51 protein-coding genes are annotated in these 53,260 nt (G+C 66.1%); 19 read left to right on the top strand and 32 right to left on the bottom strand.

Going from position 1 to position 53,260, the window contains the following annotated elements; all coding sequences use genetic code 11:
• The 7 genes from HMPREF2716_RS21955 to gloB form a co-directional block, all read right to left on the bottom strand.
• The coding region (locus tag HMPREF2716_RS21955; RefSeq protein WP_070622007.1) for an ABC transporter ATP-binding protein at nucleotides 1–1,304 on the bottom strand (1,304 nt) is incomplete at its 3' end.
• A gap of 1 nt (nucleotide 1,305) precedes the next feature.
• Nucleotides 1,306–2,325, bottom strand: coding sequence for an ABC transporter permease (locus HMPREF2716_RS21960; protein ID WP_003087942.1), 1,020 nt, complete (start codon nucleotides 2,323–2,325; stop codon nucleotides 1,306–1,308).
• Between the two features lie 4 nt (nucleotides 2,326–2,329).
• Complete coding sequence (locus tag HMPREF2716_RS21965) at nucleotides 2,330–3,412, bottom strand: microcin C ABC transporter permease YejB (RefSeq protein ID WP_003098134.1); 1,083 nt, start codon at nucleotides 3,410–3,412, stop codon at nucleotides 2,330–2,332.
• 6 nt (nucleotides 3,413–3,418) lie between these two features.
• Nucleotides 3,419–5,266: an extracellular solute-binding protein gene (locus HMPREF2716_RS21970; RefSeq protein ID WP_003087944.1), complete on the bottom strand. Its 1,848-nt coding sequence runs from the start codon at nucleotides 5,264–5,266 to the stop codon at nucleotides 3,419–3,421.
• The gene (locus HMPREF2716_RS21975) at nucleotides 5,263–7,092 is read right to left on the bottom strand and encodes an extracellular solute-binding protein (RefSeq protein ID WP_009876257.1); all 1,830 of its coding nucleotides are present in this window, start codon (nucleotides 7,090–7,092) and stop codon (nucleotides 5,263–5,265) included. The genes HMPREF2716_RS21970 and HMPREF2716_RS21975 overlap by 4 nt, the downstream gene beginning before the upstream one ends.
• A gap of 190 nt (nucleotides 7,093–7,282) precedes the next feature.
• Complete coding sequence (locus tag HMPREF2716_RS21980; protein WP_003120244.1) at nucleotides 7,283–8,887, bottom strand: lytic transglycosylase domain-containing protein; 1,605 nt, start codon at nucleotides 8,885–8,887, stop codon at nucleotides 7,283–7,285.
• Between the two features lie 77 nt (nucleotides 8,888–8,964).
• Entirely contained in the window at nucleotides 8,965–9,741 is a 777-nt protein-coding gene (gene gloB, locus HMPREF2716_RS21985) for a hydroxyacylglutathione hydrolase (protein ID WP_012614279.1), read from the bottom strand.
• Between the two features lie 101 nt (nucleotides 9,742–9,842).
• Between gloB and HMPREF2716_RS21990 the strand changes: the two genes are divergently transcribed.
• From HMPREF2716_RS21990 to dnaQ, 3 genes are all read left to right on the top strand, one after another.
• The gene (locus HMPREF2716_RS21990) at nucleotides 9,843–10,604 is read left to right on the top strand and encodes a methyltransferase domain-containing protein (RefSeq protein ID WP_003087952.1); all 762 of its coding nucleotides are present in this window, start codon (nucleotides 9,843–9,845) and stop codon (nucleotides 10,602–10,604) included.
• A gap of 2 nt (nucleotides 10,605–10,606) precedes the next feature.
• A complete protein-coding gene (rnhA, locus tag HMPREF2716_RS21995) occupies nucleotides 10,607–11,053 on the top strand; it encodes a ribonuclease HI (protein ID WP_003087954.1) in 447 nt (148 codons plus the stop codon).
• 64 nt (nucleotides 11,054–11,117) lie between these two features.
• Nucleotides 11,118–11,858 carry a DNA polymerase III subunit epsilon gene (gene dnaQ / locus HMPREF2716_RS22000; protein WP_003087958.1) on the top strand — a complete coding sequence of 247 codons (741 nt, stop codon included), beginning with the start codon at nucleotides 11,118–11,120 and terminating at the stop codon, nucleotides 11,856–11,858.
• Nucleotides 11,859–11,885: 27 nt separating this feature from the next.
• On the opposite strand, the gene HMPREF2716_RS22005 is transcribed toward dnaQ, so the two are convergent.
• On the bottom strand, nucleotides 11,886–12,275 hold the full coding sequence (locus tag HMPREF2716_RS22005) for a nuclear transport factor 2 family protein (RefSeq protein ID WP_004349250.1): 390 nt from the start codon (nucleotides 12,273–12,275) through the stop codon (nucleotides 11,886–11,888).
• Between the two features lie 193 nt (nucleotides 12,276–12,468).
• On the opposite strand from HMPREF2716_RS22005, the gene ldcA reads away from it, so the two are divergent.
• On the top strand, nucleotides 12,469–14,724 hold the full coding sequence (ldcA, locus tag HMPREF2716_RS22010; protein ID WP_003087961.1) for a lysine-specific pyridoxal 5'-phosphate-dependent carboxylase LdcA: 2,256 nt from the start codon (nucleotides 12,469–12,471) through the stop codon (nucleotides 14,722–14,724).
• Nucleotides 14,725–14,747: 23 nt separating this feature from the next.
• Nucleotides 14,748–16,103 carry an amino acid permease gene (locus HMPREF2716_RS22015; RefSeq protein WP_023518569.1) on the top strand — a complete coding sequence of 452 codons (1,356 nt, stop codon included), beginning with the start codon at nucleotides 14,748–14,750 and terminating at the stop codon, nucleotides 16,101–16,103.
• On the opposite strand, the gene nhaB is transcribed toward HMPREF2716_RS22015, so the two are convergent.
• On the bottom strand, nucleotides 16,087–17,589 hold the full coding sequence (nhaB, locus tag HMPREF2716_RS22020) for a sodium/proton antiporter NhaB (RefSeq protein WP_003113594.1): 1,503 nt from the start codon (nucleotides 17,587–17,589) through the stop codon (nucleotides 16,087–16,089). The two genes, HMPREF2716_RS22015 and nhaB, sit on opposite strands and share 17 nt — an antisense overlap.
• Nucleotides 17,590–17,812: 223 nt before the next feature.
• Between nhaB and HMPREF2716_RS22025 the strand changes: the two genes are divergently transcribed.
• From HMPREF2716_RS22025 to nudC, 3 genes are read left to right on the top strand one after another with little or no spacing between them, the layout of a single operon-like run.
• Nucleotides 17,813–18,625, top strand: coding sequence for a crotonase/enoyl-CoA hydratase family protein (locus HMPREF2716_RS22025; RefSeq protein WP_003087972.1), 813 nt, complete (start codon nucleotides 17,813–17,815; stop codon nucleotides 18,623–18,625).
• Between the two features lie 39 nt (nucleotides 18,626–18,664).
• Complete coding sequence (gene fimL, locus HMPREF2716_RS22030) at nucleotides 18,665–20,353, top strand: type IV pilus/biofilm regulator FimL (RefSeq protein ID WP_003098159.1); 1,689 nt, start codon at nucleotides 18,665–18,667, stop codon at nucleotides 20,351–20,353.
• Complete coding sequence (gene nudC, locus HMPREF2716_RS22035; protein ID WP_003113595.1) at nucleotides 20,353–21,189, top strand: NAD(+) diphosphatase; 837 nt, start codon at nucleotides 20,353–20,355, stop codon at nucleotides 21,187–21,189. Before fimL ends, nudC begins: the two co-directional genes overlap by 1 nt.
• Here nudC and HMPREF2716_RS22040 read toward each other — a convergent pair.
• A complete protein-coding gene (locus HMPREF2716_RS22040; protein WP_009876259.1) occupies nucleotides 21,157–21,936 on the bottom strand; it encodes a TSUP family transporter in 780 nt (259 codons plus the stop codon). The two genes, nudC and HMPREF2716_RS22040, sit on opposite strands and share 33 nt — an antisense overlap.
• Before the next feature lie 100 nt (nucleotides 21,937–22,036).
• On the opposite strand from HMPREF2716_RS22040, the gene HMPREF2716_RS22045 reads away from it, so the two are divergent.
• On the top strand, nucleotides 22,037–22,681 hold the full coding sequence (locus HMPREF2716_RS22045; protein WP_003113597.1) for a hypothetical protein: 645 nt from the start codon (nucleotides 22,037–22,039) through the stop codon (nucleotides 22,679–22,681).
• On the opposite strand, the gene HMPREF2716_RS22050 is transcribed toward HMPREF2716_RS22045, so the two are convergent.
• Nucleotides 22,678–23,583 (bottom strand): LysR family transcriptional regulator, encoded by a 906-nt coding sequence (locus tag HMPREF2716_RS22050; protein ID WP_023518570.1) that lies wholly within the window; start codon nucleotides 23,581–23,583, stop codon nucleotides 22,678–22,680. The genes HMPREF2716_RS22045 and HMPREF2716_RS22050 overlap by 4 nt on opposite strands.
• A gap of 131 nt (nucleotides 23,584–23,714) precedes the next feature.
• Here HMPREF2716_RS22050 and HMPREF2716_RS22055 point away from each other — a divergent pair, with 131 nt between their 5' ends.
• Nucleotides 23,715–24,476 carry an SDR family NAD(P)-dependent oxidoreductase gene (locus HMPREF2716_RS22055; protein ID WP_023089041.1) on the top strand — a complete coding sequence of 254 codons (762 nt, stop codon included), beginning with the start codon at nucleotides 23,715–23,717 and terminating at the stop codon, nucleotides 24,474–24,476.
• A gap of 160 nt (nucleotides 24,477–24,636) precedes the next feature.
• On the opposite strand, the gene HMPREF2716_RS22060 is transcribed toward HMPREF2716_RS22055, so the two are convergent.
• The 4 genes from HMPREF2716_RS22060 to HMPREF2716_RS22075 form a co-directional block, all read right to left on the bottom strand.
• Nucleotides 24,637–25,404: an SDR family oxidoreductase gene (locus HMPREF2716_RS22060; RefSeq protein ID WP_003087987.1), complete on the bottom strand. Its 768-nt coding sequence runs from the start codon at nucleotides 25,402–25,404 to the stop codon at nucleotides 24,637–24,639.
• A gap of 24 nt (nucleotides 25,405–25,428) precedes the next feature.
• Nucleotides 25,429–26,499 carry a phosphotransferase family protein gene (locus HMPREF2716_RS22065; protein WP_003098170.1) on the bottom strand — a complete coding sequence of 357 codons (1,071 nt, stop codon included), beginning with the start codon at nucleotides 26,497–26,499 and terminating at the stop codon, nucleotides 25,429–25,431.
• Nucleotides 26,500–26,756: 257 nt separating this feature from the next.
• Nucleotides 26,757–27,071, bottom strand: coding sequence for an SCP2 sterol-binding domain-containing protein (locus tag HMPREF2716_RS22070; RefSeq protein ID WP_003087993.1), 315 nt, complete (start codon nucleotides 27,069–27,071; stop codon nucleotides 26,757–26,759).
• A gap of 60 nt (nucleotides 27,072–27,131) precedes the next feature.
• Nucleotides 27,132–27,842: a histidine phosphatase family protein gene (locus HMPREF2716_RS22075; protein WP_003098172.1), complete on the bottom strand. Its 711-nt coding sequence runs from the start codon at nucleotides 27,840–27,842 to the stop codon at nucleotides 27,132–27,134.
• Nucleotides 27,843–28,075: 233 nt separating this feature from the next.
• Here HMPREF2716_RS22075 and sohB point away from each other — a divergent pair, with 233 nt between their 5' ends.
• Nucleotides 28,076–29,101 carry a protease SohB gene (gene sohB, locus HMPREF2716_RS22080; protein ID WP_003087997.1) on the top strand — a complete coding sequence of 342 codons (1,026 nt, stop codon included), beginning with the start codon at nucleotides 28,076–28,078 and terminating at the stop codon, nucleotides 29,099–29,101.
• A gap of 58 nt (nucleotides 29,102–29,159) precedes the next feature.
• Nucleotides 29,160–30,152 carry a YhdH/YhfP family quinone oxidoreductase gene (locus HMPREF2716_RS22085; protein WP_003087998.1) on the top strand — a complete coding sequence of 331 codons (993 nt, stop codon included), beginning with the start codon at nucleotides 29,160–29,162 and terminating at the stop codon, nucleotides 30,150–30,152.
• Here HMPREF2716_RS22085 and HMPREF2716_RS22090 read toward each other — a convergent pair.
• Both HMPREF2716_RS22090 and HMPREF2716_RS22095 read right to left on the bottom strand, forming a co-directional pair.
• Nucleotides 30,139–31,014, bottom strand: coding sequence for an alpha/beta hydrolase family protein (locus HMPREF2716_RS22090; protein WP_003117684.1), 876 nt, complete (start codon nucleotides 31,012–31,014; stop codon nucleotides 30,139–30,141). The genes HMPREF2716_RS22085 and HMPREF2716_RS22090 overlap by 14 nt on opposite strands.
• A gap of 94 nt (nucleotides 31,015–31,108) precedes the next feature.
• Entirely contained in the window at nucleotides 31,109–31,546 is a 438-nt protein-coding gene (locus HMPREF2716_RS22095) for a hotdog fold domain-containing protein (RefSeq protein ID WP_033863119.1), read from the bottom strand.
• A 122-nt stretch (nucleotides 31,547–31,668) separates the two neighbouring features.
• On the opposite strand from HMPREF2716_RS22095, the gene HMPREF2716_RS22100 reads away from it, so the two are divergent.
• Nucleotides 31,669–32,250 (top strand): TetR/AcrR family transcriptional regulator, encoded by a 582-nt coding sequence (locus HMPREF2716_RS22100; protein WP_003098179.1) that lies wholly within the window; start codon nucleotides 31,669–31,671, stop codon nucleotides 32,248–32,250.
• 64 nt (nucleotides 32,251–32,314) lie between these two features.
• On the opposite strand, the gene HMPREF2716_RS22105 is transcribed toward HMPREF2716_RS22100, so the two are convergent.
• The 4 genes from HMPREF2716_RS22105 to HMPREF2716_RS22125 form a co-directional block, all read right to left on the bottom strand.
• A complete protein-coding gene (locus tag HMPREF2716_RS22105; protein WP_003088003.1) occupies nucleotides 32,315–32,812 on the bottom strand; it encodes a DUF934 domain-containing protein in 498 nt (165 codons plus the stop codon).
• On the bottom strand, nucleotides 32,796–34,454 hold the full coding sequence (locus HMPREF2716_RS22110) for a nitrite/sulfite reductase (RefSeq protein WP_003098180.1): 1,659 nt from the start codon (nucleotides 34,452–34,454) through the stop codon (nucleotides 32,796–32,798). Before HMPREF2716_RS22110 ends, HMPREF2716_RS22105 begins: the two co-directional genes overlap by 17 nt.
• Before the next feature lie 410 nt (nucleotides 34,455–34,864).
• Nucleotides 34,865–35,092 (bottom strand): DUF2970 domain-containing protein, encoded by a 228-nt coding sequence (locus tag HMPREF2716_RS22120; RefSeq protein WP_003098182.1) that lies wholly within the window; start codon nucleotides 35,090–35,092, stop codon nucleotides 34,865–34,867.
• A 64-nt stretch (nucleotides 35,093–35,156) separates the two neighbouring features.
• On the bottom strand, nucleotides 35,157–36,197 hold the full coding sequence (locus tag HMPREF2716_RS22125; RefSeq protein ID WP_023518572.1) for an RNA methyltransferase: 1,041 nt from the start codon (nucleotides 36,195–36,197) through the stop codon (nucleotides 35,157–35,159).
• 37 nt (nucleotides 36,198–36,234) lie between these two features.
• On the opposite strand from HMPREF2716_RS22125, the gene HMPREF2716_RS22130 reads away from it, so the two are divergent.
• Together HMPREF2716_RS22130 and HMPREF2716_RS22135 are read left to right on the top strand one after the other, a co-directional pair.
• Entirely contained in the window at nucleotides 36,235–36,597 is a 363-nt protein-coding gene (locus HMPREF2716_RS22130) for a DUF1883 domain-containing protein (RefSeq protein WP_003122824.1), read from the top strand.
• A 13-nt stretch (nucleotides 36,598–36,610) separates the two neighbouring features.
• Entirely contained in the window at nucleotides 36,611–37,108 is a 498-nt protein-coding gene (locus HMPREF2716_RS22135; protein ID WP_003122823.1) for a prolyl-tRNA synthetase associated domain-containing protein, read from the top strand.
• Between the two features lie 51 nt (nucleotides 37,109–37,159).
• On the opposite strand, the gene HMPREF2716_RS22140 is transcribed toward HMPREF2716_RS22135, so the two are convergent.
• From HMPREF2716_RS22140 to tsi1, 4 genes are all read right to left on the bottom strand, one after another.
• Complete coding sequence (locus HMPREF2716_RS22140) at nucleotides 37,160–37,522, bottom strand: YggL 50S ribosome-binding family protein (protein WP_003088023.1); 363 nt, start codon at nucleotides 37,520–37,522, stop codon at nucleotides 37,160–37,162.
• A gap of 14 nt (nucleotides 37,523–37,536) precedes the next feature.
• Nucleotides 37,537–41,241, bottom strand: coding sequence for a methionine synthase (gene metH, locus HMPREF2716_RS22145; protein ID WP_003088025.1), 3,705 nt, complete (start codon nucleotides 41,239–41,241; stop codon nucleotides 37,537–37,539).
• A 274-nt stretch (nucleotides 41,242–41,515) separates the two neighbouring features.
• The gene (gene tse1 / locus HMPREF2716_RS22150; protein WP_003088027.1) at nucleotides 41,516–41,980 is read right to left on the bottom strand and encodes a type VI secretion system effector peptidoglycanhydrolase Tse1; all 465 of its coding nucleotides are present in this window, start codon (nucleotides 41,978–41,980) and stop codon (nucleotides 41,516–41,518) included.
• Between the two features lie 41 nt (nucleotides 41,981–42,021).
• Nucleotides 42,022–42,540 (bottom strand): type IV secretion system immunity protein Tsi1, encoded by a 519-nt coding sequence (gene tsi1 / locus HMPREF2716_RS22155; protein ID WP_070622005.1) that lies wholly within the window; start codon nucleotides 42,538–42,540, stop codon nucleotides 42,022–42,024.
• Nucleotides 42,541–42,901: 361 nt separating this feature from the next.
• Between tsi1 and HMPREF2716_RS22160 the strand changes: the two genes are divergently transcribed.
• Nucleotides 42,902–45,190: a fatty acid cis/trans isomerase gene (locus HMPREF2716_RS22160; RefSeq protein WP_070622006.1), complete on the top strand. Its 2,289-nt coding sequence runs from the start codon at nucleotides 42,902–42,904 to the stop codon at nucleotides 45,188–45,190.
• A gap of 122 nt (nucleotides 45,191–45,312) precedes the next feature.
• A complete protein-coding gene (gene nfuA, locus HMPREF2716_RS22165) occupies nucleotides 45,313–45,897 on the top strand; it encodes a Fe-S biogenesis protein NfuA (protein WP_003088034.1) in 585 nt (194 codons plus the stop codon).
• Between the two features lie 58 nt (nucleotides 45,898–45,955).
• Here the strand turns inward: nfuA and HMPREF2716_RS22170 are convergent, their stop codons facing one another.
• The 3 genes from HMPREF2716_RS22170 to HMPREF2716_RS22180 are packed head-to-tail and all read right to left on the bottom strand — an operon-like array spanning nucleotide 45,956 to nucleotide 48,399.
• The gene (locus tag HMPREF2716_RS22170; protein ID WP_009876266.1) at nucleotides 45,956–47,125 is read right to left on the bottom strand and encodes an MFS transporter; all 1,170 of its coding nucleotides are present in this window, start codon (nucleotides 47,123–47,125) and stop codon (nucleotides 45,956–45,958) included.
• A gap of 4 nt (nucleotides 47,126–47,129) precedes the next feature.
• Nucleotides 47,130–47,372 carry a DUF1272 domain-containing protein gene (locus tag HMPREF2716_RS22175; protein ID WP_003113606.1) on the bottom strand — a complete coding sequence of 81 codons (243 nt, stop codon included), beginning with the start codon at nucleotides 47,370–47,372 and terminating at the stop codon, nucleotides 47,130–47,132.
• 22 nt (nucleotides 47,373–47,394) lie between these two features.
• On the bottom strand, nucleotides 47,395–48,399 hold the full coding sequence (locus HMPREF2716_RS22180) for a GlxA family transcriptional regulator (RefSeq protein WP_003113607.1): 1,005 nt from the start codon (nucleotides 48,397–48,399) through the stop codon (nucleotides 47,395–47,397).
• Between the two features lie 249 nt (nucleotides 48,400–48,648).
• Between HMPREF2716_RS22180 and HMPREF2716_RS22185 the strand changes: the two genes are divergently transcribed.
• A complete protein-coding gene (locus HMPREF2716_RS22185; RefSeq protein ID WP_003098203.1) occupies nucleotides 48,649–49,854 on the top strand; it encodes a GGDEF domain-containing protein in 1,206 nt (401 codons plus the stop codon).
• A 49-nt stretch (nucleotides 49,855–49,903) separates the two neighbouring features.
• On the opposite strand, the gene HMPREF2716_RS22190 is transcribed toward HMPREF2716_RS22185, so the two are convergent.
• Nucleotides 49,904–50,179: a hypothetical protein gene (locus HMPREF2716_RS22190; RefSeq protein ID WP_003098204.1), complete on the bottom strand. Its 276-nt coding sequence runs from the start codon at nucleotides 50,177–50,179 to the stop codon at nucleotides 49,904–49,906.
• A 284-nt stretch (nucleotides 50,180–50,463) separates the two neighbouring features.
• On the opposite strand from HMPREF2716_RS22190, the gene HMPREF2716_RS22195 reads away from it, so the two are divergent.
• Nucleotides 50,464–51,327, top strand: coding sequence for a LysR family transcriptional regulator (locus HMPREF2716_RS22195; RefSeq protein WP_023106629.1), 864 nt, complete (start codon nucleotides 50,464–50,466; stop codon nucleotides 51,325–51,327).
• Here the strand turns inward: HMPREF2716_RS22195 and HMPREF2716_RS22200 are convergent.
• From HMPREF2716_RS22200 to HMPREF2716_RS22210, 3 genes are all read right to left on the bottom strand, one after another.
• On the bottom strand, nucleotides 51,315–52,472 hold the full coding sequence (locus tag HMPREF2716_RS22200) for a CBS domain-containing protein (protein ID WP_003088049.1): 1,158 nt from the start codon (nucleotides 52,470–52,472) through the stop codon (nucleotides 51,315–51,317). The genes HMPREF2716_RS22195 and HMPREF2716_RS22200 overlap by 13 nt on opposite strands.
• A gap of 91 nt (nucleotides 52,473–52,563) precedes the next feature.
• Nucleotides 52,564–52,785: a hypothetical protein gene (locus HMPREF2716_RS22205; protein ID WP_023116472.1), complete on the bottom strand. Its 222-nt coding sequence runs from the start codon at nucleotides 52,783–52,785 to the stop codon at nucleotides 52,564–52,566.
• Nucleotides 52,786–52,787: 2 nt separating this feature from the next.
• Nucleotides 52,788–53,260, bottom strand: a 473-nt coding sequence (locus HMPREF2716_RS22210) for a cbb3-type cytochrome c oxidase subunit I (RefSeq protein ID WP_177343807.1), incomplete at its 5' end; no start/stop codon positions are given.

The following is a 53,260-nucleotide window of genomic DNA, read 5'->3' on the forward strand; positions in this document are numbered from 1 at the left end:
GCGATGGCGATGCGCTGGCGCTGGCCGCCGGAGAATTCGTGGGGGTAACGGTAGCGGGTCTGCGGATCGAGCCCGACCTCCACCAGCGCGTCGATGATCGCCTGCTCCTGTTCGGCCTCGCTGCCGATCCTATGGATGCGCAGGCCTTCGCCGACGATCTCGCCGACACACATGCGTGGGCTGAGGCTGCCATACGGGTCCTGGAACACCACCTGCATCTCGCGGCGCAGCGGGCGCACGTCATGTTGCGCGAGACCGTCCAGCCGGGTGCCTTCGAAGCGGATGCCGCCCTGGCTTTCCAGCAGCCGCAGGATCGCCAGGCCAAGGGTCGACTTGCCCGAGCCGCTTTCGCCAACGATGCCCAGCGTCTGCCCGCGGGGTAGTTCGAAATTGACCCCGTCGACCGCCTTGACGTGGTCCACGGTGCGGCGGAACACGCCTTTGCGGATCGGGAACCAGACCCGCAGGTCGTCCACCGCCAACAGGGTTTCACCCGGCGGGTTGCTTGCCGGCGCACCGCTGGGCTCGGCGTTGAGCAGCTCGCGGGTATAGGGGTGTCGCGGGGCTGCGAAGAGTTCCTGGCAGGAAGCCTGCTCGACGATCCGCCCTTGTTGCATGACGCAGACGCGGTGGGCGATGCGCCGGACCAGGTTGAGGTCGTGGGTGATCAGCAGCAGGGACATGCCCAGGCGTGCCTGCAGGTCCTTGAGCAGATCGAGGATCTTCAACTGGACGGTGACGTCGAGCGCGGTGGTCGGTTCGTCGGCGATCAGCAGTTGCGGCTCGCAGGCCAGGGCCATGGCGATCATCACGCGCTGCCGCTGGCCGCCGGAGAGTTCGTGTGGATAGGCTTTCAGGCGCTTGGCCGGCTCGGGGATGCCGACCAGCTCGAGCAGTTCGAGAATTCTCGCGCTGGCCTTGGCGCCACCCAGGCCCTTGTGCAGGGCGAGGACCTCGGCGAGCTGCTTCTCGATGGTATGCAGCGGATTGAGCGAGGTCATGGGTTCCTGGAAGACCATGGCGATGCGGTTGCCGCGGATCCCGCGCAGGCGCCGTTCCGGGAGCTTGAGCAGATCCTCGCCCTGGTAGTGGATGCTGCCTGCTGGGTGGCTGGCGACGGAGTAGGGCAGCAGGCGCAGGATCGAGTGGGCGGTCACCGACTTGCCCGAGCCGCTTTCGCCGACCAGGGCCAGGGTCTCGCCCTGGCGGATGTCGAAGCTGACGCCTTCGACCACCCGCTGGCGTTGCTCGCCGGAGAGGAATTCGACGGCGAGGTCGCGGATTTCCAGAATGTTCTCGCTCATCTCATTTCCTCGGGTCGAAAGCGTCGCGGGCGGCTTCGCCGATGAACACCAGCAGGCTCAGCATGACCGCCAGCACCACGAAGGCGGAAATGCCCAGCCAGGGTGCCTGGAGGTTGGACTTGCCCTGGGCGACCAACTCGCCCAGCGACGGCGCGCCAGGCGGCAGGCCGAAGCCGAGGAAGTCCAGGGAGGTGAGGGTGCCGATGGCGCCGGTGAGGATGAACGGCATGAAGGTCAGGGTCGAGATCATCGCGTTCGGCAGGATGTGACGGAACATGATGGCGCTGTTGCGCATGCCGAGGGCCCGGGCGGCGCGGACGTATTCCAGGTTGCGCCCGCGGAGGAACTCGGCGCGGACCACGTCCACCAGGCTCATCCAGGAAAACAGCAGCATGATGCCCAGCAGCCACCAGAAGTTCGGCTGGACGAAGCTGGCCAGGATGATCAGCAGGTAGAGCACCGGCAGCCCCGACCAGACTTCCAGGAAACGCTGGCCGAGCAGGTCGACCCAGCCGCCGTAGTAGCCTTGCAGGGCGCCGACGGTGACGCCGATCAGAGAACTGAGCACGGTCAGGGTCAGGGCGAAGAGGATCGACACGCGGAAGCCGTAGATCACCCGGGCGAGCACGTCGCGGGCCTGGTCGTCGGTGCCCAGCCAGTTTTCCGCCGACGGCGGGGCGGGGGCGGGAACCTTCAGCTCGTAGTTGATGGTGTCGTAGCTGTAGGGGATCGGCGGCCAAAGCACCCAGCCGTCCTTCTCGGCGATCAGTTGGCTGATGTAGGGGCTCTTGTAGTTGGCTTCCAGGGGGAATTCGCCGCCGAAGGTGGTTTCCGGGTAGCGTTTGAAGACCGGGAAGTACCAGCCGCCGTCGTAATGCACGACCAGCGGTTTGTCGTTGGCGATCAGTTCGGCGCCGAGGCTGCCGACGAACAGGATGAGGAACAGCCAGAGCGACCACCAGCCACGCTTGTTGCTCTTGAAGCGGGCCCAGCGGCGCTGGTTGATGGGAGACAGGCGCATCGGATTACTCCCGGTTCTCGAAGTCGATGCGCGGATCGACCAGGGTGTAGACGATATCGCTGATCAGCTTCATGACCAGCCCGAACAGGGTGAAGATGAACAGCGTGCCGAAGACCACCGGGTAGTCGCGGTTCATCGCCGCTTCGAAGCTGAGCAGGCCGAGGCCGTCGAGGGAGAAGATCACCTCGATCAACAGCGAACCGGTGAAGAAGATCCCCAGCAGCGCAGCCGGCAGGCCGGCAATCACCAGCAGCATGGCGTTGCGGAATACGTGCCCGTAGAGCACGCGGCGTTCGGTCAGGCCCTTGGCGCGGGCGGTGACCACGTATTGCTTGCCGATCTCGTCGAGGAAGCTGTTCTTGGTCAGCAGCGTGATGGTGGCGAAGTTGCCGATCACCAGGGCGGTTACCGGCAAGGCCAGGTGCCAGAAATAGTCGAGCACCTTGCCGCCGAGGCTGAGCTGGTCGAAGTTGTTCGAGGTCAGGCCGCGCAGGGGGAACCAGTCCCAGTAGCTGCCGCCGGCGAACAGCACCACCAGCAGGATGGCGAAGAGGAAGGCGGGAATGGCGTAGCCGACGATGATCGCCGAGCTGGTCCAGATGTCGAAGACGCTGCCATGGCGGACCGCCTTGGCGATCCCCAGCGGGATCGACACCAGGTACATGATCAGCGTGCTCCAGAGCCCGAGCGAGATCGACACCGGCAATTTCTCGATGATCAGGTCGGTGACCTTGGCGTCGCGGAAGAAGCTCTGCCCGAAGTCCAGGTGCAGGTAGTTCTTCAGCATGATCATGAAGCGCTCGGGGGCCGACTTGTCGAAGCCGTACATGCGCTCGATCTCTTTCACCAGTTCCGGGTCCAGGCCTTGCGCGCCGCGGTATTGCGAGCCGGCCACGGCGACTTCGCCGCCGCCGCCGGAGATGCGCCCGGTGGCGCCGCCGGAAGCGGCGTCGAAGCCTTCCAGCTTGGCGATCATCTGCTCCACCGGACCGCCGGGAGCGGCCTGGATGATGATGAAGTTGATCAGCAGGATGCCGAACAGGGTAGGGACGATCAGCAGCAGGCGCCGCAGGATATAGGAGAGCATGCGGCGTTACTCCCGTTCCGGCTCGGCGTCTTGCGCGGCTTCGGCTTGCGCCTTGCTCGGCAGCGCCTTGTCGCTGGTCTGCCACCAGGTCATCAGGCCCCAGTCGTAGAGTGGCGTCACCTTCGGCCGGCCGAAACGGTTCCAGTAGGCGACCCGCCAGGTATCGACGTAGTAGTTGGGAACCACGTAGTAGCCCCACGACAGTACGCGGTCGAGGGCGCGGGTATGGTCGATCAGGCTTTGCCGCGAGTCGGACTGGATCAGGCTTTCCACCAGGCTGTCGATGGCCGGGTCCTTGAGGCCGATGAAGTTGCGGCTGCCGGCCTTGTCGGCGCTGCTGGAATGCCAGAACTCTCGCTGTTCGTTGCCTGGCGAGTTGGATTGCGGCCAGGTCGCCGAGGTCATGTCGAAATCCCGCGAGCGCAGGCGGTTGACGAACTGCGAGACGTCGACGCGACGGATCTGCATGTCGATGCCAAGTTCGGCCAGGTTGCGCTTGAACGGCAGGATGACCCGTTCCATGTTGGCCTGGAACAGCATGAATTCGAAGCTCAGTGGCTGGCCGTCGGGACCTACCATGCGGTTGTTCTCGATCCTGTAGCCGGCCTCGGTGAGCAACTGGTAGGCCTTGCGCCGCTGCTCGCGGATCACCCCGCTGCCGTCGTTGACCGGATTCTGGAAGACCTGGTCGAAGGCCTCGTCGGGAATCTTGCCGCGCAGCGGTTCGAGGATCTTCAGCTCGGCTTCGCTGGGCAACTGGTGGGCGGCCATCTCCGAGTTCTCGAAATAGCTGTTGGTGCGCTTGTAGGAGCTGAAGAACAGCTGCTTGTTCGACCATTCGAAGTCGAACAGCAGGCTGATCGCCTGGCGTACCCGGCGGTCCTGGAACACCGGGCGGCGGATATTGAAGGCGAAGCCCTGCATCCCCACCGGGTTGTGGTTGTGGATGCTGGCCTTGATGAAGCGCCCGTCGCGCAATGCCGGCGACTCGTAGCCGGTGGCCCAGTCCTTCGCCGAATATTCGAGGTTGACGTCGTACTGGCCGGCCTTGAAGGCTTCCAGGGCGACCGACATGTCGCGATAGGAGTCGATGGTGATGGTGTCGAAGTTATAGAGTCCGCGGGAGACCGGAAGGTCCTTGGCCCACCAGTCCTTGACTCGCTCGTAGCTGATGGAGCGTCCCGGATCGACCTTGGCGATGCGGTAGGGACCGCTGCCTACCGGGATTTCCATGCCGGTCTTGGAAAAGTCGCGGTCGGCCCACCAGTGTTTCGGCAGGATCGCGATCTGCCCGAGGATCAGCGGCAGTTCGCGGTTGCCGGCGTGCTTGAAGTCGAAGCGCACGCGAAGCTTGTCCTCGGCGACCACCTTGTCGACGTCCGCATAGTAGTTGCGGTACATCGGGTCGCCCTTGCTCACCAGCGTCTCGAAGGTGAACACCACGTCTTCGGCGGTGACCGGCGTGCCATCGCTGAAACGGGCCTGGGGACGCAGGTAGAAGCGCACGTAGCTGTTGTCCGGTGCCTTCTCGATCTTCTCCGCGAGCAGGCCGTATTCGGTGAACGGCTCGTCCTGCGACTGGAAGGCCAGGGTGTCGTAGATCAGGCCCAGCGAAGGGGCCGAGACGCCCTTGCCGATGAACGGGTTGAGGCTGTCGAAGCCGCCGAAGTCGGCCTGGCGGAGGATGCCGCCTTTCGGCGCATCCGGATTCACGTAGTCGAAATGCTTGAAATCGGCGGGATACTTCGGAGGCTCATCGTAGAGCGTCAGTGCATGTTTCGGGGCGGCGAGGAGCGGGCCGCAGCAGCCGAGCAGCAGGGCTGCCAGCAGAGGGGTGAAGCGGGGACGGATCATCGGGACGTCTCCAGGTTTTTCTGCCACCACGCGCGCAGGCCCAGGGTGTAGGGCGGGGTGGCGACGAAGGCGAAGCGGTTGCGGTACGCCAGACGGTGCGAATTGAGGTACCAGTTGGGAATGCTGTAGTACTGCCAGAGCAAGGTCCGGTCCAGGGCGCGCGCGGCGGCGACCTGTTCGTCGCGGCTGTGGGCGCCGAGCAGGCGGTTGAGCATGGCGTCGACCACCGGGTTGGCGATGCCCGCGTAATTCTTGCTGCCCTTGACCTTCACCTGGCTGGAGTGGAAGTACTGCCACTGTTCCAGGCCGGGACTGAGGGTCTGTGGCAGGGTCATGAGGATCATGTCGTAGTCGAACTGGTCCAGGCGCTGCTTGTATTGGGCGCGGTCGACGGTACGCAGGCGCGCGTCGATGCCGATGCTGGCGAGGTTTTCGCGATAGGGCTGGAGAATACGCTCCAGGCTCGGATTGACCAGCAGGATTTCGAAGCGCAGCGGTTCGCCCTTTTTATTCAGCAGTCGGTCGCCGGACAGCTTCCAGCCGGCATCGGCCAGTAGACCGAGTGCATGCCTGAGGGTTTCACGGGGAATGCCGCGCCCCTCGGTGGTCGGCAGGCTGAACGGCTGTTTGAACAACTGCGCCGGCAATTGCTTGCGGTACGGCGACAGGTACAGCCATTCCTGGCCCTCCGGGACGCCGCTGGCGGCGAATTCGCTGTTCGGGTAGTAGCTGCGCGAGCGCAGGTAGGAATTGCTGAAGAGGGCGCGATTGGTCCATTCGAAGTCGAACATCTCGCCCAGCGCCTGGCGTAGCGCGCGCTCCTTGAACACGGCGCGACGGGTGTTCATGAACAACGCCTGGGTCTGGCTGGGGATCTGGTGCGGGATTTCCGTGCGGATCACACCGCCGCGCAGAACCGCGGGGAAGCGATAGTTGTTCAGCCAGTTCTTCGCCTGGTGCTCGATGTAGAAGTCGAACTCGCCGGCCTTGAAGGCTTCGAAGGCGACGCCGTTGTCCCGGTAGAAGTCCACCACGACCCGGTCGAAATTGTATTTGCCGCGGTTCACCGGCAGTTTTTCGCCCCACCAGCCCTTCACGCGTTCGAACACCAGGCGGCGTCCGGGATCGACCTCGACGATGCGATAGGGACCGCTGCCCAGCGGCGCGGTGAAGGTGGTGGCGCGGAAGTCGCGATCCTTCCAGTAATGCTGCGGCAGCACCGGAAGCTCGCCCAGGCGCAGGATCAGCAGCGGGTTGCCGGAGCGCCGCAGGACGAAACGCACCCGGTGGGGGGTGAGGATATCGACCCGCTTCACCTCCTGCAGGTAGGTGCGGTACATCGGGTGCCCCTGCTTGACCAGGGTGCGATAGGAAAAGGCCACGTCGCTGGCGGTGATCGGCCTGCCGTCGTGGAAGCGCGCTTCCGGCCGCAGGTTGAATACCACCCAGCTGCGGTTTTCCGCGTATTCCACGCTCTTCGCGATCAGGCCATAGCTGGAGGCTGGTTCGTCGCCGGACGGGTCGTACAGGCCGGTGCCCACCATCAATGGTTCGTTCAGCTCGTTGACTCCGTACTGGAGGAAATCGCCGGTGCCGATCGGGCTGGTGCCTTTCAGGGTGTAGGGGTTGAGCGTGTCGAAGCTGCCCGAGGCCATCAGGCGCAAGGTGCCGCCTTTGGGGGCGTCGGGATTGGTCCAGTCGAAGTGCTGGAAATTGGCCGGATACTTGAGCGTGCCGAATTGGGCATAACCATGGCTCTGGGTAATCGCGGCGAAGCTGGGCAGGCTCACGGCCAGGCCGAGGATCAGGAAGGAGAGGCGACGCATCAGGCGTGTGTCCGGGTCCTTGGCTATTTTTGACAACGAATCGTCAGGCAACAGTAACACCTTGCCCGCACAGGAAAAAAGAGGGAGCGCGGGCCTGTCCGGCCTAGGGTCCGGGGTTCTGGCCGCGCTTGCGAAAACGCCACGCCGGCAGGAGCGGGCGTGGCGTTTCGGGACGGCCTGCAATGGGCTGTCAGCGGCTCGCGGTGTCCAGGTACAGGGTCAGGGTCTGGCCGGGCTTGAGCGCCTGCTTGCTGCGCGGGTTCCAGCGCTGCAGGTGCTTCATCTCGACATTGAAGCGCTTGGCGATCAGGTACATCGAGTCGCCTTGCTTGACCTTGTAGTAGGTGGCGCTGTCGCGCTTGCCGGCGGCGTTTCCCTTGCGGGCCGCCAGGGCCTGGGTGCCGCCTTGCAGCTTGAGGGTCTGGCCGACCTTCAGGGCGTGCTTGTCCAGGCCGTTCCAGCGCTTCAGGTCGTTGACGTCGACGCCGTTGTTGCGGGCGATCTGCCACAGGCTGTCGCCGTTCTTGACCTTATAGGAGCGGGTCCTGGCCGGGGTGGAAGCCTGTCGGGCGAGTTGCTGGTAGACCGGCTTGACGGCGCCGCCGGCGATCTGCCCGGGGATGCTCAGTTGCTGGCCCTTGCGCAGGTGGTTGCTGGACAGGCGGTTGGCGCTCTTGAGCTCTGCTACGGTGATCCGATAGCGGTTGGCGATGCTGTGCAGGCTGTCGCCGCTACGCACCCGGTATTGCTGCCAGGCGGTGACTTCCTTCGGCTTGAGGGTGTCCAGCGAGGCGGTCAGGAACGCCGCTTTCTCCATCGGCACCAACAGTTGCTGGGGGCCGTCCATGGTCACGCGGCGCTTGTAGGCCGGGTTCAGCTGGTACAGCTCGTCCTCGTCCAGGTTCGCCAGCGCGGCGACGCTGGACAGGTCGATCCCGCGCTTGACCCGGACGGCCTGGAAGTAGGGCTCGTTGTTGATCGGGTTCAGGCTGATGCCGTAGGAATCCGGCGCCATGACGATCTGTGAGAGGGCGAGCAGCTTGGGTACGTAGTCCTGGGTTTCCTGCGGCAGCGGCAGGTTCCAGTAGTCGGTCGGCAGGCCCAGTTTCTCGTTGCGTTCGATGGCGCGGCTGACAGTGCCTTCGCCGGCGTTGTAGGCCGCCAGGGCGAGCATCCAGTCGCCGTTGAACATGTCGTGCAGGCGCTCGAGATAGGTCAGGGCGGCATTGGTCGAGGCGGTGATGTCGCGGCGACCGTCGTAGAAATTGGTCTGGCGCAGGTTGAAATGCTGGCCGGTGGCGGGAATGAACTGCCAGAGGCCGGCGGCGTTGCTGCGCGACAGGGCGAAGGGGTTATAGGCGCTTTCGATGACCGGCAGCAGCGCCAGTTCGAGCGGCATGTTGCGTTCTTCCAGGCGCTCGACCACGTAGTGCATGTAGAGGCTGCCGCGCGCGCTCGATTGTTCGAGGAACGACTGGTTGCTGAGGAACCAGAGGCGCTGGCGTTCGATGCGCGGGTTGGTGCTGATTGCATCCTGGAGCTGGAAACCGTCGCGCATGCGGTCCCAGATGTCGTTGTAGGCGGCGTTCTGGCCGGGCTGGGTATGCAGCCAGGAGGGGTTGAACTGGACGTCGACGGCTCGGGCGCCGGGACGTGCTGCTTTGGCCTGGGCCTCCCCCTTGATCTGGCCGCTGCCCTGGCAGCCGGCGAGCGCACCGGCGATGAGCAGGATGGACACCCGAACGGCGCGAGCCAGGGCGTCTAGATCGGGGGTTTTACGTGTCTGTGGCGGCATCGGCTGAGTGCTGTTCCGGGCAAAAATTCAGCCGATTCTAGAAATGACCTCAAGAGTGGTCAAGATTTCGCCAACCTTCAGAACTGGTCCTTCCAGGCCCTCAGGACGGCGAAAACCTCCTCCGGGGTGCGGTTTTGCTGGCCGCTCCGCTGGTCGGCTTTTTTCTTAACAGATTTTTCCGAAACGCGAAGAAATGGATTGGTCGACAATTCCAGCGAGATTTCCGACGGCAGGGTGATGCGGTCCCGTTCGCGCAGCCGGGTCGCTTCCTCGAAGCGTTCCCGCAGCGCCGCGTTGTCGGGCTCCACCGCCAGCGCGAAGCGCAGGTTGCTCAGCGTGTACTCGTGGGTGCAGTAGACCCGGGTGTTGGCCGGCAGCGCGGCCAGTCGCGCCAGGGAATGGTGCATCTGCGCCGGGGTGCCTTCGAAGAGACGGCCGCAGCCGGCGGCGAACAGGGTGTCGCCGCAGAACAGCAGCGGCGTCTCCGCCGGGTGGTAGTAGGCGATATGGCCGAGGGTATGGCCGGGCACGTGGAAGATCTCGAAGACCAGGCCGAGCACCTCGACCCGTTCGCCGTCTTCCAGCGCCAGGTCGCGGGCCGGGATCTTCTCGTTGGCCGGGCCGAGAACCCGCGCGCCGGTCAGTTCCTTCAGGGCCGCGACGCCGCCGACGTGGTCGTGATGGTGGTGGGTCACCAGGATATCGCTCAACCGCCAGTCGGGATGGGCGGCCAGCCAGGCTTCCACCGGCTTGGCATCGCCGGGGTCGACCACCGCGCAGCGACGGCTTGTCGCATCTTGCAACAGCCAGATGTAGTTGTCGTTGAAGGCGGGCAGGGCGTCGATCTGTATCATGGGTCGATGTCGCTAAGCAGAAGTCATTGGCGCATAGTATTGCTTATTTTCCCGTCGTGCCGGCGTCCGTCGCCGCGAAGGGGAAGACGCTGGAGGTACGCATGAACGAACCGCAAGCCTTCGCCCAGACCGATGCCGAGTGGCTGGCATCGATCAACCGGGCGCGCGACTGGTTCCAGGGCCCGCTGGGCAGCCTGATGCTGGCCGAGGAGCGACGCCTGTTGTGCGACGAGCTGACCCGTTACTTCGGTGGCTACCTGGTGCACTACGGGCCGCATGCCGAACTGCCGCCGAGCACCGGGCAGATTCAGCGCGGCGTGCGCCTGGGGCCGCCGCTGCCGGGCGTGGACATCGCCTGCGAAGAGGGCGCCTGGCCGCTCAGCGAACATGCCGCGGACGTGGTCCTGCTGCAACACGGCCTGGATTTCTGCCTGTCGCCTCACCGTCTCCTGCGCGAAGCCGCGCGTACCGTTCGTCCGGGCGGCCACCTGCTGCTGATCGGCATCAACCCATGGAGCCTGTGGGGCATCCGTCATTATTTCGCCGGGGATGCCTTGCGCCAGGCCCGCTGCATTCCTCCGTCGCGGGCCTGCGATTGGCTCAACCTGCTGGGCTTCGCGCTGGAGAAACGGCGCTTCGGGTGCTATCGTCCGCCGCTTGCGTCGGCAGCCTGGCAATCGCGCCTGGCTCGCCTGGAGCGCTGGGGCGACGCCTGGCAGTCTTCGGGCGCCGGCTTCTATCTATTGGTGGCACGCAAGCTGGTCGTGGGGTTGCGCCCGTTGCGCCAGAGCAAGCGCGAACCGCGCGGTCAGCTGGTGCCCATGCCGGTGGCGAAAGTCAGCCGGCGAGATTCCGAAATTTAGGCATGACAGATAAAGAACAGGTAGTGATCTATACCGACGGCGCCTGCAAGGGCAACCCTGGGCGCGGCGGCTGGGGGGCGTTGCTCCTCTACAAGGGCGCCGAGCGAGAGCTTTGGGGCGGCGAGCCGGACACCACCAACAACCGCATGGAGCTGATGGCGGCGATCCAGGCGCTGGCGGCACTCAAGCGTTCCTGTCCGATCCGTCTGATCACCGACTCGGAATACGTGATGCGCGGCATCACCGAATGGTTGCCGAACTGGAAGAAGCGCGGCTGGAAGACCGCCAGCAAGCAGCCGGTCAAGAATGCCGACCTCTGGCAGGCCCTGGATGAACAGGTCGCCCGGCACCAGGTGGAGTGGCAGTGGGTCCGCGGGCATACCGGCGACCCCGGCAACGAGCGGGCCGACCAGTTGGCCAACCGTGGCGTCGCCGAATTGCCGCGCTGAGCGGCCACACCGAAACAAGCGTTCAGCAGCCACGGCTGCAGCGAAACAGAGAAAGGCTCTATAGATGCGTAGCGTCGTACTGGATACCGAAACCACCGGCATGCCGGTGACCGATGGTCACCGGATCATCGAGATCGGCTGTGTCGAGCTGGAGGGGCGCCGCCTGACCGGTCGCCACTTCCACGTCTACCTGCAACCCGATCGCGAGGTCGACGAAGGGGCGATCGCCGTCCACGGCATCACCAACGAATACCTGAAGGACAAGCCGCGCTTCCGCGAGGTCGCCAACGATTTCTTCGAATTCATCCGCGGCGCCCAGCTGATCATCCACAACGCGGCGTTCGATATCGGCTTCATCAACAACGAGTTCGCCCTGCTGGGCCAGCAGGACCGCTCGGACGTGACCGAGTACTGCTCGGTGCTGGATACCCTGCTGATGGCCCGCGAGCGCCATCCGGGCCAGCGCAACAACCTCGATGCGTTGTGCAAGCGCTACGGCGTGGACAACTCCGGTCGCGACCTGCACGGCGCGTTGCTCGACGCCGAGATCCTCGCCGACGTCTACCTGGCGATGACCGGCGGCCAGACCAGCCTGTCGCTGGCCGGCAGCGGCGCGGAAGGCGACGGCAGCGGCCGGCCGATGGTCAGCCCGATCCGTCGGCTCGATCCGGCGCGGGTAGCCACCCCGGTGCTGCGCGCCAACGCCGAAGAGCTGGCTGCGCATGCGGCGCGGCTGGCGGTGATCGAGAAGTCGGCAGGTGGTCCGTCACTCTGGGCGCAACTGGAGGCGCCGGTCGGCGAATAGCCTGCCCATGCACCACGGGCGCCGCGTTCAGCGTGTCGCCCGGTCCACCAGCAAGGTGTCGCAGAACTGCTCGAAACGGCGGATCCTGCCGTCCTCTACCGTCCATACGTGTGCCACACGCGCTTCGAACGACTTGCCGCTGCGACGGTGGGTCGCTGCATATCGACCGACGGCGACCACGCTGTCGCCGCCGTCGATCAGGCGCTCGATCTCGACCCTGAAGCCCTCCCAGTCCCGCTGCAAGGCCTGGAACACACCGGCGCCGATGGCGGCCGCGCCGACATAGGTGCCGGCCAGCGGGAAACCGGCCATTTCCGTCCATTCGGTGCGTTCGTCCATGTCCGCCAGCATTCCGGCGAGGTTCCCACGGCTAGAGGCCGCATAGTGATCGCTGACGATCCGATAAGCGCTGCGCATCGTTGTCGCTCCGTAGCAGGGCAGAGAGGTCCATGCTCCTCGCTGGCGGGAGAGGAGGCAAGCGCGGCGCGCCGACTTGTGTTGCCGCGACCTTTTCTTACAAGGGCAAGCCGCCGGGGGTTACGCGCGTGCCGGCAAGTCTCTACCCTGAGCCGACCGGCGGGGTTCGCCCGCCTGCTGCTCGGGATCAACAATGTATAAAGACCTCAAATTTCCCGTCCTCATCGTCCATCGCGACATCAAGGCCGACACCGTTGCCGGCGAACGCGTGCGGGGCATCGCCCACGAACTGGAGCAGGACGGCTTCAGCATTCTCTCCACCGCCAGCTCCGCCGAGGGGCGCATCGTCGCTTCCACCCACCACGGCCTGGCCTGCATTCTGGTCGCCGCCGAAGGTGCCGGGGAAAACCAGCGCCTGCTGCAGGATGTGGTCGAACTGATCCGCGTGGCCCGCGTGCGGGCGCCGCAATTGCCGATCTTCGCCCTCGGCGAGCAGGTGACCATCGAGAACGCGCCGGCCGAGTCCATGGCCGACCTGCACCAGTTGCGCGGCATCCTCTACCTGTTCGAAGACACCGTGCCGTTCCTCGCCCGCCAGGTCGCCCGGGCGGCGCGCAACTACCTGGCCGGGCTGCTGCCGCCATTCTTCCGTGCGCTGGTCGAGCACACCGCGCAGTCCAACTATTCCTGGCATACGCCGGGCCACGGCGGCGGTGTCGCCTATCGCAAGAGTCCGGTGGGACAGGCGTTCCACCAGTTCTTCGGGGAGAACACGCTGCGTTCCGACCTGTCGGTCTCGGTCCCCGAACTGGGCTCGCTGCTCGACCATACCGGCCCCCTGGCCGAGGCCGAGGACCGTGCCGCGCGCAATTTCGGCGCCGACCATACCTTCTTCGTGATCAATGGCACTTCCACCGCGAACAAGATCGTCTGGCATTCCATGGTCGGTCGCGAAGACCTGGTGCTGGTGGACCGCAACTGCCACAAGTCGATCCTCCACTCGATCATCATGACCGGGGCGATACCGCTCTACCTCACTCCGGAACGCAACGAACTGGGAATCATCGGGCCGATCCCGCTGAGCGAATTCAGCAAGGAGTCGATCGCCGCGAAGATCGCCGCCAGCCCGCTGGCGCGCGGCCGCGAGCCGAAGGTGAAGCTGGCGGTGGTGACCAACTCCACCTACGACGGCCTGTGCTACAACGCCGAGCTGATCAAGCAGACCCTCGGCGACAGCGTCGAGGTGTTGCACTTCGACGAGGCTTGGTACGCCTATGCCGCGTTCCACGAGTTCTACGACGGACGCTATGGCATGGGCACCTCGCGCAGCGAGGAGGGCCCCCTGGTGTTCGCCACCCACTCCACGCACAAGATGCTCGCCGCTTTCAGCCAGGCCTCGATGATCCACGTGCAGGATGGCGGGACCCGGAAGCTGGACGTGGCGCGCTTCAACGAAGCCTTCATGATGCACATCTCGACCTCGCCACAGTACGGCATCATCGCTTCGCTGGACGTGGCTTCGGCGATGATGGAAGGGCCCGCCGGGCGTTCGCTGATCCAGGAGACCTTCGACGAGGCCCTCAGCTTCCGCCGGGCCCTGGCCAACGTACGGCAGAACCTGGACCGGAACGACTGGTGGTTCGGCGTCTGGCAGCCGGAGCAGGTGGAGGGCACCGACCAGGTTGGCACCCATGACTGGGTGCTGGAGCCGAGCGCCGACTGGCACGGCTTCGGCGATATCGCCGAAGACTACGTGCTGCTCGATCCGATCAAGGTCACCCTGACCACCCCGGGCCTGAGCGCCGGCGGCAAGCTCAGCGAGCAGGGGATTCCGGCCGCCATCGTCAGCCGCTTCCTCTGGGAGCGCGGGCTGGTGGTGGAGAAAACCGGTCTCTACTCCTTCCTGGTGCTGTTCTCGATGGGCATCACCAAGGGCAAGTGGAGCACCCTGGTCACCGAACTGCTCGAATTCAAGCGCTGTTACGACGCCAACCTGCCGCTGCTCGACGTCTTGCCCTCCGTGGCCCAGGCCGGCGGCAAGCGCTACAACGGCGTGGGCCTGCGCGACCTCAGCGACGCCATGCACGCCAGCTACCGCGACAACGCCACGGCGAAGGCCATGAAGCGCATGTACACGGTGCTGCCGGAGGTCGCGATGCGGCCGTCCGAGGCCTACGACAAGCTGGTGCGCGGCGAGGTCGAGGCGGTACCGATCGCTCGGTTGGAAGGGCGCATCGCGGCCGTCATGCTGGTACCCTATCCGCCGGGTATCCCGCTGATCATGCCGGGTGAGCGCTTCACCGAGGCGACCCGCTCGATCCTCGACTATCTCGAGTTCGCGCGGACCTTCGAGCGCGCCTTCCCTGGTTTCGACTCCGATGTGCACGGCCTGCAGCATCAGGACGGACCGTCCGGGCGCTGCTATACCGTTGAATGCATAAAAGAATGAGGCCGACAGGCTAAGGGGTGTCGATGGCGGAGGGAGAGAAGGCCGGCAAGCGCGGCATGGGGTTCTGGACCTGCAGCGCGCTGGTGATCGGCAACATGGTCGGTTCGGGAGTCTTCCTGCTTCCCTCCAGCCTGGCGGCGTTCGGCGGGCTCAGCCTGTTCGGCTGGCTGGTGTCGAGCACCGGCGCGGTGCTGCTGGCGCTGACCTTCGCCCGCCTGGCGCGGGTCAACCCCGGCGCCGGCGGCCCCTACGCCTATACCCGCGACGGTTTCGGCAGCTTCGCCGGCTACCTGTGCGCCTGGACCTACTGGAAAGCCGCCTGGATCGGCAACGCGGCGATCGCCGTGACCCTGGTCGGCTACCTGCGGGTGTTCATCCCGGCGCTGGCGGATCCGCTGCTGATGGTCTGCGTGGCCATCGCCGCGATCTGGCTGTGCACCCTGATCAACCTGCGAGGCATCGGCACCTTCAGCGTGGTGCAGAACCTGCTGACCATCCTCAAGCTGCTGCCGTTGTTGCTGGTCGGTATCCTCGGCTGGTTCCACTTCAATCCCGAGCACCTGGCGATCCCGGCGCGCAGCGAGCTGCCGAACATGGGCTATGCCCAGGCGATCGCCACCACCGCGGCGCTGACCCTGTGGTCGTTCATCGGCCTGGAGTCGGCCACCGTGCCGGCCGACGACGTCGAGGACCCGCGCCGCACCATTCCCCGCGCGACCCTGTTCGGCACGCTGGCCGCGGCGGCCCTCTACATCCTCTCGATCACTGCGGTGCAGGGCCTGATGCCGCCGGAGGTGCTGGCCCGCTCCACCTCGCCGTTCGCCGACGCGGCACGGATCCTGATGGGCGACTGGGGCTACTACCTGGTGGCTGCCGGGGCGGTGATCGCCTGCCTGGGCGCGCTCAATGGCTGGGTCCTGTTGCAGGGCCAGATCCCGGTGGCTCCGGCGCGCGACGGGCTGTTCCCGGAGTCGCTCGGCCAGCTCAACAAGAACGGCGCGCCGGCCCACGGCCTACTGGCCTCGGGGCTGCTGGTGACGGCGCTGGTGATGGTCGACGGGCATGGCGACCTGGTCGATGTGTTCAACGTGATCATCCTGCTCGGCACCATGACCGGGGTGGTCCCCTACGCGTTCTGCACCGCCGCGCTGTTGCAACTGCTGGCGGTGCGACCGGACGAGTTCTCGCCGCGTTCACGCCGGCAATTGCTGGTGATCGGCTCGCTGGGCTTCGCCTACTCGCTATGGGCGCTGTATGGCACCGGCCAGCAGGCGATCTTCTGGGGCTTCCTGGTGCTGATGGCCGGTATCCCAATGTACACCTGGCGGCAATGGCGCAACCAGGTCAACGGAGTGCCGACGCTCAAAGCCAATGACTGACCGCCCACCAGCCCAGGCCGCCCATCACCAGGGTGTAGGGTAGCGCCATCCAGACCATGCGGCCGTACGACAGGCGCACCAGCGGGGCGATGGAGGAGGTCAGCAGGAAGAGGAACGCCGCCTGGCCGTTGGGCGTCGCTACGCTGGGCAGGTTGGTGCCGGTATTGATCGCCACCGCCAGGGTATCGAAATGCTCGCGGCTCATGTGGCCGGCATCCAGCGCCTGTTTCACCTCGGTGATGTAGATGGTGGCGACGAATACGTTGTCGCTGATCGCCGAGAGCAGGCCGTTGGCGATGAACAGCATGCCCGGCTGGCGTTCCGCCGGCAGCGCCAGCACCGCCTGGATGATCGGGGTGAACAGGTGCTGCTGGTGGATCACCGCGACCACCGCGAAGAACACCACCAGCAGCGCAGTGAACGGCAGGGCCTCCTGGAAGGCGCGGCCGATCTGGTGTTCGTCGGTGACGCCGGTGAAGGCAGTGATCAGCACGATCACCAACAGGCCGATCAGGCCGACCTCGGCGACATGCAGGGCCAGCCCGACGATCAGTACCAGCGCCGCCAGGGCCTGCACCAGCAGCGCGGCCTTCTGCTGCGCTCCGCGTTTGCGGCTTTCGCTGGCGGCGTACTCGGCGAGCACCTGGCGCACCGCCGCCGGCAACTGGGCGCCATAGCCGAAGCGGCGGCTCTTCTCCAGCAGCACGCAGGTCAGCAGGCCGGCCGCCAGTACCGGCATGGATACCGGCGCGACCTGGCGGAAGAACTCGACGAAATGCCAGCCGGCCTCGTGGCCGATCAGCAGGTTCTGCGGCTCTCCCACCAGGGTGCAGACGCCGCCCAGCGCGGTGCCGACCGCCGCGTGCATGAGCAGGCTGCGGAGGAAGGCGCGGAATTCCTCGAGATGGGCCCGGTGCAGCTCGGGGACCTGGCGGTCGGTGGCGGGATCGTAGTCCTCGCTGGCGCGCTGCCCCGAAGCGACCCGGTGATACACGGCGAAGAATGCCACCGCCACGCTGATCACCACGGCGGTCACGGTGAGGGCGTCGAGGAAGGCCGAGAGGAGGGCGGCCAGCAGGCAGAACAGGAGCGATAGCAGGGTCTTCGAGCGCACGCCGAGCAGCAGGCGGGAAAACAGCAGGAGCAGCAGGTCCTTCATGAAGTAGATGCCGGCGACCATGAACATCAGCAGCAGGAGCACCGGGAAGTTGTGCTGCAATTCCGCATAGAGCGCCTCGGGGGTAGCCAGGCCAAGCAGCAGCGCCTCCAGCACCAACAGGCCACCCGGCTGTAGCGGATAGCATTTCAGCGCCATGGCCAGGGTGAAGATGAACTCGCCGACCAGCACCCAGGCGCTTGTCACCGGCCCGGCCAGCCATAGCAGCAGGGGGTTGAGCAAGAGGAAGGCGAGCACCGTCAGCTTGTACCAGCGCGGCGAATGCCCGAGGAAGTTCTGTGCGAAAGCCTGGCTCAGGGGACTGCTCACGATGGACTCCACGGCAAGGAAAAGACTGAAAATGCCAGCAGGACTTTCGTTGGATCAAGCGTTTAGCGCAATCATCGAAGAGATTGCGGTATCAATGGGCGTGCCGTGCATCACATAGTGCAGCATCGACATTTGGCTCGCCCTTGTTATAGTTGCGGGATTTTCCGCACAACAAAAATCTCTGCGTTCTGACAGCGCAGTTGCTCTGCCGAGGACTATCGCCGTGACCGAGTACAACGCATTCCGTGTGGAGCTGGCAGACAAGATCGCCCACGTCCAGATCAACCGTCCGGACAAGATCAATGCCATGAACCAGGACTTCTGGCGCGAGATCATCGAGATCTTCCGCTGGGTCGACGATACCGACGAAGTGCGGGTGGTCGTGCTGTCCGGGGCGGGCAAGCATTTTTCCTCGGGGATCGACCTGATGCTGCTGGCCCAGGTCGGCAGCCAACTGGGCAAGGACGTCGGCCGCAACGCCGACGCCCTGCGTCGCAAGATTCTCGAGCTGCAGGCCTCGTTCAACGCGGTCGACAACTGCCGCAAGCCGGTGCTCGCGGCGATCCAGGGCTACTGCCTGGGCGGCGCCATCGACCTGGTCTCGGCCTGCGACATGCGCTACTCGACCGCCGACGCGCAGTTCTCGATCAAGGAGATCGACATCGGCATGGCCGCCGACGTCGGCACCCTGCAGCGCCTGCCGCGGATCATCGGCGATGGCATGATGCGCGAGCTGGCCTACACCGGGCGCATGGTCGACGGCGAAGAGGCACGGAGCATCGGCCTGGTCAATCGTACCTACGCGGACCAGGCCGCATTGATGGATGGGGTCTTCGAACTGGCGCGGCAGATCGCCGCGAAGTCGCCGATCGCCATCCGTGGTACCAAGGAAATGATCCGCTATATGCGCGACCACCGGGTCGACGACGGCCTCGAGTACGTCGCTACCTGGAACGCCGCCATGCTCCAGTCCGCCGACCTGCGGGTGGCGATGGCCGCGCATATGGCCAAGCAGAAGCCGGAATTCGCTGATTGATGCCGTTGTATATTCTTGCGCGGGAGGCGCACTAGACCGATGGTCACAGGAGCCACGTCCCTCAGTCTGGTGCGCGACGAGTTGTTCGCCACCATGGAACAGGCCGAACAGGGTCTTGAGCAGTTCATTGCCGAGCGGCAGAACGGCAGCCTGCTGCAGCACGCCGTCGAATGCCTGCAACAGATCCGCGGCACCCTCAACCTGATCGAGCTGGCCGGCGCCGAGCTGCTGGCCCAGGAAGCCCTGCAGCTGGCGACCGACATTCCCACCGGCGTCAGCGAGGAGCGCGACGGCCAGCTGGCAGCCCTGGGCAACGCCCTGTACGTGCTGCGCCGCTACCTGGAGAACGTCGAGGCCAATCGCCAGGAGATCCCCGAGCTGCTCTTGCCGGCGATCAACGAAGTGCGCTGTGCCGCAGGGCAGCCGGCGCTGCCGGAAAGCTTCTTCTTCAGCGCCCGCCTGGATATCCCGCGGCCGCCGAGCACTGCCATCGACCACCTGCCTTCCGAAGCCGAACTGGGCGAGGAAAGCCGGCGGATGCGCCACATGTACCAGATCGGCCTGCTCGGCCTGATCCGCGAACAGAACCTCTATCCCAGCCTCAAGCTGATGGGCCGCGCGCTGGCGCGCCTCGACAGCCTGCACGGCGGGGTGGCCCGTTCGCGGCTGTGCTGGATCGGCGCCGCGGCGATCGAGTCGATCGTCGATGGCCAACTGTTGCCGCGCAAGTCGCGCAAGCAACTGTTCTCGCGCATCGACCGCGAGCTCAAGCAATTGCTGATCGGCCCGGCCTACGAGGCGCCGCGCCATCTGCTCAAGGAACTGCTTTACCTGGTGGCGCTGTCCGACGGCCAGGGCCCGCGTTCGCGCGAGGTCCGCGAACTGCATGGGCTGGCGCCGCTGCCGTTCACCGACCACCTGCTGGAAGAGGAATCGCAGCGCCTGTCCGGCCCCGGCCAGTCGGTGATGCGTTCGCTGTCCACGGCGATCCGCGAGGAACTCGCCGGGGTCAAGGACATGCTCGACCTGATCGAGCGCGGCGTGGCCCAGCCGGATAGCCTGACCAACCTGCATGCGCAACTGGGCAAGCTGAGCAAGACCCTCGGCATGGTCGGCCTGAACTCGGCCGGCACCGCCCTGCAGACCCAGCTACCCACCGTGGCCGCCTGGGCTGCCAGCGGCGTCGCCGATTCGCCGCCGGCGTTGCTGCGCCTGGCCGATGCGGTGCTCTACGTGGAAAGCATGGTCGGCAACCTCGAGCGCGGCGAGCGCCGCATCATCCGGCCGACTCCGGCGGAGCCCGGGCAGGAAGCCGATGCGTTCGCCGTGCACCAGTTGGCCGAGGCGCGCATCGTGGTGATCGAGGAGGCCAAGGCCGGCCTGGCCCTGGCCAAGCGTGCGATCACCGCGTACCTGGAATCCAATGGCGACAAGCTCAACCTGGCCAACGTCCCGGCCAGCCTGCAGGCGGTCCGGGGCGGTCTCTGGTTCCTCGGTCAGGAGCGCGCCGCGCTGCTGGTCGGCGGCTGCGCCGACTACATCCAGCAGCGCATGATCGAGACCGCGCAGATGCCTTCGGAACAGATGCTGGAAACCCTCGCCGACGCCCTGACCAGTCTCGAATACTATCTCGAGGGCGGTGCCGTGCTGCGTCCGCAGGGCCAGCCGGACGTCCTCGACCTGGCCAGCGCCAGCGTCAAGGCGCTCGGACTGCCGGTGGCCGCCTGATGGCCGGCGAGTTCCGCTGGCAGGCAGGTCGGCCGGCTACCGCCCAGGTCGGCGGCTGGGTGCTCGCGCACTGTCAGCAGCGCTTCCTCCAGGACGACAACGGCCTGCTGTTCCCCCGCGAATGGCTGAAGCGCCAGGAACTCCCGCTGCTCGCCGAACATGGGGTCGGCCATTGGCAGGGCGAGCCGGTTTACGTGCTGGAACTGGACGAGCCGATCGAGCTGCCGGGCATGGCCTGGGCGCCGTTGCGGCAGTTCATGCTGCACGGCGATTTCGATCAGTTCTGCATGCTCGGCTATGCCAGCCAGATCGGCATCTGGGCACGTCACAACCGGTTCTGCGGCAATTGCGGCACACGCATGCAGGCGCAGGACCACGAGCGGGTGATGCAGTGTCCGCAGTGCGGGCTGCACCAGTACCCGCGCCTGTCGCCGAGCATGATCGTCCTGGTGACCCGGGGCGACGAGGTGTTGCTGGCGCGTTCGCCGCGCTTCGTGCCGGGGGTCTACAGTACCCTGGCCGGCTTCGTCGAGGCCGGCGAGTCGGTGGAGCAGTGCGTGGTCCGCGAGGTGCGCGAAGAGGTCGGGGTGGAGGTCGCCAATCTCGAATACATCGGCAGCCAGAACTGGCCGTTCCCGCATTCGCTGATGCTCGGTTTCCACGCCGAGTACGTGTCCGGCGAGATCGTCCCGCAGGAAGACGAGATCGAGGACGCCCAGTGGTTCTCCCTCGATGCCTTGCCGCCGCTACCGGCGCAGCGCTCGATTGCCCGGCACCTGATCGACCTGTACCTGGCGCGCCGCTCAGGCGCCGCTGAACCAGTGCTGCCAGGCTAGCCGCGCGGTCAGCGCCAGGACCACCAGGATGAACACCGGGCGAATGAACTTCGCCCCGCCGCCGATGGCGGTGCGCGCGCCGAAATAGGCGCCGACCATCAGCGACGCACCCATGCACAGGCCGAGCAACCAGATCACCTGGCCGGAGGCGACGAACACCGCCAGCGCCACTATGTTGCTGACGAAGTTCATGCTCCGCGCCACACCGCTGGCGCGGACCAGGTCCAGCGGGTACATGAGCAGCGAGCTGACGGTCCAGAACGCTCCGGTGCCCGGTCCCGCCACGCCGTCGTAGAAGCCCAGGACGAGGCCCTGCGGCCACTGGCGCTTGCGTCCGACCGGCGCATCGGCGTCCAGCGGCGCCTTCGGCGTGCCGCCGAAGAGCATGTAGAGGCCGCAGGTGAATACCACCACCGGGAGCATCCGGTTCAGCCACTCGGCGGGCAGCAGGTGAGCCGCCCAGGCGCCTATGGCGGCGCCGATCGCGGTGGCGAGCAGAGCGTTGCGCCACTTCCCGGGATGGAACAGCTTGCGCCGGTAGAAGGTGTAGCTGGCGGTCGCCGCACCGAAGGTCGAGCTTAGCTTGTTGGTACCCAGCGCCAGGTGCGGCGGGACCCCGGCGGTGAGCAGCGCAGGGATGGTCAACAGGCCGCCGCCGCCGGCGATGGCGTCGATGAAGCCGGCGAGAAAGGCCACCACGGCCAGGATGATCAGGGTGCTGGGGTCTATCGCGAGTTCGAAGGGCATGAAAAACCGGACCTGCTTCCAATCGGGAAACGGCCTCGCTGGCCGTCGGGAGGAGGGGTGCGCATAATGCCCGCAATTTCACGCAGAAGGAATCGCTTGCATGCAGTACGACGGTCTGGCCTGGGCATTCGCGTTACTGGCCTTGCTGGCCGCCCTGGTCGCGGGGCGCATCCTCTTCGAACGCACCTGGTTCCTCGGCTGGCTGCGCGGCACCTGCGGCTTGGCCTTCGTCGCCGTGGCGGCGCTGCTGCTGGTGCTCGCCTGGGACCTGCGCAGCTATTCGCTGCTCAAGCCCGAGCAGCCGATGGCCACCCTGAGCTTCCAGGCCGAAGGGCCGCAGCGCTACCGGGTGCTGATCCAGGAGGGCGCCAACGAGCGCAGCGTGGTGCTGGACGGCGAACTCTGGCAACTGGACGCGCGGATTTTCCGCTGGAAGGGGCTGGCCGCGTTGATCGGTCTGGCGCCGGGCTATCGCCTCGACGCGCTCAGCGGCCGCTTCCTGGCCCTCGAGCAGCAGTCCCGGGGCCGCCGCCTGGGCTTGTCGCAGAGTCCGCTGGGGGTCGATCTCTGGCGCTGGCTGCGGGCCGGCGAGCACGACCTGTTCCTGTTCGAGCCGCTGGCGGGGCGGGTGACTTTCCTGCCGATGGCGGACAAGGCGGTGTTCGCGGTGAACTACGGCGTCGCCGGGCTGCTTGCCGAGCCGATGAACCTGGCGGCCGAGGAGGCGCTCAGGGACTGGCGCTAGGCCATGCGAAAAGCCGGGGCGGCGGCGATCGCCTGGGCGGTTTCGCGAAAGCGTTCGATGAGTTCCGACGGCGTGCGGTAGGCCAGCGCCAGCCGATAGGGAATTCGCGCCCGCCGCCCTTGCAGGGGACGAAAGGTGACCCCCGGCGGGCGCAACGGTTGTAGCAGCGAAGGCACTAGCGCGACGCCGATGCCGCCGGCCACCAGCCCGGCGATGGTCTGCATCTGCCGCGCCTCCTGCACCACCTCCGGGACGAAGCCGGCTGCCGCGCAGGCGGCGACGATCAGGTCGTGCATGCCCGGCCCATAGTGCCGTGGAAACAGCAGCCAGGGTTCTCCGGCCAGTTGTTCCAGGCGCAGGCGCGCATGGCGTGCCAGCCGATGCCCTTCGGGCAATGCCACGCGCATGTCGCCGTCCACCAGTAGATGTGTGTACAGGCCGGGCTGGCAGTCGACCGGCAGAACGATCAGGCCGGCATCGATGCGGTCTTCGCGCAACGCCTCCAGTTGCCCTGCGGTGGTGTCTTCCTGGAGCTGGAAGTCCAGCGCGCCATGCTGTTGGCGGAACGCCTGGAGTATGCGCGGTAGCAGAATATTGATGGTGCTGTCGACGAACGCCAGGCGCAACGTTCTGCATCCGCTGGCGGCGCTGCGCGCGGCCGCCAGGGTGAGTTCGGCCTGGGCCAGGGTGCGCCGGGCTTCGTCGAGGAACGCGCGGCCCGCCGGCGTCAGGCGGTGGATACGGTTGTCACGCTCCAGCAGGCTGGCGCCGACTTCTTCTTCCAGCCGCCGGATCGCAGTGGTCAGCGGTGGCTGGGCCATGTGCAGGCGCTCAGCGGCGCGGCGGAAGCTCAGCTCCTCGGCAACCGCGACGAACTGGCGGAACTGGCGTAAGTCGGCCATTGCGATATCTCCCGGATATGGTGAGTTAAGAAAGACAGTATTGGATATATCGCGGCGGATCCGTCGAAAATCCATCCGTACGCTCGCTCTGGCCAGACGAGGCGTTCCATCCATTACAGAGGAAGCCCGTCATGCACACTCATTCTCCAATCCCCCGTACCGCCCTGGTCACCGGCGGCTCGTCGGGCATCGGCCTGGCCATCGCCCGGCGCCTTCGGCAACAGGGTTATCGGATCGCCCTGGTGGCCCGTGATTCCCAGCGCCTGCAACGCGCTGCCGCCGAGTTGGGCGGTGTGCCCTGGATGGCCGCCGATCTTTCCCGCCGCGAAGCTGTCGAGGCGGTGGCCGCCTGGGTTGGCGACACCTTCCAGGGGCTCGACGTGCTGGTGAACAACGCCGGGTTCACCCGAAAGATCGCCGCCACCACTCCGCTGGCTGAGGCCGAGCGGGAATGGGATGCGCTGCTGGACGGCAACCTGAAAAGCGCGTTCCTCATGTCGCTGGCGGTGTTGCCGCATTTCGCGGAAGAGGGCGGGCGGATCATCCATATCGGATCGATCGCTGCGCAGACCGGTAGCGGCAGTCCTGGTGCGCTGGGCTATGCGGCAGCCAAGGCCGGCCTGCATGGCTTCGGCGTGGCCCTGGCGCGGGAACTCGGTTCGCGCGGGATCACGGTGAACAGCGTGGCGCCGGGTTACATCGCCGACACCCGGTTCTTTCCCGGCGGCCTCGATCCGCAACGGGTCGCCGCCATCGTCGGCGAGACCCCGCTGGGCAGGACCGGCCGGGTCGAGGACATCGCCGTGGCGGTGGCCTGGCTGGCCTCGCCCGAGGCGGGGTTCGTCACCGGAACGGTGGTGTCGGTGAACGGTGGCTGGCGGGTCGGCAACTGAAGTGGAAGCGGCGGGTAACGCCTATGGGGGTACTCGTCCGGCTACCCGAGAACGCAGGTGAATAGCCGTGGGGCGCCTGTCCCGCGCTGGTGCGAGGCATTGGCAATCCTGAAATGAAAAGAGGGAGCCCTGGCTCCCTCTTCGCGCGTTCGCCGTTCCGTCAGGAAAGGAAGCCGCCGTCGACGTTCAGCGCCACGCCGGTGGTGTAGCTGGACGCTTCGCTAGCCAGGTAGAGCACGGCGCCTGCCATTTCGCTCGGCTCGGCCACGCGCTTGAGCGGGATGCGCTGCAGGGCGAGGTTGCGGATCGCGTCGTTCTTCACCAGCGCCGAAGCGAACTTGGTGTCGGTCAACCCTGGCAGGAGGGCGTTGCAGCGGATGCCGAACTGCGCGCATTCCTTGGCGAAGACCTTGGTCATGCTGATCACGGCGGCCTTGGTCACCGAGTAGATGCCCTGGAACTCGCCGGGCGATACGCCGTTGATCGAGGCCACGTTGATGATGCTGCCGCCGCCGTGTTCCTTCATCAGCTTGCCGCCCTCGATGGACATGAAGTAGTAGCCGCGGATGTTGACGTCGACGGTCTTCTGGAAGGCGCCGAGGTCGGTTTCCAGTACGTTGCAGAACTGCGGGTTGGTGGCGGCGTTGTTGACCAGGATGTCGAGGCGGCCGAACTGCTCGCGGATCTGTGCGAAGACGTTCTGGATCTGCTCCATCTCGCCGATGTGGCAGGCGATCGCGGTGGCCTTGCCGCCCTCCGCGGTGATCGCGTCGGCGACCGCCTGGCAGCCATCGATCTTGCGGCTCGAGACGATCACGTGGGCGCCTTGCTGGGCCAGCAGCTTGGCTATCGCCTCGCCGATGCCGCGGCTGGCGCCGGAAACGAAGGCGATCTTGCCGTCGAGGTCGAACAGGTGGGTCTTGGACATGGGCTATCCCCTTGTAGTGGTCGGTTACAGGCGGGAGCGCTCGATGGCCTGCAGGCTCATCTGCTCCAGCAGCTTGTTCATCTGCACGAACTGGGCGAAACGCTTGTCCTGGGTCTGCCCGTGGTAGTAGCGGTAGTAGATCTGCTGGACGATGCCGGCAAGACGGAACAGGCCATAGGTGTAGTAGAAGTCCAGGTTGTCGATCGGTGGGATCCCGGCCCGCTCGGCGTAGTAGTCGGCGAACTCCCGGCGGGTCAGCATGCCCGGCAGGTGGCTGGGCTGGCGGCGGGTCAGCTGCACCGGAGCCGGGTCGCCGGCTTCCACCCAGTAGGCGAGGGTATTGCCGAGGTCCATCAGCGGATCGCCGAGGGTGGCCAGTTCCCAGTCCAGCACGCCGATGATCTGCATCGGGTTTTCCGGGTCGAGGATCACGTTGTCGAAGCGGTAGTCGTTGTGCACGATGCCCGGCTTGTGGTGATCGGCCGGCTGCTTGTCCTTGAGCCAGGCCTTGACCGGTTCCCAGAGCGGCGCGTCGGGGGTCAGGGCCTTCTCGTAGCGGTCGGTCCAGCCGGCGATCTGGCGCTGCACGTAGCCGTCCGGGCGGCCCAGGTCGGCCAGTCCGCAGGCGGCGTAGTCGACGTTGTGCAGTTCGACGAACTTGTCGATGAAGCTCTTGCACAGGCTGCGGGTCTGTTGTTCGTCGAGATTCAGCTCAGGCGGCAGTTCGGCGCGCAGGATGATGCCCTTGACCCGTTCCATGACGTAGAACTCGGCGCCGATCACCGACTCGTCGGTGCAGTAGAGGTAGGCTTTCGGGCAGTAGGGGAAGCCTGCGTTCAACTGGTTCAGGATGCGGTATTCGCGGCCCATGTCGTGGGCCGACTTGGCCTTGTGGCCGAATGGCGGGCGACGCAGGACGAACTCCTGGCGCGGATACTCGATCAGGTAGGTCAGGTTGGACGCGCCACCGGGGAACTGGCTGATCTTCGGGGTGCCTTCGAGGCCGGGGATATGGGCTTTCAGGTACGGGTCGATGACGGCGGCGTCGAGTTCTTCGCCGGCGCGGATGCGAGTGGATTGGTCGGTCAGCGACATGGGGTTCCCTTCTCGTGGTGCCACGGCGGAGCCGCGGGAGCCGGTGCGCGCATCAGGCTGCGCAATGATGGTGACCGGCGATAATTGGCTAATCTAATGCCCTGTCCCGGCCCTCACAAGCCGCCGCCGGGCGTTATGGGCAAGCGTGTTGCCGCTCCATCACGGTCCCTGATCGTCGGCCTGGAGGAATGCCGGACGAAAAAAAACCGGAGCCGCGAGGGACTCCGGTTTTCCTTCTGGCATGGCGCCGGAAACGGTCAGACCGGGAACAGTTCGCCCAGCTTCATCGCCAGCATCATGTCGCCTTCGGCGCGCAGCTTGCCGGCCATGAAGGCCTGCATGCCGTCGGTCTCGCCGCTGGTGATGCCCTTCAGGGTTTCGCTGTCCATGATCAGGGTGACGTTGGGGTTCTCGGCGTCGCCCTGTACCACTTCGCAGGTACCGTCCTTGACGACCAGGTAGTGGTTGTCGCCGTCTTCGATGTTGAACTGGAACACCAGATCCAGGCCGGCGGCCGCGCTGGCGTTGAACTTGCTTTTCATGGTGGAGACGATGTCAGCAACGGTGGTCATGGGTTCTATTCCTTTCTTCTAGGGTTTTTTCGGCGACCGGAACGGTCGCGGTAGGCCGGCTCATCGATAGGTGATGAGTTCCGGCGCCTTCAACAGTTCCAGGTGCACGTGACTGTTGAAGGAAGCCAGGGACACTTCCTCGCCGCGGAATTTCAGGCGAGTCAGCGAGGTATTGACGATCTGCCAGTTCAGCTCGAAGGCCTTGAGCGGCGGAACGCCGACGATCAGCTGGAGCAGGGCGGTAATGGTACCGCCGGAGGTGAACACGGCGACCCTGTCCTTGCCGCTGGCCTGCGCCAGCAGACGACGAAGACCGTCATGGACCTTATCGAGGAATTCCTGCCAGCTTTCCAGCCCATCTTTCTCATGGTTGCCGGAAACCCAGCGCGCGATGATGGTGGAGAACAGGCGCTGGAACTCGGCCCGATGCTCGGCCGCATGGCGAAGGATGTGCAAGGCTTCCGGCTGCTCATCGAGCAGGTCCGGCAGGTGCGCGCGGATCACCGCGTCGGCTTCGAATTCGTTGAACGCCGGATCGACTTCCAGCTCCGGCGTGGCCAGCCCGGAGGACTCCAGGCGTTCGAGGGCGGCGCGGGCGGTGTGCTGCTGGCGGCGCAAGCCGCCGCTGAGGACGCGGTCGAAACGGACGCCGAGGTTCAGCAGGTGGTCGCCGAGGATTTCCGCCTGGCGGATGCCGGTCGGCGACAGCACGTCGTAGTCGTCGGCACCGAACGACGCCTGGCCATGTCGAATCAGGTAGATGCTGCCCACGGGCGGACCTCGGCGGGTGAAAGTTCCGCGAGGGGATGAGGATCACCCAGGGCTGTCAACGAAAAAACATACGCTTGTTTGAATGTCATTCGCTGCCTTTATCGGCTGCTCCGGGCGCGCCCTGCAAAGGCTCTCCAGGCAGTGGCATCGCTGGCCGCCCGTCGGTGGCCTGGGTATGCTTGCGCAATCGTGTCGCCCGTAGACGGGTGCGTCAACAGTAGAGAGGGGGTTGTGTGGAGTTCATTGCCGAATATGCGGGCTTTCTGGCCAGGACCGTGACCGTGCTGGCGGCGATCATCGTGGTGCTGGTGGTGATCGTCGCCCTGCGCGGCCGCGGCCGGCGCGGCGCAGGCGGGCACCTCGACGTGCAGAAGCTCAACGATTTCTACAAGGACCTGCGCGAGCGGGTCCGCCACAGCGTCCTCGACAAGGCCAGCCTCAAGGCCTTGCGCAAGGAGGAGAGCAAGGCGGCGAAGCAGGCGAAGAAACATCCTGAACAGAAGTCGCGGGTCTACGTACTCGATTTCGACGGCGACATCAAGGCCTCGGCTACCGAGCAACTGCGCCACGAAGTGACTGCGGTGCTGAGCATGGCGGGCAAGGACGACGAGGTGGTGCTGCGCCTGGAAAGCGGCGGTGGCATGGTCCATGGCTACGGCCTGGCGGCCTCGCAACTGGCGCGCATCCGCCAGGCCGGCGTGCCGCTGACCGTGTGCGTCGACAAGGTGGCGGCCAGCGGCGGCTACATGATGGCCTGCATCGGCGATCGGATCCTTTCCGCGCCCTTCGCCATCCTCGGCTCGATCGGCGTGGTGGCGCAGTTGCCCAACGTCCACCGGCTGTTGAAGAAGCACGATATTGACTTCGAGGTGCTTACCGCCGGCGAATACAAGCGTACGCTGACGGTATTCGGCGAGAACACCGAGAAGGGCCGGGAAAAGTTCCAGGAGGACCTGGAGGTGACCCACGAACTGTTCAAGAACTTCGTGGCCCACTACCGGCCGCAACTGAACATGGACGAGATCGCCACCGGCGAGGTCTGGCTGGGCCAGGCCGCACTGGGCAAGCTGCTGGTGGACGAACTCAAGACCAGCGACGAGTACCTGGCCGAGCAGGCCAGGGAGCGCGATGTCTACCAGGTGCAATTCGTCGAGCGCAAGAGCCTGCAGGAACGCGTCGGCCTGGCCGCCAGCGTGGTTATCGACCGCGTGCTGGTGACCTGGTGGGGGCGGCTCAACCAGCAGAAGTTCTGGCAATAGGCCGGCGCCGACAGGGACGAACACGCTGTCTTCAGGGTTTTCACGAGAGGAGGTCGAAATGGCTGTATTCAAGGCGTTGTGGGTGACGGAAGCGCCCCACGGCGTTTACGAAACGCAGGTGGTCGAGCGCGATACCGGCGACCTGCCGGCGGGCGACGTACTGATCCGCGTGCAGTATTCCTCGCTGAACTACAAGGATGCGCTGTCCGCCAGCGGCAACCGCGGGGTGACCCGCAAGTACCCGCATACCCCCGGCATCGATGCCGCCGGTGTGGTCGCCGAGTCCTCGGTGGCCGAGTTCGCGGCCGGCGACGAGGTGATCGTCACCGGCTACGACCTGGGCATGAACACCGCCGGCGGTTTCGGCCAGTACATCCGCGTGCCCGCGGCCTGGGTGATCAAGCGCCCGCAAGGCCTGAGCCTGCGCGAGGCGATGATCCTCGGCACCGCCGGCCTGACCGCGGCGCTCTGCGTCGAAAAGCTGGAGCGCAGCGGCCTGCGCCCCGACCATGGCTCGGTGCTGGTCACCGGCGCCAGCGGCGGGGTCGGCAGTATCGCCGTGGAACTGCTGGCCAAGCTCGGCTACACCGTGGCGGCCGCCACCGGCAAGCTGGAGCAGGCCGAGTTCCTCAACCGCCTGGGGGCCAAGCAGATCCTCGATCGCGCCACCGTGGCCGATGGCGTCGACAAGCCGTTGCTCAAGGAACAGTGGGCCGGCGCGGTGGACACCGTCGGCGGCGACATCCTCTTCAACGTGGTCAAGTCGTTGCAGTACGGCGGCAGCGTCGCCTGCTGCGGCCTGACCGCCGGCGCCGGCTTCAAGGCCTCGGTGCTGCCGTTCATCCTGCGCGGGGTCAACCTGCTCGGGGTGGACTCGGTGGAGCTGCCGCTGGTGGTCAAGGCATCCATGTGGGACAAGCTGTCGCTGCAATGGAAGCTCGACAACCTCGAAGAGGTGGCGCGCGAGATCGCCCTCGAAGAGCTGCCGGGGGCGATCAACCAGATCCTCGCCGGCAAGCTGGTCGGCCGGGTGCTGGTCAACCTCGGCTGAGGGCGTTGCCGGAGCCCAGCTCCGGCAACAGGTAGCCCGCCCATAGCGATTCGGCGAACTGCGGCCGGAAGAAGCCGAAATGGCCGATGTGGCGGGCGCCGATTTCCTCGGGAGCGATGCGCCAGGCGGTTTTCGGCGCTTCGCGGTAGAAGCCCAGCAGCGACTCGATGCTGCGTCGGGACATCATTTCATCGTCGGTGAACGACAGCGACACGATGGGCGTGCGTACGGCGGAGAAGGCGCGGCGGATGGCCTCGCCATCCGCGAGGGCGTACTGCGGATGCAGGCACCAGCGTCGCCATTGTTCGATCACCCCGCGCGGCAGGTCGCCGACCATGCCCAGGCGGCGCCCGGGAAAATAGCCGAGCAGCGGCGTCAGCAGGGGCGCGACGAGGTACCAGAACAACCAGACCTTGTTGCGCAACCGCGGGCTGTTTTCCTTCCAGTAGCCACTGCCGCTGGCGATGCTGAAGACCCTATCGATACGCTCGCGCCCTTCGACGAAGGGCAGGATCTGGCCGCCCAGGCTATGGCCGATCCAGTACAGGGGCTTGCTCCCGCTCTCGGCGAGCGCGGCGGCGAGCATGGCGCTGCAGTCATGACGGGCCCAGCCCAGCACATCGACCTCGAGACCGCGCAGCGAGCCGTTGCGCGATTGCCCCATGCCCAGGTAGTCGAAGGTGATGGCCAGGTAGCCGCGCTCTGCCAGCCAGGCGGCGAAGGGCGCGTAGAAGCGCTGTTCCACTCCCATCGCCGGGACGATCAGGAGATAGCCGCGCGGCTCCCCGGCAGGCCGGTACCAATGGCTGGCCAGCGGATGGCCGTTGCCGTTATCGATGAGGCGTGGTTGCGGAGGGTTCATGCCGGTCTCCGTGGTCTGCTCATGGCTTCGAGAATAGAGCTGGCCGCCAGGGCGCCTCCAGCCGGCCGAAAGCACGGCCGGGGCGCCTTGGCGGTCAGGCCTGGCTGACGTACATGGTGATCTCGGCGCGGAATACCGGCTTGTCGTCGACATAGGCGACCACCGGCACCACCAGGTTGCCGGTGGCTTGCCAGTCGATCTGGCTGCCGTCGGCCACCGCGCGCACGTCGCCAGTGGCCTTGGCCAGGTACTCGACGGTCATGCCGCGTGGAATCCAGCGATGGCCGGCGGGAATCGAGGCGTCGGTCATGGTCCCGGCGGCCAGTTCGGCGGCATTGCACAGGGCGATGGCATGCACCGTGCCGATATGGTTCAGCACCTCGCGGCGCTTGGGGAAGGTGACTTCGGCATAGCCGGGACGCAGTTCGACTAACTGCGGGGCGATGCTGGCGAAATAGGGTGCGAACTGGCCGATCATGGCGCTGAACTGGGCCGGGCCGACCTGCTGGTACATCTGCATCATCTGACTCATGGAAAACTCCGGGCGTTTCAGGATTGAAGATGTGTGCGCACCGGGGCAGTATACGAAGGTTAGAAATTTATTCTAGAAAAATATTCTAGTCAGTGTTTCGACGATTAACGACAAGGACCGACATGGGCCGTTCTTCCCGCAAAGACGAGATTCTCCAGGCCGCCCTGGCCTGCTTCAGCGAGCATGGCGTAGACGCCACCACCATCGAGATGATCCGCGACCGTTCCGGAGCGAGCATCGGTAGCCTCTACCACCATTTCGGCAACAAGGAACGCATCCATGGCGAACTGTACCTGGCCGGGATCGGCCAGTACGCGGCGTTGCTCGAAGCCGGCTTCGCCAGGGCGCGTAGCGCCGAGGAAACGGTCAGGTTGCTGGTCACCAGCTACATCGACTGGGTCGTGGCGAATCCCGACTGGGCACGCTTCATCCTGCACAGCCGCGGGCGGGTGGAGGCGGGGGAGCTGGGCGAGCGCCTGCGGGCCGACAACCAGGCCCACTTCGCACGGATCCATGCGGCGCTGGCGGGATATCGGGCCGAGGGCCTGTTCCGCGAGATGCCGGACGACTGCTTTGCTTCGGTGGTGATCGGCCCGGCCCACGACCTTGCCCGCCAGTGGCTGGCCGGGCGAACCCGGGTGGCGTTGGCCGACTGTCGCGAACTGCTGGCGCAGGTGGCCTGGGACAGCGTGCGGGCGGCCTGAGGCGTCCGTGACCTCGGGAATGAAAAAGCCCCGCGGCTGCGGGGCTTTTTCGTCAGGGCGGGGGTCAGCCGCGGCGGCGGAACAGCGGTAGCGGCTGCTCCACCGAGGTCTGGTAGACCTCGCTGAAGTCGTCCAGGCTGGCCAGGGCGTCTTCCGGGCTGCGGTCGGCACGGATGGCATAGGCGTCGAAGCCGCAGCGGCGCATGAAGAACAACTGGTCGCGCAGCACGTCGCCGATCGCGCGGATCTCGCCCTTGTAGCCGTAGCGCTCGCGCAGCAGGCGCGCGCTGCTGAAGCCGCGGCCATCGGTAAAGGCGGGGAAGTTCACTGCGATCACCTGGAACCTGTCGAGGTCGCCGGCGATGCTTTCCGGCTCCTCGTCCGCGTCCAGCCAGACCCCCAGGCCGCCGTCGCGGCCGCGCAGGGCCGGGCCGTGCTCGAGCCACAGGGCCAGCGGGATGATCACGTCGTCGCTGTTGGGTACGCTTTCCAGGGTCGCGTCCTTGGGCAGCAAGTGCCAGCGGTCGTCGACCACCTGGCGGTCCTTAATGATTCGCTGCATATACGCGCTCCTTGAACGGGTCGATACCGATACGGCGGAAGGTGTCGATGAAGGGTTCTTCCTCGGTCCGGCGTTCCACGTAGACCTGGATGATCTTGTCGATCACGTCGGCCATCTGCTCCTGGGCGAAGGACGGGCCGAGGATCTGCCCGAGGCTGGCGTCGCGCGCCGAGCTGCCGCCGAGGGAGACCTGGTAGAACTCCGCGCCTTTCTTGTCGACCCCGAGGATGCCGATGTGGCCGACATGGTGATGGCCGCAGGCGTTCATGCAACCGGAGATGTTCAGGTCGATGTCGCCGATGTCGAATAGATAGTCGAGATTGTCGAAGCGGCGCTGGATGGCTTCGGCGATCGGGATCGACTTGGCGTTGGCCAGGGAGCAGAAGTCGCCGCCGGGGCAGCAGATGATGTCGGTCAGCAGGCCGACGTTGGGGGTGGCGAAGCCCAGTTCGCGCAGTTCGCCCCAGAGGGCGAAGAGTTCGCCCTGCTCGACGTCGGCGAGAATGATGTTCTGGTTATGGCTGTTGCGCACCTCGCCGAAGCTGTAGCGGTCGGCGAGATCGGCGATGGCCTCCAGCTGTTTGTCGGTGACGTCTCCCGGCGCGGTGCCGGTGGGCTTCAGCGAGAGCGTCACGGCGACGTAGCCGGGCTTCTTGTGGGCGAAGGTGTTGCGTGCGCGCCAGCGGGCGAAGCCGGGGTGCTCCGCGTCGAGCCGGGCGAGGGACTCGTCGAGGTCGTCGAGGGCCTTGTAGGCCGGATCGACGAAATGCGCGGCGACGCGCTGGACTTCCGCCTCGGTGAGGGTGCTCGGTCCGTCCTTGAGGTTGGCCCATTCGGCCTCGACGCGCTCGGCGAAGACTTCCGGGGTCAGCGCCTTGACCAGGATCTTGATCCGCGCCTTGTACTTGTTGTCGCGCCGGCCATAGCGGTTGTAGACGCGCAGGATGGCATCCAGGTAGCCGAGCAGGTGCTGCCAGGGCAGGAATTCATTGATGAAGCTGCCGACGATGGGGGTTCGGCCCAGGCCGCCGCCGACCGAGACGCGGAAGCCGAGCTCGCCGGCCTCGTTCTTCACCGCCTCCAGGCCGATGTCGTGCACTTCGATGGCGGCACGGTCGCTCACCGCGCCGTTCACCGCGATCTTGAACTTGCGCGGCAGGTGGGCGAACTCGGGGTGGAAGGTCGACCATTGGCGGATGATCTCGCACCAGGGGCGCGGGTCCACCAGCTCGTCGCGGGCGACGCCGGCGAACTGGTCGGTGGTGGTGTTGCGGATGCAGTTGCCGCTGGTCTGAATCGCGTGCATCTGCACGGTGGCCAGCTCGGCGAGGATTTCCGGCACGTCTTCCAGCTCCGGCCAGTTGAACTGCACGTTCTGCCGGGTGCTGATGTGGGCGTAGCCCTTGTCGTAGTCGCGGGCGATCTGCGCCAGCTTGCGCAGTTGGCGCGAGGAGAGCAGGCCATAGGGAACGGCGATGCGCAGCATCGGGGCATAGCGCTGGATATAGAGACCGTTCTGCAGGCGCAGCGGGCGGAACTCCTCACCGGTCAATTCACCCGCCAGGTAACGGCGGGTCTGGTCGCGGAACTGCTTGACGCGGTCCTCGACGATCCGTTGGTCGTACTCGTCGTATACGTACATGAATATTCCTGCTGTCAGGCTATGCGGCTTACTGCGTTAACCAGCGCGCACGGCTACGCGCTCCACGCGGAGTGGGCGCACGATACCAGTTCATATTTATGCGTAAAAGTGATGTTTGAGTATATGGTAAGAACCAAAAAGACTAAGTCGCCAGGCAAGCATAACCGCTTCGCAACGGCGCCTTTCTTGAGCGATGGGCGGCGCTGGTCTTAACTGGAGAGTGCCTTTCGATGTCTTCGTCCCGATACCCACAAGAAACAGGGGGAGTCATGAGCGAGCCGAGCAAAACCCAGGAAAACCGCGACAGCGTGGTCGACGCCCGCGCGGCCTTCGTCCTGATCCTGCTGGTGGTGGCTACCGCGGTGTTCTGGGTCAGCCACCAGTGAAAGCCCGCCTCGGCGGCGCAGAGGTCACAGGCCGCTGAGGCTCAGCACCAGTTTCACGATCCCGGCCAGCAACAGCACGAACACCAGGGTGAAGAGCAGGCCCAGCATGATGAAGTGCACGGGCTTGCCGTGGGTGAAGTCGCGGGCGCGGTTTCGCCCGCTCTGTACGCCGAAGGCGGCAGCCATCACGCTATGCAGCATCTGCCAGAAGGTCGGCGGCTTCTGGTTCGGTTCTTCCGTCTCGATACCCATCGGTGGTCCTCCCTTTTCCATACCTGCCCTGAGAGTCTAGACCCTTGGCGGGAGGAGGGTGGCTTCAGGCCTGGCGGGCGGGGATGCGCCGTTCCACCGTGCCCTGCGTGGCCCTGGCGCGCAGTTGCCCGCAGCCGCCGTCGATGTCCTGGCCGGCCGAGTTGCGCACCTTGGTCAGCACGCCGCGGCTGTGCAGGTAGCGCACCAGCTCGACGATCCGCTCCCCGCTCGGGCGCCGGTAGGCGTCGCCGTCCATGCTGTTGTAGGGGATCAGGTTCATCACCGCGAAGCGGCCCTTGAGCAGGCGCAGGATGCCGTCCATTTCCTCCAGGCTGTCGTTGATCCCTTCGAGCAGGGTCCATTGGTACTGGATCGGATAGTCGACCCGGCGGGCGTAGGCCTCGCCGGCTTCCACCAGTTCTTCCGGGCTCAGCGGCGGCGCCTTGGGCAACAGTTGCCGGCGCAGTTCGGCGCGGGTGCTGTGCAGGGACAGGGCGAGGGCGGGCTTCACCCGTTGCCGGGGCAGGCGCTCGAACACGCGGGGATCGCCGACGGTGGAGAACACCAGGTTCTTGTGGCCGATGCCGCCATCGGTGCCGAGCAGGTCGATGGCTTCGAGGACGTTGTCGAGGTTGTGCGCCGGCTCGCCCATGCCCATGAACACCACTTTCTTCACCGCTCGCCGACGGCGCGCCAGGACCACCTGGGCGACCATCTCCAGGCTGCCGACCTGGCGCAGCAGGCCGCTGCGGCCGGTCATGCAGAACACGCAGCCGACCGCGCAGCCGACCTGGGTCGAGACGCACAGCCCACCGCGCGGCAGCAGCACGCTTTCCACCATCTGCCGGTCGGCCAGTTCCACCAGCAGGCGCGACGAGCCGTCGCTCGCCGGATGCTCGCTGTGCAGGCGGGCGATGCCTTCCAGTTCCGCTGCTACCTGGGGCAGACCATGGCGTACGCCCAGCGGCAGGAAGTCCTCGGCCGGCTGGCGGGCGGTGCAGGCATCGAGGGCGCGGCCCTGCAGCCAGGCGCGGACGATCCTCCCGCAATGCAGGGGCTTGGCGCCGAGATCGGCGAGGCGCTGGTGGAGGTCTTGGCTACGCATGGGGCGCGCATCCTACCATTGCCCGTCATGAGGCGGTATGGCCGGCGCCGACGTGCTATCGTTGCGCTCCGCTCCACCGCAGCAACGGAACCGTTCCATGAAATTCGTCCACCAGCGCGAACACCTCAACGAAGACGACATCGTGGTCATCGAGTGCTCGCAGCAATGCAATATCCGCCTGATGAACGACGCCAATTTCCGCAGTTTCAAGAATGGCGGGCGGCATAGCTACCATGGCGGCGCCTTCGACCGCTTCCCGGCGAAGATCAAGGTGCCCAGCACCGGGTTCTGGAACATCACCATCGATACCGTGACCCGGCGCCCGATCAGCGTGACGCGCAAGCCGAACTTCAAGTGGTCGATCAAGTTCGTGCGCCGTTCCGGTTCGCAGTTCACCTGAGGGCGCGCGTCCCATGAGTGCGAAAATGGACGAGCAGGCGCTTCTGGCGTTGCTCCGCGAGCTGGCCATCGACAGCCAGCGGGTCGAGCATCCCGCGATCGCCTCCATCGAGGAATATTACGCGCAGGGCATCGAATTGCCCGACCAGGGCATCAAGAACCTGTTCCTGCGCAACCGCAAGGGTACTCGCCACTACCTGGTGCTGCTCGACGAGCGCAAGGAGGCCGACCTGCCGGGCATCGCCGAACAGATCGGCGAAAGCCGCCTGTCGTTCGCCTCGGTCGAGCGCCTGCGCGAATACCTCGGCGTCGAACTGGGCTGCGTGACGCCTTTCGCGCTGGTCAACGATCCGCAGCACAGGGTCGAGGTGTTGCTCGACGATGCCATCCGCCAGGACCAGTTGCTCGGTTTCCACCCGTTGGTGAATACCGCCACCGAGTGCATCCGCTACGCAGACCTGCTGGCTTTCCTCGCCCACACGGGGCATGAACCGCGCCTGATCCGGGTGTAGGTCGCAGCTTCGCGCCTGCCGGCGCCAGGCCAGGTCATGCCGGCGCCGGTTTCACTCGAAGAAGTTGTGCCAGCAGTCGCTCAACGGGCCGACCTCGAAGGTCTTGCACCAGGGTTGGGCTTCCAGCCACAGGCGGGCGCTTTCCCGGTCCGCCTCGTCCAGGCTGCCGACCCGCGCCAGGCACAGGTAGCCGCTGATCTCCGCCTGTTCCGGCGAGCCGCCACCGCCGAACACCCAGCCCTGGGCCTCGACGAAGTCGATCAGATGGTCCAACGCATCGTCGTAGGAGAGGGCGCTACGGTCGTAGGTCAGTTCGAAGCTGAAACCGAACTCCTGGAACTCGCCCAGGCGCAGTTTCTTGCGCAGGCGGCGCTTGCGCGGTTTTTCCATCTGCTCGGGAGTGAGGAATTTCATCGTCGCCTTCCTGGTCAGTCGTCGTAGCCAAGGTTCGGCGCTAGCCAGCGCTCGCTGACGCTGGCTTCCTGGCCCTTGCGCTGGCTGTAGCGTTCCACCTGGTCCTTGTCGATCTTGCCGACCGCGAAGTACTGCGCCTGCGGGTGGGCGAAATACCAACCGCTGACCGCCGCGGCCGGGAACATCGCGTAGTGCTCGGTCAGGCTGACGCCGGACAGGCCCTGCGGATCGAGCAGTTCGAACAGGGTGCCTTTCTCGGTATGGTCGGGGCAGGCCGGGTAGCCCGGTGCCGGGCGGATGCCGACGTATTGCTCCTTGATCAAGGCCTCGTTGTCGAGGTGCTCGTCGCGGGCGTAGCCCCAGTACTCCTTGCGCACCCGCTCGTGCAGCCACTCGGCGCAGGCTTCGGCGAGGCGGTCGGCGAGCGCCTTGACCATGATGCTGTTGTAGTCGTCGCCCTTGGCTTCGTACGCCTTGGCCACTTCCTCGGCGCCGATCCCGGCGGTGGTGATGAAGCCGCCGATGTAGTCGCGCACGCCGCTTTCCTTCGGCGCGACGAAATCGGCCAGCGACAGGTTCGGCTTGCCGTCCGGCTTGATCGTCTGCTGGCGCAGGTGGTGCAGGGTGGCGAGGGTCTCGCCGTCGGCGCCGTAGACCTCCAGGTCGTCGTGCTCGACCTGGTTGGCCGGCCAGAAGCCGAACACCGCGCGGGCCTTGATCAGCTTCTCGTCGATCAGCTTCTTCAGCATCGCCTGGGCGTCGTTGAACAACGAGGTGGCGGCCTCGCCGACCACCTCGTCGGTGAGGATGCGCGGGTACTTGCCGGCCAGGTCCCAGGAAATGAAGAACGGCGTCCAGTCGATGTACTCGGCGAGCACCGCGAGGTCGATCTCGTCGAGCACCCTGACGCCGGTGAAGGAAGGCGTCGGCGCCTGGTAGCCGGCCCAGTCGAACGCCGGCTTGTTGGCGATCGCCTGTTCGTAGCTCAGCCGCTCGGTGCGGGCGCTGCGGTTGGCCGTGCGTTCGCGGACCACCGCGTAGTCGGCGCGGGTGCGGGCCACGTAGTCGGCCTTCAGCTCCTTGGACAGCAGGCTGGTGGCCACGCCTACCGCGCGCGAGGCGTCGGTGACGTAGACCACCGCGTCGTTGCTGTACTGCGGATCGATCTTCACCGCGGTATGCGCCTTCGAGGTAGTGGCGCCGCCGATCATCAGCGGCAACTGGAAATTCTGCCGCTGCATTTCCTTGGCGACGTGGACCATCTCGTCCAGCGACGGCGTGATCAGGCCAGACAGGCCGATGATGTCGCATTTCTCGGCGATGGCGGTCTGCAGGATCTTCTCCGCCGGCACCATCACGCCGAGGTCGACCACGTCATAGCCGTTGCAGCCGAGCACCACGCCGACGATGTTCTTGCCGATGTCGTGCACGTCGCCCTTCACCGTGGCCATCAGGATCTTGCCCTTGGCTTCCGGCTTGTCGCCTTTCTCCGCCTCGATGAAGGGAATCAGGTGGGCCACCGCCTGCTTCATCACTCGCGCGGACTTGACCACCTGCGGGAGGAACATCTTGCCGGCGCCGAACAGGTCGCCGACCACGTTCATCCCGGACATCAGCGGACCTTCGATGACCTCGATGGGACGCGCACACTGCTGGCGGCATTCCTCGGTGTCCTCGACGATCCAGGTGGTGATGCCCTTGACCAGCGCATGCTCGAGGCGCTTCTCGACACTGTAGCTGCGCCATTCCTCGTCCTCGGCCTCCTTGACCGCGCCGCCGCCCTTGTAGTCGTCGGCGATCGCCAGCAGGGCCTCGGTGGCCTCGGGCGTGCGGTTGAGCACCACGTCCTCGACCCGGTCGCGCAGCGCTTTCGGAATCTCGTCGTAGATTTCCAGCTGGCCGGCGTTGACGATGCCCATGGTCAGGCCGTTGCGGATCGCGTAGTAGAGGAACACCGAGTGGATCGCCTCGCGTACCGGGTTGTTGCCGCGGAACGAGAAGGACACGTTGGACACCCCGCCCGAGCTCAGGGCGTAGGGCAGGTGGTCGCGGATGTAGGCGCAGGCGTTGATGAAATCGACCGCGTAGTTGTTGTGTTCCTCGATGCCGGTGGCGATGGCGAAGATGTTCGCATCGAAGATGATGTCTTCCGGTGGGAAGCCGACTTCGTCGACCAGGATGTCGTAGGAGCGCTTGCAGATTTCTTCCTTGCGCGCCTGGGTGTCGGCCTGGCCGTCCTCGTCGAAGGCCATCACCACCACCGCGGCGCCGTAGCGCTTGCACAGGCGGGCATGGTGCTTGAAGGCCTCGACGCCTTCCTTCATCGAGATCGAGTTGACGATGCCCTTGCCCTGGATGCACTTCAGGCCGGCCTCGATCACTTCCCACTTGGAGGAGTCGATCATGATCGGCACGCGCGAGATGTCGGGCTCGGAGGCGATCAGGTTGAGGAAGGTGACCATGGCCGCCTTCGAGTCCAGCATGCCTTCGTCCATGTTGATGTCGATCACCTGGGCGCCGGCTTCCACCTGCTGCTGGGCGACCTCGAGAGCTTCCGCGTAGTTTTCCTCGCGGATCAGCCGGGCGAACTTGGCCGAACCGGTGATGTTGGTGCGCTCGCCGACGTTGACGAACAGCGAGCTGCGGTCGATGGTGAACGGCTCCAGGCCGGACAGGCGACAGGCCCGGGGAATCTCCGGGATGGCCCGCGGCGGGTACTTGGCCACTGCCTTGGCGATCGCCTCGATGTGCGCCGGGGTGGTGCCGCAGCAGCCGCCGACGATATTGAGGAAGCCGGCGGCGGCGAATTCCTCGACCACCACGGCCATTTCCGCCGGCGATTCGTCGTATTCGCCGAAGGCGTTCGGCAGGCCGGCGTTGGGGTGGGCCGAGACATGAGTGTCGGCCTTGGTCGACAGTTCCTCGATGTACGGCCGCAATTCCTTGGCGCCGAGGGCGCAGTTCAGGCCTACCGAGATCGGCCGGGCATGCCGCACCGAGTTCCAGAAGGCCTCGGTGGTCTGGCCCGACAGGGTGCGGCCGGAGGCGTCGGTGATGGTTCCGGAGATCATGATCGGCAGCTCCACGCCGAGTTCCTCGAACACGCCCTGGACGGCGAAGATCGCCGCCTTGGCGTTGAGGGTGTCGAAGATGGTCTCGATCAGGATCAGGTCGGCGCCGCCTTCGATCAGGCCGCGGGTCGCCTCGACGTAGTTCTCCACCAGTTCGTCGAAGGTGACGTTGCGGTAGCCGGGGTTGTTCACGTCCGGGGAAATCGAGCAGGTGCGGCTGGTCGGGCCGAGCACGCCGGCGACGAAACGCGGCTTGTCCGGGGTCTCGGCGGTCTTCGCGTCCGCCACCTGGCGGGCCAGGCGCGCCCCTTCGACGTTGAGTTCGTAGGCCAGCGACTGCATGCCGTAGTCGGCCTGGGACACCTGGGTGGCGTTGAAGGTGTTGGTCTCGAGGATGTCGGCGCCGGCGTCGAGGTAGGCCTTCTCGATGGCCTGGATCACGTCCGGGCGGCTCAGCAGCAAGAGGTCGTTGTTGCCTTTCACGTCGCTCGGCCAGTCGGCGAAGCGCTCGCCGCGGTAGTCGGCCTCTTCCAGCTTGTAGCTCTGGATCATGGTGCCCATGCCGCCATCGAGGATCAGGATACGTTCCCTGAGGGCGTGCTGGAGGGCTTGCAGGCGGGCGCTGCGATCGGTGAGCGGGCTGGACATGGATGGACCTGGCGTCAGTGGGCGGAAAGGTGAAAAGCATAACAAAGGCAGGGGCTTTCCGGCCGGGGGTGGTCGGACCATGAATTTCATTCAAGTTGAAGGATGTTCATTCGCGGGCCGGAAAAATCCCTGGCGCCGTTTTGTCGCAGTATACGGGCGGAATGCGGAGGTCGGAGTGCGCAGGCAGGCGGCGAAGGGACGGGCGAGTGGAGTCGGGATGCTCGTGGGGAATCGTGCTGCGAATGAGTCTGGCTCATTCGCAGCACGGCCTGAATCAACTGGCCCTGGGCAGGCTGCAACTGGCCAGGGAGTAGACGTAGTAGTTGAGGCGGTCGCGGTCGGTGCGATTCCACACCTGGCCGACCGACTTCAGGCCCTGGCTCTGGCCGACCGCGCCGGCGATGCTGCCGCACCAGCACATCGGGTACTTCTGCCGATACAGCGGACCGCTGATGACCACCGCGACGTGCCCGTAGGTGCGGCCCTTCAGGCCGGCGATCACCAGGAAGCCCTGGGCCGCCTTCTGCGCGGCCTCGGCGCCGGAGGCGAGCTTGGTCCAGCTCTGCTCCAGGCCGTCGACCATGGCGTTGGCGTTGCCGCGGGGCATCGGTACGCCCAGCTCGGCGGCCACCGACTGGACGAAGCCGGAACAGTTGTCCTTGTTCGGGGTGCCGGCCAGGTAGCTCTTGTCCCAGCTGTTCTTGCAGGCGTTGACGATGCATTGATCGAGACTGTCCATGTATCACCTATGCGTGTCGATAAGGGGCGCTCCGGCCCGGATCATTTCTTTGCGGTCTGGCAGAACGGCGCGAGGGAACGCGTCACGATCTTCGCGCAGCTGTCGACGGATTCGCCCGAGCATTTCTCTCCCAGGCGCAGCCCGTCCTTGTCCACCGCCCAGCGCTGGCCGGAGATGTCCTCGCGGTGCACCACCTTGCAGGTGGCGCTGTCGTAGGACACCAGCTCGGCGCTGGAGCCGCTGAATTCATGCATCAGCACGCGCCGGCCGTCCTGGCTCAGGAACACGCCGCCGCGCGACCAGATGCCGCCGTCCTCTATGCGGCAATCGTTGCCGCTGTCGCGGTCGGCCAGGTAGACCGGCGGTTCGGGAAAGGCATCGGGGTTGTCGTCGTTGGGATCCTCGTTGCGGAACATCACGCGGACGTGCTCGTCCTCGCCGCCAAACATGTTCGGCGAGCCGAACTGGGGCACGATTTCCAGCTGGGTGAAAGTACAGTCCGCCGCCTGGGCCGAAAGGCTCAGGAAGAGAGCGGCGAAGCTGCCGGCGAGCAGTTTCATGGGGCGGGTTCTCCGTTGGGCCGCCAGGGCGGCGAAAGGATGGACCAGGCCGCGCCGGGCGCGAACAGAAGCGCCGCCTGACGACAGCAGGCGGAAAGCGGCGAAGAGGGGACGTGGGGCGCACGCGAACCGGCGCGGATGGGGCGCGGCGAGTCGAAACATATCCCTGTTTCCTCGAAGTCATCGTCCTTGATCGCCAGGGCGGGCCTGGGAGCCCGGCTAGCATACGTGGCGGCCGAAGCCGGTGGAATGCTGGCGAAATGGCGGCTCATGCCCGGGGCGCGTTCGCCCGTCGTTGTGAAAGTGCGGCGCAGAGAGGCGGGTTTGCTAGAATCGCCCGTCGCCGAGTGAGGAGTGGTTCATGTTGCCAAGACCGTTGGTTGGGTTGGCCTTCGTTTTGTCGTCTTTTATCCAGTCTGTTTCCGCTGCTGAAATTTCCTATAGCCGTGACGTCCAGCCGATCTTTACCGCCAAGTGCGTCGCCTGCCACGCCTGCTACGATTCGCCCCGCCAGCTCAACCTGAGCAGCGCCGAGGGCGCGCAGCGCGGCGCCAACCAACTGCCGGTCTACGACGGCACGCGGACCAAGGCGCAGGAAACCACCCGCCTGTACCTCGATGCGCACGGTGCCGACGCCTGGCGGCGCAAGGACTTCTGGTCGGTGCTCGAACCGCAGGACGGCCAGGCCGCACTGATGGCGCGGATGCTCGAGCTTGGCCACAGCCAGCCGTTGCAGCCGAATGCGAAGATCCCCGAAGGCCTGGACATTTCGATCAACCGCGCCAACCAGTGCCCGACGCCGGCCAGCATCGATGCGTTCATCCGCAAGAACCCAGGTTCCGGCATGCCTTTCGCGGTGGCCGGGCTGAGCGACGACGAATACGCCACCTTGCAGAAGTGGCTGGCCGCGGGCGCCCCGGTCGACCAGCAGCCGTTGCGGCCGACCGCCGCCGAGGCGCGCCAGGTGGCCAGCTGGGAGCGTTTCCTCAACCAGCCTGGGGCCAAGCAGAGCCTGGTCTCGCGCTGGCTCTACGAGCACCTGTTCCTGGCGCACCTGTATTTCCCGGAGCAGGGCGCGCCCGGCCACTTCTTCCAGCTGGTGCGTTCGCGCACGCCCAGCGGCCAGCCGATCGACCCGATCCCGACCCGGCGTCCCAACGACGATCCGGGCAACAGCTTCTATTACCGCCTCTGGCCGATCCAGGGCGTGATCGTACACAAGACGCACATCACCTATCCGCTGACGGCGAAGAAGCTGGAACGCGTCCAGGAGCTGTTCTTCGGCACCCAGTGGAACACCGACAAGGTTCCCGGCTACGGCGTGCAGAGCCGTGCCAACCCGTTCGCCACCTTCGCCGCGATCCCGCCACGGGCGCGCTACCAGTTCATGCTGGACAACGCCGAATACTTCACCCGTACCTTCATCCGCGGGCCGGTGTGCCGTGGACAGATCGCCACCGACGTGATCCGCGACAACTTCTGGGTGGTATTCCAGGACCCCGAGCAGGACCTGTTCGTCACCGACGCCAACTTCCGCGCGCAGAGCGAGCCGCTGCTGGCCTTGCCGGGGCAGATCGACGAGCTGAAGAACCTGCTCGGCCTGTGGAGCGCCTACCGGGACAAGCGCAACGAGTACGAAGACCTGCGCCAGGACGTCTACGCCGACGCGCCGCCGCCGACCTGGAACACGCTCTGGCACGGCAACGACAACGCCCTGCTGAGCATCTTCCGCCAGTTCGACAGCGCCTCGGTGCGCAAGGGCCTGCTTGGCGAGGTACCGCAGACCCTGTGGCTGATGGACTATCCGCTGTTCGAGCGAACCTACTACGGGCTGGTGGTGAACTTCGATGTCTTCGGCAACGTCTCGCACCAGGCGCAGACGCGGCTGTACTTCGACCTGATCCGCAACGGCGCCGAGCAGAACTTCCTCCGCCTGATGCCGGTCGACGCGCGCCAGCCGTTGCTCGACGACTGGTACCAGAACAGCGGCAAGCTGAAGATGTGGATGGACTACCAGGCCTTCGACGACGACACGCCGAGCGCGCTGGGATTGCCGGAGAAGCAGCCGAAGAAGGCCTTCGCCGAAGAACTGCTGCGTCGCTACGGCGACCTCAATGCGCGTCCCGACCCGATCAACCGCTGCCTGGACGGCAACTGCTATCGACCGGGCATCGACCGCGAACTGCAGGACGCCGAGCAGGCCTTCAGTCGCCTGGTGAGCCGGCCGGCGGCCGGCCTCAAGGTCATCGAGCGCTTCCCCGAGGCGACCATGCTGCGGATACGTACGTCCAGCGGCAAGCGCGAGGTCTATACCGTGCTGCGCAACCGCGCGCACAGCAATGTCGCCTTCATGCTCGGCGAGTCGCTGCGCTACCAGCCGGGCCTGGACACCCTGACGATCTACCCGGGCGTGCTGTCCAGCTACCCGAACTTCATGTTCGATCTGCCGGCGACGGATGCCGAGGCCTTCGTCGGCGCCCTGGAGGCGGCGAAGAGCGGCGAGGACTTCGACAAGGTGGTCGAACGCTGGGGCGTGCGCCGCAGCAATCCGCAGTTCTGGAGCTACTTCCACGATCTCGAGGCGTACATCCGCGAAACCGAGCCGGTCGAGGCGGGCGCACTGGACATGAACCGCTACGAGAACCTCTGAGTCTCGCGACCCGCTCCACAAGGGGCGGGTCGGTTATCGCGAATTATTCCTACTAATTTACTAGGGCTTTATCCGCAAGTACCGATTGGCGTAAACTGTCGGCATATTTGCGAGGAGTTGCCATGAGCGCCATCACCATTACCGAAGCTGCCCAAGCGTATCTGGCCGAGTTGCTGGAGAAGCAGAGCACCCCGGGTATCGGCATTCGTATCTTCATCACCCAGCCGGGTACCCAGTACGCGGAAACCTGCATCGCCTACTGCAAGCCGGGCGAGGAAAAGGTCGAGGACACCGCCATCGCCCTGAAGGACTTCACTGCCTGGATCGATGCGGTCAGCGAGCCCTTCCTCGAAGATGCGGTGGTGGACTACGCCACCGACCGCATGGGCGGCCAGTTGACCATCAAGGCGCCGAACGCCAAGGTGCCGATGGTCAACGAGGACAGCCCGATCACCGAACGCATCAACTACTACCTGCAGACCGAGATCAATCCCGGGCTGGCCAGCCACGGCGGACAGGTGAGCCTGGTCGACGTGGTCGAGGACAACATCGCCGTGTTGCGTTTCGGCGGCGGTTGCCAGGGCTGCGGGATGGTCGACATGACCCTCAAGGATGGCGTCGAGAAGACCCTGATCGAGCGTATTCCCGAACTGAAGGGCGTGCGTGACGTGACCGACCACAGCAACAAGGAGAACGCCTACTACTGAGGCGTTTCCGTAAGGCAGAAGAGGCGACCGCAAGGTCGCCTTTTTCGTTGCCGGCGTTTCAGCGCGACAGCGTCCGCGTTCGTCGTACCGGCCAGAGCAGTGCCAGCGCCACCAGCAGCGCCGGCCAGACCAGCAGGTTCACCGCGTTCCAGCCAAGGCTGGTGATCAGGGCGCCGGAGCCGAACGACATCAGCGCCGCCACCAGGCTGTTGCCTTGCTCCATCAATCCTTGCGCGGCGCCGCGCTCGCTTTCGGCGTGGCCCTCGCCGAGCAGGGTGGTGCCGGCGATGAGCATCAGGTTCCAGCCGCTGCCCAGGGCCAGCGAACTGAGCAGGAAATGCGTGACCGACTGCCCGTCCAGGGCGATGCCGGCACTTGCGGCGAGCAGGAACGCGCCGAGCAGGGCGACGCGACGGTTGCCGATGCGGTCGACCAGCGGTCCGGCGAAGAACGCCGGAAGGAACATTCCCAGCACGTGCCATTGGATGACCCGACTCGACTGTTCCAGCGGCAGGCCGCAGAAGCTCATGGCCAGCGGCGTGGCGTTCATGATCAGGATCATCAACCCGTGTCCGGCCGCGGTGCAGGCGATGGCCGCGCGGACCACCGGCCGCCGCAACAGGCCGCCTATGTCGCGCCAGGCGAGTCGTGCCGGGCGTGGCGCCTGGCCTTCGCGGAGCAGGGCCATCAGCAGCAGGCCGGCGAGGGCCAGCACGGCGATCAGCAGATAGGCGCCGACGAAGGGCTGGGCCAGCGCGTTGCGTGACCACAGCGCCAGGCTCGGCGCCAGCAGCGCGGCGAGTACTCCGCCGGCGAGCACGTAGGCGCTGGCGCGGCCTTTCCGCCCGGCATCCACCGCCTCCAGCGCGGCGAACCGGTAGTACATGGCCGAGGCCTGGTAGACCCCGATGCCCAGCGCGCCGAGACAGAACCAGAGGAAATCGCCAGTCCAGACACCGGCGGCGCAGACCAGGCCGCCGAGCACGCCGCCGCCGGCGCCGAGCATCAGCCCGGGACGTCGGCCGTGGCGCTGCATGAAGTGCGACAACGGCTGCACCGCCAGCAGGTTGCCCAGCACCAGCAGGGCCAGGGGCAGGGTGGCCAGGCTGTTCAACGGCGCCAGCTGGACGCCGACCAGGGCGGTCAGGGTTATGCCGATCAGCGAGCAGGACCAGTACAGGGCCTGGCCGCAGAACAGCAGGAGCAGGGTCGGGTTGCGTAGCAGCATGGCGTCACTCCGGACAACCGCCGGGCCTGACGACGCGTCGGCTGGAGGCGGGGTGACGGGCTAGCGCATCCCGCGGACGCCTTGGCCGGGCCAGCAGTTCGCCGCCGCAGTTCGGGCACTGGCCGCCCAGGCGGACCGTCGCGCAGTCGCGGCAGAAGGTGCACTCGAAGGTGCAGATCAGCGCGTCGCCGCTGTCGCCGGGCAGGTCGCGGTCGCAGCACTCGCAGTTGGGGCGCAGTTCCAGCATGGGAAGGTCCTCGGTGGGAGCGTCAGGCCAGCATGCCGAAGCGTTCGGCGTATTCCTGGGGGCTGACCGAAAGATGCTTGTGGAACGTCCGCCGGAGGTTTTCCGGATGGCCGAAGCCGCACAGCCGGGACACCGTGGCGATCGACGCCTGGGCGTCCTGCAGCAGGGCGCGCGCGGCCTCCAGGCGAACCCGCTCGACGTAGCGACCGGGCGCCACGCCCAGTTCCTGGAGAAATACCCGGGACAGCGTACGCGGGCTCATGCAGGCCTGGTCGGCGAGGGCTTCCAGGGACAGGTCGCCGGCGAGGTTGGCGGGAATCCACTCCAGCAGCGCGGCCAGGCGCGGGGTGCGGCTCGGTTCCGGGGTCAGCCAGGCGCTGAACTGGGCCTGGCCGCCAGGACGCTTGAGGAACATCACCAGGCGTCGCGCGACGCTGAGCGCCAGGCTGCGGCCGAGGTCGGCCTCGACCAGCGCCAGGGCCAGGTCGATTCCCGCCGTGACGCCGGCCGAGGTGAAGATGTGGGCGTCGCCGTCGCGGCACCGCGGGTCGTAGGTGTGCAGGCGGTCGCCTTGCACATGGACGCCGGGAAACCCCTGGCGCAGCGTCGCCACGTCGGCCCAGTGGGTGGTCGCCGGGCGCCCGTCGAGAACCCCGGCGGCGGCCAGGATCAGCGCTCCCGAACACACCGAGCCGAGCCGCCGTATGCACGGTTCGGCGGCTTTCAGCCAGGCGAGCAGGTCGGCGTTGCGGGTCTGCGCCTCGACACCGAGGCCGCCGGGCACCAACAGGGTGTCCAGGCTTTCCGGCGGACAGTCGCGCCAGGCGAGGTCGGCGCAGATGCGGATGCCCGCGGAACTGGGCACCGCTTCGCTACGCTCGCCGAGCACCTGTATCCGGTAGAAAGGCGGCAGGCCCTGGCGCTGGCGTTCGACGTTGGCCGAGGCGAATACCTGCAGCGGTCCGGTCACGTCCAGGCTCATCACGTCGGGATAGATCAGGCAGGCAATCAGGCGCGGTTCGGGCATGGCACAACCTCATGGCGATGGCGGCAGTCTGGCGTCCTTCGGGCCTGGCCGCAATGCCAGTCGGCCCACGGATCTTGCCATTCGCTCGCCCGGGGCGTCCCGCTGCGCCGATGGTTGGTATCGCCTCGGCACGCCGCATGCCCTATTGTCTGGTAACGGGTGATGGCTTTTTGACTCATCGCTGCAGAGGCGCCAGGGTATTGTCGTCCAGGCCTGTTTCAGCGTTCGGTCCGAGGTAGGGGAGTCAGCATGCTTGCACGCGACAGCCTGGTACAGGCTGGTCTGCCGGATAATCCGTATGCGCGCCAGTTGCGCAACGGCTTTCGTTGGTTGCGGTTCGAAAAGGAGCTGGAAAACGAGTTTCGCGAGTTTCTCAGCTGGAACTCGCTGATGCAGCGGCGCGCTGCCATCGGGGTGGCGTTCCTGATCTGGGCGCTGTTCATCGTGGCCGACTGGATGATGGTGGACATCCGCCTGCACCCCAGCCTGTTCGAGCAACTGCTGGGCGTGCGCCTGGGAATGATCGGCCTGCTGCTGGTGGTCTGGCCGGCGGCCTTCCTGCCCAGCCTGCGCAAGGTCGGCGATGCCATCGCGCCCTACTGCCTGCTGCTGATCAACCTGGCGGTGCTGGCCTGCGACGTGCTGTTCGAGTGGCATGGGGTGCCGCGCTTCACCCAACTGGGCGCGACCCTGGGTATCCTCGCGGTGTTCTTCCCGCTCGGCCTGGCGTTCTGGGCCTGCGTGCGCCTGGCGTTGCTGTGCCTGGCCCTGAACCTGGCGGTATTCCTGCTTTTCGGCGGCGAAGAGAACCTGCGTACCAACCTGCTGAATACGCTCTACAACGGCCTGGTGGTGCTGATCTGTTCGTTCGCCCTGTACCTGCAGGACTACGCCCAGCGCGAGCAGTTCCTCGGCCGGCGGCTGCTGGGCATGATGGCCGAACAGGACAGCCTCACCGGCCTGGTCAACCGACGCTACTACGAGCTGCTCGCCCAGCGGGCCCTGGAGCAGGGCGCCCGCGAAGAAAAGGGAGTGGCGCTGATCCTGGTGGATGTCGACGACTTCAAGGCCTACAACGACCACTACGGGCATCCGGCCGGCGATGCCGCCCTGCGCCAGCTTGGCGTCGTGCTCCGGCAGGGCGCGCGGCGGCCGCTGGATATCGCCGCGCGCCTGGGCGGGGAGGAGTTCGCCGTGTTGCTCTACGACAGCGAGGAGGGCAACACCCTGGCCATCGCCGAGCGCCTGCGGCAGGCGGTGGAGGCGCTGGGCATCGAGCACCTGGGCTCCAGCGCCGGCCCCTGCCTGACCATCAGCCTGGGGGTGGCCTATTCGACCTCCGGCATGGGCCTGGACGCGCTCTATCGCGAGGCCGACCGCGCGCTCTACGAGGCCAAGGATGCAGGGCGCAACGCGGTGCGCGTGGCGTTCCGGCAGCACGACCGCCTCGAATAGAGGAAACGAAAAAAGGCGCCCGTGGGCGCCTTTCGTCGTATGGAACGGCTCAGCCTTGGCTGGGCATACTCCAGTCCTGCAGGTTGTAGCCGTTGTGGCTGAGTTCTTCGCGTGCCTGTTGCAGCAGGCCGGCAAGCTGCTCCGGATCGGAGTAGGCGGAGCTCGGAATGCGTGCACGGCCCAGCAGGCGGGTGCCAGTGCGATCGACTACGGACAGGCTCAGGCCGCCGTCACTGCCTAGCTCGGACCAGGCAACGCACTGGTATGGCTGGAAGGCGCGCCCGGTGATCAGCAAAGCCTCGTTGAAACGGAGCGTAGCGTTCATGGGAGTCGGTCTCTCTCGTTCATGTCTGTGTGGAACATGGGTGGCGCTTCCCGGCTCCACCGTGTTCGGTCACGCTAACTGATGCTTTCGAAAGCGAAAAAGTCACGGCGTGGCGCGTTTGTGCAACAGGTTGTCGCTTTTTCGAAGGGTTTTAGCGTGCCGAAGCGGCTAGGCGCGGTGTTTTGTCGCAGAACTCCAGGAGGGCGGCCAGGCCGCCTTGCGCTCGCCGCCCGCGCCTGCACAGCCTAGAATGGCGGCCCACCTGTGGCAGCGGACCGCTTCGCATGGATATCGACCTCGCCCGTACCTTCCTGGAGATCGCCCGCAGCGGTAGCTTCGTCGCTGCCGCGGAACGCCTGCACCTGACCCAGACCGCCGTCACCGCGCGCATCCAGAACCTCGAAGGGCAACTCGGCTGCCGGCTGTTCGTGCGCAACCGCGCGGGCGCGCGCCTGACCGCCGACGGCGAGCACTTCCTCGGCTACGCCAGCCAACTGGTGCAGACCTGGGATGCGGCGCGACGCGACCTGCCGCTGCCGGACGGCTTCCGCAACCTGCTCAACCTCGGCGGCGAGGTCAGCCTGTGCAATCCGCTGCTGCTCAACTGGATGCGGCGCCTGCGCGAGGCGATTCCCGGCCACGCCGTGCGGGTCGAGATCGGCCAGGGCGCCGACCTGCTCAAGCAACTGGAGCAGGGCGCGCTGGACGCCGCGCTGGTCTACCAGCCGGAATACTGGCCAGGGCTGCAGGTCGAGCAGTTGCTGGAGGAAAAGCTGGTGATGGTGCGTTCCGTGATATCCGCGGAGCCCTATCTGTATGTCGACTGGGGCCCGGATTTCCGCAGCCAGCATGATGCCGCGCTGCCGGACCGGGCCAAGGCCGCGCTGGCCTGCAACCTCGGGCCGCTGGCCCTGCAGTACATCATGCAGAACGGCGGTAGCGGCTATTTCCGTACCCGGGTGGTGAGCAGCTACCTGGATGGCGGCACCCTGCAACGGGTCGAGCAGGCGCCGGAGTTCGCCTACCCGACCTACCTGGTGTACTCCCGCGAGCGCCTGTCGCCGACCCTGCGCCATGCGTTCCAGTTGCTGCGCGAAGTGGTCCGCGAGGACAGCGACTGGTCGCAGCGCTGGGACTACGTGATCTGATCGGCCTGGCCCAGGTGCTGCAGCCAGTTGCGGTAGAGCGCGGCGATCAGGTCGGTCTGGCTGACGATGCCGACCAGGTAGCCGGCTTCGTTGAGCACCGGCAGGCAGTGCAGGCCTTCGTCGGATAGCAGCGAGACCAGCTCGACGGCGTGGGTGTCGGCCTGTACGCAGACCACCGGGGTGGTCATGATCGTCTTCAGCTTGGTCCCGCGCAGGAAGCGCAGGCGCTTGAACGGGCTGCCGTCGGGGCGGAAGTGCTTGAGCAGGTCGCTCTGGGTGACGATGCCGGCCAGCCGCCGATGCTCGTCGAGCACCGGCAGGGCCTTCAGGCGGTGTTCCTGCAACTGCTTCCAGGCGTCGTCGATGAAGGTCTCGGTGCTGGCGGTCTGCACGTCGCGGGACATGATCCGTGCCGCGGTCAGCTCGCCCATGCGCCGGCGCAAGGCGTAGCGCTCGGTGTGGTGGATCAGTCGCTCGAGGTCGTCGCGGGTGATGTCGACGTATTCGCCGAAGTCCTGCAGCGCCTGGTCCAGGTCCCGGGCGGAGAAGTCCGTCCGCGCGCTCGGCGCCAGGTCGCGGGTGCCATGGAGATTGGCCCGCGGCGGCTGGTAGGGCCGCGGGTAGGGAGAGCGCATCAGGTTGTTGTAGAGCAGCGCGCAGCCGATCAGCACCAGGGTGGAGAGCAGGATCGGCCAGACCACGTCGATGCCGAGTTCGCTCAGGGACGGGTTGAGGGCCACGCTCAGGGCCAGCGCGCAGCTCGGCGGATGCAGGCAGCGCAGGGCGAACATCAGCAGCATGCCGAGGGCCATGCCGACCAGGGCCGGGGCCAGTTCGTGCCCGAACCAGTAGGCGCTGAGGCCGCCGGCCAGGGCGGCGACCAGGTTGCCGCCGAGCATCGACCAGGGTTGCGCCAGGGGGCTGGAGGCGAGGGCGAACAGTAGTACGGCGGATGCGCCGAGCGGCGCTGCCAGGCGCAGCGCCAGTTCGCTGCCGAACAACGCCTGGCAGGCGAATACCGCGGCGAGCGCGCCGATGCAGGCACCGAGTCCGGCGCGCAGGCAGTCGCGCGGTCGAGCGTTCAGGGTCAGGGGGCGGAAGCCTTTCAGCCAGGTGCGTACGGCGGTGCTGGGGGAGTCGTTCATGGAACTCTTCGAAGCGAAAGAAAGGGGCCGTTGCCGGCCCCGCAAGGCACTTTCGTGCTGGAGGCATCCATCCCTGGATGATGGAGTCGGTTCAGGCGAGGAACGGCGGGCCGGCGGCCTCGCGGGATTCCTCGAGGGGGCGGACCACCTGCCGGCAGATCTTGCCGGTATCCCGGGCGACCCGGCGGGCGGCCTCGGGATCGTCGGCGAACGGCAGCAGGGCGGCCTGCTCGCGTTCCTCGCGGGTACTGCCGGCGAGGCTGAGCGCGATGCCGAGCACCAGGGTGGGGAGGCACAGCAGGGACAACAGCATGTTCAGGCCCCCTGGCCGGCCGCCAGGACCGGCTGCCGCTGCTCCTGCGCGCTGCGCAGGGTCCGCCAGGTGTTGTAGGCCATCAGCAGCATGCCGCTGGCGAAGGTGGCGCCGCCGAGCAGGCGCACCACGTAGCCCGGATGGCTGGCCACCAGCGCCTCGACGAACGAGTAGGTGAGCGTGCCGTCCTCGTTGATCGCCCGCCACATCAGGCCCTGGGTGATGCCGTTGACCCACATCGAGGCGATGTACAGCACGGTGCCGATGGTGGCCAGCCAGAAGTGCGCGTTGATCAGGCCGACGCTGTGCATCCGCTCGCGGCCCCAGAGTTTCGGGATCATGTGGTAGAGCGTGCCGATGGAGATCATCGCCACCCAGCCGAGGGCGCCGGCGTGGACATGGCCGATGGTCCAGTCGGTGTAGTGGGACAGCGAGTTGACCGTCTTGATCGCCATCATCGGGCCTTCGAAGGTGG

The sequence above is a fragment of the Pseudomonas sp. HMSC076A11 genome (genome assembly GCF_001810205.1).
Taxonomy (GTDB): Bacteria; Pseudomonadota; Gammaproteobacteria; order Pseudomonadales; family Pseudomonadaceae; genus Pseudomonas; species Pseudomonas aeruginosa.

Excerpts from the sequence above, each read along its gene's own strand:
- HMPREF2716_RS22090 (WP_003117684.1), bottom strand. The coding sequence starts at position 31,014 with ATGAACCCTCCGCAACCACGCCTCATCGATAACGGCAACGGCCATCCG.
- HMPREF2716_RS21990 (WP_003087952.1), top strand. The coding sequence starts at position 9,843 with ATGAACGAACCGCAAGCCTTCGCCCAGACCGATGCCGAGTGGCTGGCA.
- HMPREF2716_RS22055 (WP_023089041.1), top strand. The coding sequence starts at position 23,715 with ATGCACACTCATTCTCCAATCCCCCGTACCGCCCTGGTCACCGGCGGC.
- HMPREF2716_RS21965 (WP_003098134.1), bottom strand. The coding sequence starts at position 3,412 with ATGCTCTCCTATATCCTGCGGCGCCTGCTGCTGATCGTCCCTACCCTG.
- HMPREF2716_RS22185 (WP_003098203.1), top strand. The coding sequence starts at position 48,649 with ATGCTTGCACGCGACAGCCTGGTACAGGCTGGTCTGCCGGATAATCCG.
- HMPREF2716_RS22190 (WP_003098204.1), bottom strand. The coding sequence starts at position 50,179 with ATGAACGCTACGCTCCGTTTCAACGAGGCTTTGCTGATCACCGGGCGC.
- HMPREF2716_RS22175 (WP_003113606.1), bottom strand. The coding sequence starts at position 47,372 with ATGCTGGAACTGCGCCCCAACTGCGAGTGCTGCGACCGCGACCTGCCC.
- HMPREF2716_RS22040 (WP_009876259.1), bottom strand. The coding sequence starts at position 21,936 with ATGCCCTTCGAACTCGCGATAGACCCCAGCACCCTGATCATCCTGGCC.
- HMPREF2716_RS22110 (WP_003098180.1), bottom strand. The coding sequence starts at position 34,454 with ATGTACGTATACGACGAGTACGACCAACGGATCGTCGAGGACCGCGTC.
- dnaQ (WP_003087958.1), top strand. The coding sequence starts at position 11,118 with ATGCGTAGCGTCGTACTGGATACCGAAACCACCGGCATGCCGGTGACC.
- HMPREF2716_RS22060 (WP_003087987.1), bottom strand. The coding sequence starts at position 25,404 with ATGTCCAAGACCCACCTGTTCGACCTCGACGGCAAGATCGCCTTCGTT.
- HMPREF2716_RS22085 (WP_003087998.1), top strand. The coding sequence starts at position 29,160 with ATGGCTGTATTCAAGGCGTTGTGGGTGACGGAAGCGCCCCACGGCGTT.
- HMPREF2716_RS22205 (WP_023116472.1), bottom strand. The coding sequence starts at position 52,785 with ATGCTGTTGTCCCTGCTGTGCCTCCCCACCCTGGTGCTCGGCATCGCG.
- HMPREF2716_RS22130 (WP_003122824.1), top strand. The coding sequence starts at position 36,235 with ATGGCCGGCGCCGACGTGCTATCGTTGCGCTCCGCTCCACCGCAGCAA.
- fimL (WP_003098159.1), top strand. The coding sequence starts at position 18,665 with ATGGTCACAGGAGCCACGTCCCTCAGTCTGGTGCGCGACGAGTTGTTC.
- HMPREF2716_RS22095 (WP_033863119.1), bottom strand. The coding sequence starts at position 31,546 with ATGAGTCAGATGATGCAGATGTACCAGCAGGTCGGCCCGGCCCAGTTC.
- HMPREF2716_RS21975 (WP_009876257.1), bottom strand. The coding sequence starts at position 7,092 with ATGCGTCGCCTCTCCTTCCTGATCCTCGGCCTGGCCGTGAGCCTGCCC.
- tsi1 (WP_070622005.1), bottom strand. The coding sequence starts at position 42,540 with ATGAAACTGCTCGCCGGCAGCTTCGCCGCTCTCTTCCTGAGCCTTTCG.
- HMPREF2716_RS22005 (WP_004349250.1), bottom strand. The coding sequence starts at position 12,275 with ATGCGCAGCGCTTATCGGATCGTCAGCGATCACTATGCGGCCTCTAGC.
- HMPREF2716_RS22100 (WP_003098179.1), top strand. The coding sequence starts at position 31,669 with ATGGGCCGTTCTTCCCGCAAAGACGAGATTCTCCAGGCCGCCCTGGCC.
- rnhA (WP_003087954.1), top strand. The coding sequence starts at position 10,607 with ATGACAGATAAAGAACAGGTAGTGATCTATACCGACGGCGCCTGCAAG.
- HMPREF2716_RS22125 (WP_023518572.1), bottom strand. The coding sequence starts at position 36,197 with ATGCGTAGCCAAGACCTCCACCAGCGCCTCGCCGATCTCGGCGCCAAG.
- HMPREF2716_RS21970 (WP_003087944.1), bottom strand. The coding sequence starts at position 5,266 with ATGATCCGTCCCCGCTTCACCCCTCTGCTGGCAGCCCTGCTGCTCGGC.
- HMPREF2716_RS22065 (WP_003098170.1), bottom strand. The coding sequence starts at position 26,499 with ATGTCGCTGACCGACCAATCCACTCGCATCCGCGCCGGCGAAGAACTC.
- HMPREF2716_RS22180 (WP_003113607.1), bottom strand. The coding sequence starts at position 48,399 with ATGCCCGAACCGCGCCTGATTGCCTGCCTGATCTATCCCGACGTGATG.
- HMPREF2716_RS22135 (WP_003122823.1), top strand. The coding sequence starts at position 36,611 with ATGAGTGCGAAAATGGACGAGCAGGCGCTTCTGGCGTTGCTCCGCGAG.
- tse1 (WP_003088027.1), bottom strand. The coding sequence starts at position 41,980 with ATGGACAGTCTCGATCAATGCATCGTCAACGCCTGCAAGAACAGCTGG.
- HMPREF2716_RS22015 (WP_023518569.1), top strand. The coding sequence starts at position 14,748 with ATGGCGGAGGGAGAGAAGGCCGGCAAGCGCGGCATGGGGTTCTGGACC.
- nudC (WP_003113595.1), top strand. The coding sequence starts at position 20,353 with ATGGCCGGCGAGTTCCGCTGGCAGGCAGGTCGGCCGGCTACCGCCCAG.
- nfuA (WP_003088034.1), top strand. The coding sequence starts at position 45,313 with ATGAGCGCCATCACCATTACCGAAGCTGCCCAAGCGTATCTGGCCGAG.
- HMPREF2716_RS22170 (WP_009876266.1), bottom strand. The coding sequence starts at position 47,125 with ATGCTGCTACGCAACCCGACCCTGCTCCTGCTGTTCTGCGGCCAGGCC.
- HMPREF2716_RS22140 (WP_003088023.1), bottom strand. The coding sequence starts at position 37,522 with ATGAAATTCCTCACTCCCGAGCAGATGGAAAAACCGCGCAAGCGCCGC.
- HMPREF2716_RS22200 (WP_003088049.1), bottom strand. The coding sequence starts at position 52,472 with ATGAACGACTCCCCCAGCACCGCCGTACGCACCTGGCTGAAAGGCTTC.
- HMPREF2716_RS22105 (WP_003088003.1), bottom strand. The coding sequence starts at position 32,812 with ATGCAGCGAATCATTAAGGACCGCCAGGTGGTCGACGACCGCTGGCAC.
- HMPREF2716_RS22120 (WP_003098182.1), bottom strand. The coding sequence starts at position 35,092 with ATGGGTATCGAGACGGAAGAACCGAACCAGAAGCCGCCGACCTTCTGG.
- HMPREF2716_RS22160 (WP_070622006.1), top strand. The coding sequence starts at position 42,902 with ATGTTGCCAAGACCGTTGGTTGGGTTGGCCTTCGTTTTGTCGTCTTTT.
- metH (WP_003088025.1), bottom strand. The coding sequence starts at position 41,241 with ATGTCCAGCCCGCTCACCGATCGCAGCGCCCGCCTGCAAGCCCTCCAG.
- ldcA (WP_003087961.1), top strand. The coding sequence starts at position 12,469 with ATGTATAAAGACCTCAAATTTCCCGTCCTCATCGTCCATCGCGACATC.
- HMPREF2716_RS21960 (WP_003087942.1), bottom strand. The coding sequence starts at position 2,325 with ATGCGCCTGTCTCCCATCAACCAGCGCCGCTGGGCCCGCTTCAAGAGC.
- HMPREF2716_RS21980 (WP_003120244.1), bottom strand. The coding sequence starts at position 8,887 with ATGCCGCCACAGACACGTAAAACCCCCGATCTAGACGCCCTGGCTCGC.
- HMPREF2716_RS22045 (WP_003113597.1), top strand. The coding sequence starts at position 22,037 with ATGCAGTACGACGGTCTGGCCTGGGCATTCGCGTTACTGGCCTTGCTG.
- HMPREF2716_RS22195 (WP_023106629.1), top strand. The coding sequence starts at position 50,464 with ATGGATATCGACCTCGCCCGTACCTTCCTGGAGATCGCCCGCAGCGGT.
- gloB (WP_012614279.1), bottom strand. The coding sequence starts at position 9,741 with ATGATACAGATCGACGCCCTGCCCGCCTTCAACGACAACTACATCTGG.
- HMPREF2716_RS22050 (WP_023518570.1), bottom strand. The coding sequence starts at position 23,583 with ATGGCCGACTTACGCCAGTTCCGCCAGTTCGTCGCGGTTGCCGAGGAG.
- HMPREF2716_RS22070 (WP_003087993.1), bottom strand. The coding sequence starts at position 27,071 with ATGACCACCGTTGCTGACATCGTCTCCACCATGAAAAGCAAGTTCAAC.